Source organism: Polaromonas sp. AET17H-212 (genome assembly GCF_002379085.1).
In the GTDB taxonomy this organism is placed as follows: Bacteria; Pseudomonadota; Gammaproteobacteria; order Burkholderiales; family Burkholderiaceae_C; genus Polaromonas.
In genome coordinates this window covers 1-56650 of the sequence record NZ_NBZW01000012.1, presented here as the reverse complement: position 1 = coordinate 56650, position 56650 = coordinate 1, and the positions used below count along the sequence as shown (strand labels likewise).

At 65.5% G+C, this 56650-nt stretch carries 50 protein-coding genes and 1 pseudogene (1 of these 51 cut by a window edge); 10 read left to right on the top strand and 41 right to left on the bottom strand.

The annotated features are described in order from the left end of the window. The 12 genes from B7G53_RS11245 to holA all read right to left on the bottom strand — a co-directional run. Positions 1-439, bottom strand: partial view of an NAD(P)H-dependent flavin oxidoreductase gene (locus B7G53_RS11245; RefSeq protein ID WP_096667617.1) — the start only. Its footprint begins 830 nt before the window's first position; 439 of the gene's 1269 nt are visible here — the first part of the coding sequence; its start codon is at positions 437-439; its stop codon lies beyond the left edge, outside the window. Beyond that, entirely contained in the window at positions 417-1109 is a 693-nt protein-coding gene (locus B7G53_RS11240) for a carbonic anhydrase (RefSeq protein ID WP_096667615.1), read from the bottom strand. Before B7G53_RS11240 ends, B7G53_RS11245 begins: the two co-directional genes overlap by 23 nt. Further along, positions 1106-1966, bottom strand: a complete 861-nt coding sequence (locus B7G53_RS11235) for a peptidylprolyl isomerase (protein ID WP_096667613.1) — start codon at positions 1964-1966, stop codon at positions 1106-1108. The genes B7G53_RS11240 and B7G53_RS11235 overlap by 4 nt, the downstream gene beginning before the upstream one ends. Positions 1967-2005: 39 nt before the next feature. Continuing rightward, positions 2006-2728: a respiratory nitrate reductase subunit gamma gene (gene narI / locus B7G53_RS11230; protein ID WP_096667611.1), complete on the bottom strand. Its 723-nt coding sequence runs from the start codon at positions 2726-2728 to the stop codon at positions 2006-2008. Then, positions 2725-3432, bottom strand: coding sequence for a nitrate reductase molybdenum cofactor assembly chaperone (gene narJ, locus B7G53_RS11225; protein ID WP_096667609.1), 708 nt, complete (start codon positions 3430-3432; stop codon positions 2725-2727). Before narJ ends, narI begins: the two co-directional genes overlap by 4 nt. Positions 3433-3435: 3 nt before the next feature. Then, positions 3436-4968 carry a nitrate reductase subunit beta gene (gene narH / locus B7G53_RS11220; RefSeq protein WP_096667607.1) on the bottom strand — a complete coding sequence of 511 codons (1533 nt, stop codon included), beginning with the start codon at positions 4966-4968 and terminating at the stop codon, positions 3436-3438. Further along, positions 4965-8783: a nitrate reductase subunit alpha gene (locus tag B7G53_RS11215; protein ID WP_096667605.1), complete on the bottom strand. Its 3819-nt coding sequence runs from the start codon at positions 8781-8783 to the stop codon at positions 4965-4967. The genes narH and B7G53_RS11215 overlap by 4 nt, the downstream gene beginning before the upstream one ends. 42 nt (positions 8784-8825) lie before the next feature. Next, positions 8826-10454 (bottom strand): MFS transporter, encoded by a 1629-nt coding sequence (locus B7G53_RS11210; RefSeq protein ID WP_096667603.1) that lies wholly within the window; start codon positions 10452-10454, stop codon positions 8826-8828. 29 nt (positions 10455-10483) lie between these two features. Then, a complete protein-coding gene (locus B7G53_RS11205) occupies positions 10484-11746 on the bottom strand; it encodes an MFS transporter (RefSeq protein WP_096667601.1) in 1263 nt (420 codons plus the stop codon). A gap of 160 nt (positions 11747-11906) precedes the next feature. Then, complete coding sequence (locus B7G53_RS11200; protein ID WP_096667599.1) at positions 11907-12620, bottom strand: response regulator; 714 nt, start codon at positions 12618-12620, stop codon at positions 11907-11909. A 9-nt stretch (positions 12621-12629) separates the two neighbouring features. Further along, complete coding sequence (locus tag B7G53_RS11195) at positions 12630-14561, bottom strand: type IV pili methyl-accepting chemotaxis transducer N-terminal domain-containing protein (protein WP_096667597.1); 1932 nt, start codon at positions 14559-14561, stop codon at positions 12630-12632. Positions 14562-14564: 3 nt separating this feature from the next. Further along, complete coding sequence (gene holA / locus B7G53_RS11190) at positions 14565-15674, bottom strand: DNA polymerase III subunit delta (RefSeq protein WP_096667595.1); 1110 nt, start codon at positions 15672-15674, stop codon at positions 14565-14567. An 85-nt stretch (positions 15675-15759) separates the two neighbouring features. Here holA and rocF point away from each other — a divergent pair, with 85 nt between their 5' ends. Further along, a complete protein-coding gene (rocF, locus tag B7G53_RS11185) occupies positions 15760-16671 on the top strand; it encodes an arginase (protein WP_096667593.1) in 912 nt (303 codons plus the stop codon). Positions 16672-16797: 126 nt separating this feature from the next. Here the strand turns inward: rocF and B7G53_RS11180 are convergent, their stop codons facing one another. The 6 genes from B7G53_RS11180 to B7G53_RS11155 form a co-directional block, all read right to left on the bottom strand. Then, complete coding sequence (locus B7G53_RS11180; protein WP_096667591.1) at positions 16798-17298, bottom strand: LPS-assembly lipoprotein LptE; 501 nt, start codon at positions 17296-17298, stop codon at positions 16798-16800. An 11-nt stretch (positions 17299-17309) separates the two neighbouring features. Then, the gene (leuS, locus tag B7G53_RS11175) at positions 17310-19958 is read right to left on the bottom strand and encodes a leucine--tRNA ligase (RefSeq protein WP_096667589.1); all 2649 of its coding nucleotides are present in this window, start codon (positions 19956-19958) and stop codon (positions 17310-17312) included. A 93-nt stretch (positions 19959-20051) separates the two neighbouring features. Continuing rightward, positions 20052-20498: an ExbD/TolR family protein gene (locus B7G53_RS11170; RefSeq protein ID WP_096667587.1), complete on the bottom strand. Its 447-nt coding sequence runs from the start codon at positions 20496-20498 to the stop codon at positions 20052-20054. Then, entirely contained in the window at positions 20495-21190 is a 696-nt protein-coding gene (locus B7G53_RS11165; protein WP_096667585.1) for a MotA/TolQ/ExbB proton channel family protein, read from the bottom strand. The genes B7G53_RS11170 and B7G53_RS11165 overlap by 4 nt, the downstream gene beginning before the upstream one ends. 127 nt (positions 21191-21317) lie before the next feature. Then, on the bottom strand, positions 21318-22139 hold the full coding sequence (dapB, locus tag B7G53_RS11160; RefSeq protein WP_255249975.1) for a 4-hydroxy-tetrahydrodipicolinate reductase: 822 nt from the start codon (positions 22137-22139) through the stop codon (positions 21318-21320). Beyond that, positions 22136-22717: an outer membrane protein assembly factor BamE gene (locus B7G53_RS11155; protein ID WP_096667583.1), complete on the bottom strand. Its 582-nt coding sequence runs from the start codon at positions 22715-22717 to the stop codon at positions 22136-22138. The genes dapB and B7G53_RS11155 overlap by 4 nt, the downstream gene beginning before the upstream one ends. 140 nt (positions 22718-22857) lie before the next feature. On the opposite strand from B7G53_RS11155, the gene fur reads away from it, so the two are divergent. Further along, positions 22858-23310: a ferric iron uptake transcriptional regulator gene (gene fur, locus B7G53_RS11150; RefSeq protein WP_096667581.1), complete on the top strand. Its 453-nt coding sequence runs from the start codon at positions 22858-22860 to the stop codon at positions 23308-23310. 102 nt (positions 23311-23412) lie between these two features. On the opposite strand, the gene hprK is transcribed toward fur, so the two are convergent. From hprK to hpf, 3 genes are all read right to left on the bottom strand, one after another. Then, positions 23413-24363 carry an HPr(Ser) kinase/phosphatase gene (gene hprK, locus B7G53_RS11145; protein ID WP_096667579.1) on the bottom strand — a complete coding sequence of 317 codons (951 nt, stop codon included), beginning with the start codon at positions 24361-24363 and terminating at the stop codon, positions 23413-23415. A gap of 44 nt (positions 24364-24407) precedes the next feature. Then, entirely contained in the window at positions 24408-24881 is a 474-nt protein-coding gene (locus B7G53_RS11140) for a PTS sugar transporter subunit IIA (RefSeq protein ID WP_096667577.1), read from the bottom strand. A gap of 154 nt (positions 24882-25035) precedes the next feature. After that, positions 25036-25365: a ribosome hibernation-promoting factor, HPF/YfiA family gene (hpf, locus tag B7G53_RS11135; RefSeq protein ID WP_096667575.1), complete on the bottom strand. Its 330-nt coding sequence runs from the start codon at positions 25363-25365 to the stop codon at positions 25036-25038. Between the two features lie 408 nt (positions 25366-25773). On the opposite strand from hpf, the gene corA reads away from it, so the two are divergent. After that, positions 25774-26760, top strand: a complete 987-nt coding sequence (gene corA, locus B7G53_RS11130) for a magnesium/cobalt transporter CorA (RefSeq protein WP_096667574.1) — start codon at positions 25774-25776, stop codon at positions 26758-26760. A 183-nt stretch (positions 26761-26943) separates the two neighbouring features. Here corA and B7G53_RS11125 read toward each other — a convergent pair whose 3' ends face one another. The 5 genes from B7G53_RS11125 to B7G53_RS11105 form a co-directional block, all read right to left on the bottom strand. After that, a complete protein-coding gene (locus B7G53_RS11125) occupies positions 26944-27702 on the bottom strand; it encodes a 5'-methylthioadenosine/adenosylhomocysteine nucleosidase (protein WP_096667572.1) in 759 nt (252 codons plus the stop codon). Positions 27703-27797: 95 nt separating this feature from the next. Further along, positions 27798-29486, bottom strand: a complete 1689-nt coding sequence (locus B7G53_RS11120) for a long-chain-fatty-acid--CoA ligase (RefSeq protein ID WP_096667570.1) — start codon at positions 29484-29486, stop codon at positions 27798-27800. Between the two features lie 159 nt (positions 29487-29645). Beyond that, entirely contained in the window at positions 29646-31079 is a 1434-nt protein-coding gene (locus tag B7G53_RS11115) for an NAD(P)(+) transhydrogenase (Re/Si-specific) subunit beta (RefSeq protein ID WP_096667568.1), read from the bottom strand. Further along, on the bottom strand, positions 31076-31402 hold the full coding sequence (locus B7G53_RS11110; protein ID WP_096667566.1) for an NAD(P) transhydrogenase subunit alpha: 327 nt from the start codon (positions 31400-31402) through the stop codon (positions 31076-31078). Before B7G53_RS11110 ends, B7G53_RS11115 begins: the two co-directional genes overlap by 4 nt. A 77-nt stretch (positions 31403-31479) precedes the next feature. Next, a complete protein-coding gene (locus tag B7G53_RS11105; RefSeq protein WP_096667564.1) occupies positions 31480-32595 on the bottom strand; it encodes a Re/Si-specific NAD(P)(+) transhydrogenase subunit alpha in 1116 nt (371 codons plus the stop codon). A gap of 147 nt (positions 32596-32742) precedes the next feature. On the opposite strand from B7G53_RS11105, the gene B7G53_RS11100 reads away from it, so the two are divergent. Both B7G53_RS11100 and mnmA read left to right on the top strand, forming a co-directional pair. Further along, on the top strand, positions 32743-33240 hold the full coding sequence (locus B7G53_RS11100; protein ID WP_096667562.1) for an NUDIX hydrolase: 498 nt from the start codon (positions 32743-32745) through the stop codon (positions 33238-33240). A gap of 39 nt (positions 33241-33279) precedes the next feature. Then, positions 33280-34431: a tRNA 2-thiouridine(34) synthase MnmA gene (gene mnmA, locus B7G53_RS11095; protein ID WP_096667560.1), complete on the top strand. Its 1152-nt coding sequence runs from the start codon at positions 33280-33282 to the stop codon at positions 34429-34431. Between the two features lie 97 nt (positions 34432-34528). On the opposite strand, the gene B7G53_RS11090 is transcribed toward mnmA, so the two are convergent. The 5 genes from B7G53_RS11090 to B7G53_RS11070 form a co-directional block, all read right to left on the bottom strand. Then, positions 34529-36355 carry a sensor histidine kinase gene (locus tag B7G53_RS11090; RefSeq protein ID WP_096667558.1) on the bottom strand — a complete coding sequence of 609 codons (1827 nt, stop codon included), beginning with the start codon at positions 36353-36355 and terminating at the stop codon, positions 34529-34531. 19 nt (positions 36356-36374) lie between these two features. Beyond that, entirely contained in the window at positions 36375-37112 is a 738-nt protein-coding gene (locus tag B7G53_RS11085) for a response regulator transcription factor (protein ID WP_096667556.1), read from the bottom strand. Between the two features lie 253 nt (positions 37113-37365). Next, the gene (locus tag B7G53_RS11080) at positions 37366-38793 is read right to left on the bottom strand and encodes a MipA/OmpV family protein (RefSeq protein WP_096667554.1); all 1428 of its coding nucleotides are present in this window, start codon (positions 38791-38793) and stop codon (positions 37366-37368) included. A 148-nt stretch (positions 38794-38941) separates the two neighbouring features. Continuing rightward, positions 38942-39445 (bottom strand): single-stranded DNA-binding protein, encoded by a 504-nt coding sequence (gene ssb, locus B7G53_RS11075; RefSeq protein WP_096667552.1) that lies wholly within the window; start codon positions 39443-39445, stop codon positions 38942-38944. A gap of 19 nt (positions 39446-39464) precedes the next feature. Next, complete coding sequence (locus B7G53_RS11070; RefSeq protein WP_096667737.1) at positions 39465-40709, bottom strand: MFS transporter; 1245 nt, start codon at positions 40707-40709, stop codon at positions 39465-39467. 301 nt (positions 40710-41010) lie between these two features. On the opposite strand from B7G53_RS11070, the gene uvrA reads away from it, so the two are divergent. The 3 genes from uvrA to B7G53_RS11055 all read left to right on the top strand — a co-directional run bounded on the left by uvrA (position 41011) and on the right by B7G53_RS11055 (position 45473). Then, on the top strand, positions 41011-44031 hold the full coding sequence (uvrA, locus tag B7G53_RS11065; protein WP_096667735.1) for an excinuclease ABC subunit UvrA: 3021 nt from the start codon (positions 41011-41013) through the stop codon (positions 44029-44031). Positions 44032-44103: 72 nt separating this feature from the next. Further along, positions 44104-44553, top strand: a complete 450-nt coding sequence (locus tag B7G53_RS11060) for an acyl-CoA thioesterase (RefSeq protein ID WP_096667550.1) — start codon at positions 44104-44106, stop codon at positions 44551-44553. Continuing rightward, the gene (locus tag B7G53_RS11055) at positions 44553-45473 is read left to right on the top strand and encodes an EamA family transporter (RefSeq protein ID WP_096667548.1); all 921 of its coding nucleotides are present in this window, start codon (positions 44553-44555) and stop codon (positions 45471-45473) included. Before B7G53_RS11060 ends, B7G53_RS11055 begins: the two co-directional genes overlap by 1 nt. 27 nt (positions 45474-45500) lie before the next feature. Here B7G53_RS11055 and B7G53_RS11050 read toward each other — a convergent pair whose 3' ends face one another. The 5 genes from B7G53_RS11050 to pyrF form a co-directional block, all read right to left on the bottom strand. Next, complete coding sequence (locus tag B7G53_RS11050; protein WP_096667546.1) at positions 45501-46478, bottom strand: succinylglutamate desuccinylase/aspartoacylase domain-containing protein; 978 nt, start codon at positions 46476-46478, stop codon at positions 45501-45503. Next, positions 46475-47485, bottom strand: coding sequence for a Bug family tripartite tricarboxylate transporter substrate binding protein (locus B7G53_RS11045; protein WP_255249974.1), 1011 nt, complete (start codon positions 47483-47485; stop codon positions 46475-46477). The genes B7G53_RS11050 and B7G53_RS11045 overlap by 4 nt, the downstream gene beginning before the upstream one ends. Continuing rightward, positions 47482-48480 (bottom strand): Bug family tripartite tricarboxylate transporter substrate binding protein, encoded by a 999-nt coding sequence (locus tag B7G53_RS11040; protein ID WP_096667542.1) that lies wholly within the window; start codon positions 48478-48480, stop codon positions 47482-47484. The genes B7G53_RS11045 and B7G53_RS11040 overlap by 4 nt, the downstream gene beginning before the upstream one ends. A gap of 97 nt (positions 48481-48577) precedes the next feature. Then, entirely contained in the window at positions 48578-49471 is an 894-nt protein-coding gene (locus tag B7G53_RS11035) for a LysR family transcriptional regulator (RefSeq protein ID WP_096667540.1), read from the bottom strand. 39 nt (positions 49472-49510) lie between these two features. Beyond that, on the bottom strand, positions 49511-50335 hold the full coding sequence (pyrF, locus tag B7G53_RS11030; RefSeq protein WP_176491339.1) for an orotidine-5'-phosphate decarboxylase: 825 nt from the start codon (positions 50333-50335) through the stop codon (positions 49511-49513). An 85-nt stretch (positions 50336-50420) separates the two neighbouring features. On the opposite strand from pyrF, the gene B7G53_RS11025 reads away from it, so the two are divergent. Further along, positions 50421-51305, top strand: a complete 885-nt coding sequence (locus tag B7G53_RS11025) for a DMT family transporter (protein ID WP_096667538.1) — start codon at positions 50421-50423, stop codon at positions 51303-51305. A gap of 180 nt (positions 51306-51485) precedes the next feature. On the opposite strand, the gene B7G53_RS11020 is transcribed toward B7G53_RS11025, so the two are convergent. Genes B7G53_RS11020 through B7G53_RS11005 form a run of 4 tightly spaced genes read right to left on the bottom strand, consistent with a single transcriptional unit; the run spans position 51486 to position 54685 of the window. Continuing rightward, on the bottom strand, positions 51486-52397 hold the full coding sequence (locus B7G53_RS11020) for a uracil-DNA glycosylase (protein WP_255249978.1): 912 nt from the start codon (positions 52395-52397) through the stop codon (positions 51486-51488). A gap of 16 nt (positions 52398-52413) precedes the next feature. Then, the gene (gene rimI / locus B7G53_RS11015) at positions 52414-52914 is read right to left on the bottom strand and encodes a ribosomal protein S18-alanine N-acetyltransferase (protein ID WP_096667536.1); all 501 of its coding nucleotides are present in this window, start codon (positions 52912-52914) and stop codon (positions 52414-52416) included. A 6-nt stretch (positions 52915-52920) separates the two neighbouring features. Continuing rightward, the gene (tsaB, locus tag B7G53_RS11010; RefSeq protein ID WP_096667534.1) at positions 52921-53649 is read right to left on the bottom strand and encodes a tRNA (adenosine(37)-N6)-threonylcarbamoyltransferase complex dimerization subunit type 1 TsaB; all 729 of its coding nucleotides are present in this window, start codon (positions 53647-53649) and stop codon (positions 52921-52923) included. A 16-nt stretch (positions 53650-53665) separates the two neighbouring features. Then, positions 53666-54685, bottom strand: a complete 1020-nt coding sequence (locus B7G53_RS11005) for a DMT family transporter (RefSeq protein WP_096667532.1) — start codon at positions 54683-54685, stop codon at positions 53666-53668. Positions 54686-54739: 54 nt separating this feature from the next. Between B7G53_RS11005 and dacB the strand changes: the two genes are divergently transcribed. Next, on the top strand, positions 54740-56236 hold the full coding sequence (gene dacB, locus B7G53_RS11000; RefSeq protein ID WP_096667530.1) for a D-alanyl-D-alanine carboxypeptidase/D-alanyl-D-alanine endopeptidase: 1497 nt from the start codon (positions 54740-54742) through the stop codon (positions 56234-56236). Positions 56237-56452: 216 nt separating this feature from the next. Here the strand turns inward: dacB and B7G53_RS23430 are convergent. Next, positions 56453-56572 (bottom strand): annotated as a pseudogene (locus tag B7G53_RS23430) (IS481 family transposase); the annotation flags it as partial. Positions 56573-56650 lie beyond the last annotated feature (78 nt).

Here is a 56650-nt window from a genome sequence, read left to right as displayed (position 1 = left end):
CCAGCGCCTGGCGTACGTAGTCCTCGTAGGCGCCGAGCGCCTTCATGATGTTCACGGCAATCAGGCCGCGGCCTTGTGCCAGCTCGCGCGCGCGGCGGATTTCGCGGTCCAGCGCCTCGAGATTGGCCGCATTGATCAGCGCTTTCGCATCGGGTTCCTTGTCCAGGTGGCCCGTTTTGGCCATCAGGTCCGGATGCAGGCGCCGCAAGTCCACGGAAGACACCGTGCCGACCCCGCCCAGCCGGGCCACCGCGCCGGCCAGGCCACCGGCCGACACACACACACCCATGCCGCCCTGCACCACCGGAACCAGCTCCCTGCCGCCCAGCCGCCAGGGCCGCAAGCCCGAATCGTGGGCAAGTGTCTGCAGTATCGCGGCGGCCGCCGCCGAATCGACGCTTGCCTTGACGGCCAGGTCAGTCGCTAATGATTTGTCCATCGTGCTCCACATAAGGTTGATACGGGCCAGTGCCACTGTTGGAGGCTATCGCAGCGGGCACAAAACTTCCTTGCCGTACATCAAAGATGTGGATTTCACCGTCCTCAATCACGTAATGCCAGCCATGCAGCGTCAAGGTGCCCTTCTCGACTTCGCGCCGCACCATGGGGTAGGCCATCAGGCGCTCGAGCTGCAGCACCACGACACGCTGCTCGGTGCGGCGCAGGGCCTCGGGGCTGGCCTGGACCGGCAGCAAGGCCTCGGTGGCCAGCTTGAGCCAGGCCTGCAGGGCCACGGCTTCCTCGGGCACACCTTCATAGGCGGCCCGGATGGCGCCGCAGTGGCTGTGGCCGCAGACGATGATGCGCTCGACATGCAGGCTGAGCACCGCGAACTCGATCGCCGCCATTGTGCCGTGCAAGCCATGCGAGCCGTCGTAAGGGGGCACAAACGCCCCGACATTGCGCACGATGAAGAGTTCGCCCGGGCCGGCACCGGTCAGCAGGTAGGGCACCACCCGCGAATCCGAGCAGCCGATGAACAGGGTCTTGGGGTGCTGACCCTGCGCCACCAGGTCCTGGAAGCGCTGCTGGTGCAGCGGGAAATAGTCGGAGTGAAAACGCCGCAAGCGAAGCAGCAACTCGTCCGCGCTTGCGACGTCTTCAGTCATTGGACCAGCGGCGAATCAGCCCCTTCCAGGGCAATACCTTCGACCTCTGCCTCCCCCACCAGCAAGCTCATGTACTGGTGCAGGGCCCGGGCGCGCGACTGCATGGTCAACAGGGCGGCAATGCGCTCGCGCACCTCCTCATAGGCGGGCTGGGTGCCGCTGCGGCGCTCCAGCACGTCGATGATGTGAAAACCGAAACGCGTGTGGAACAGGCGCGGATGCACACCGGTGCCGGTTTGCGCATGCTGCAGGTGAAACAGCTCCGTCGCCAGTTCGGGCGCGCAGTCGTCCGGCGTGATCCAGCCGAGGTCGCCGCCCTGGGCGCTGCTCGGGCAGTTGGACAGTTCGGCGGCCAACTGGGCAAAACGCGCCGGGGACACCCCCTTGTGCGACAGCTCCAGCAAGGCGCGTTCGGCATGCACGGTGAGGGCCTGGACGTTGACACCGGGCGTGACGGCAAACAGGATGTGCCGCACGTGCAACGCCTGGCCGACCAGAAACTGCGCCTTGTGGGCCTCGTAATAACGCCGGCCTTCGGCGTCGCTCGGCTGGGGGCTGACCACCTGCCGGTCCACCATGGCCTCAATGATTTCGCGTTCGGCCTGGCCCAGCTCCGGGGTGGTCAAACCGGTGTGGCGCGGCAGCAGGCCTTGCGACACCGCCTGCTGGCGCAGCAGTTCGGTGTAGGCCAGTTCGCGCAGCGTGGCCGTGTCCGGACGCTGCCCGGGTGCATGCAGGGCGATGCCATTGATGAAGGCCTCCGGCACGGCGGGCTGGGCTGCGGTAGCCGCACACTGGCAGGAACCGCTGCCACAGCCCTGGGCGGCGGCGGGTGAAGAAAGCGTCTGTGTCGTCATGGAGGGAACCTCGTTTCGTTTCTTGCAGTGCGTAACGGTTTAGCGGCTGCCGGGCGACTTGGCCCCGGGGACGCCCAGGCGGCGGCTGCGCACCACCTGGTAGGGCCGGAACAGGTAAGTGACCGACCCGAAGCCGCTCCATACATGCACCAGGCGGCTGAACGGGAACAGCAGGAAGATGGTCATCCCGAACACGATGTGGAAAAGGTAGGGCCAGGGCAGGACGGCCAGCGCTGCAGAGTCCACCTCGCGCAGGGTCAGAATGCGCTGCGCCCATTCGGCCAGGATCAGCATCACGCTGCCATCGGCATGTCCCCACGAATACGGCAGGGTGATCAGACCCACCACCAGTTGCGTCCACAGGATCAGCAGGATCGCGAGATCGGTCTTGTGGCTGGTGTAGCGGATGCGCGGGTCAAACATGCGGCGGTAGATCAGCATCGACAGGCCGATGAAACAGATGACGCCGGCAACGCCGCCCGCGTAGATCGCCATGCGCTGCTTGGTCGCGGCGTCCATGAAGAAACCATACAACGCGTGAGGTGTCAGCAGGCCGACCAGGTGACCGAAGAACAGGAACAGGATGCCCACGTGGAACAGGTTGCTGCCCCAGCGCAGCAGGCCGGTGCGCAGCAGCTGCGAGGAGTCGCTTTTCCAGGTGTACTGGTCGCGATCGAAGCGGATCAGGCTGCCGAGCAGGAACACGGTCAGGCAGATGTAGGGGTAGACACCAAAAAGAAATCCGTGCAGTCCGGGGCTCATGCTTGTACTCCTTGGGTGGGCTGTGCCTTGCGCACGTGCGGCACGATGTGGATCGGTTGCGGCTGGTCCGGCCTGGCCTGGCCTTTGGACGAGCAGCCATCAAAGACGACCGGCTCTTCCCAGACCGCGTCGATAGCTTCTTCCGCCGCGATCTGCACCGGCTGGGCCTTCTCCCCGGCGAGCTCCAGCAAGGCCCCCAGCACGCAGGCGTAGGCGCTTTCGCGCTGCTGCAGCGCCGCGAAAATCGCATTGAAGATATGCGCCATCTCGGCCAGAAACTCGCGCGCCTCGCGTGGTGGCTGGGTCGAGGTGAATTCGAGCACCACCGGCAGGAAATCCGGCATCTCGCCTTCGGCCAGGTACATGCCGGCCTTCTCGTAGGTCTGCGCCAGGTCGATCATGGCCGGCCCGCGATCGCGCGAGTCGCCGTGCACATGTTCGAACAGGTGCAGCGAGGTGGCGCGGCCCCGGTCGAACAACTCGACATAAGCCGCTTCGGTTTCCAGCGCCGGCGCAAGCGCGAGCGCCTCGATCAGGCCATCCAGCTCGGCCAGCCGCAGCGGCTCCAGCGCACGCTCTTCGTGCAGCGCCTCGCGCAGCGCGCCCAGATGGCTGCGCAGCTCGGCGTCGGGATAAGCAAGCAGCCGGGCCAGCACGCGCAGGCTCTTCGAAGCCACAGGGGGGGTGTTGTTGAAAAGTGCCATGGTTCAGACCTCCACCTTGATGGGAATAGTACGTTTCTTGTTGCCACCGAACAGGCTGCCGTCGCTGGCGCCGTCGGAGCACCCATTGCCGAAGGTGAAGCCGCAGCCGCCGCGCATGTCGAACGCGTTTTCGGCGTATTCGCGGTGGGTGCTCGGAATCACGAAGCGGTCTTCGTAGTTGGCAATCGCCATGATGTGGTACATCTCCTCGACCTCGGCCACGGTCAGCCCGGCCTGTTCCAGCACCGCCAGGTTCTGCACCTGGTCCACATGTTTGCTGCGCTGGTAGGACCGCATCGCCAGCATGCGCTGCAGTGAACGGATCACCGGGGCCGTGTCGCCGGCAGTCAGCAGGTTGGCCAGGTACTGCACCGGAATGCGCATCTGCGCAATGTCGGGCAGCTCGCCGTTGATGCCAATCTGGCCGGCGTTGGCCGCCGAGGTGATGGGCGACAGCGGCGGCACGTACCAGACCATGGGCAGCGTGCGGTACTCGGGATGCAGCGGCAGCGCCACCTTCCACTCCACAGCCATCTTGTAAACCGGGCTGCGGCGGGCGCCTTCCAGCCAGGCTTCGGGGATGCCGTCCTTGCGCGCCTGCTCAATCACTTTCGGATCGTTCGGGTCGAGGAAGATGTCGAGCTGGGCCTGGTACAGGTCCTTGTCGTCTTCCACGCTGGCCGCTTCCTGGATGCGGTCGGCGTCATACAGCACCACACCGAGGTAACGGATGCGGCCCACGCAGGTTTCGCTGCAGACGGTCGGCTGGCCGGCTTCAATGCGCGGGTAGCAGAAGGTGCACTTTTCGGCCTTGCCGCTTTTCCAGTTGTAATAGATCTTTTTGTACGGGCAGCCCGAGACACACATGCGCCAGCCGCGGCATTTGTCCTGGTCAATCAGCACAATGCCGTCTTCCTCGCGCTTGTAGATCGAGCCCGACGGGCAGGACGCGACGCAGGCCGGGTTCAGGCAGTGCTCGCACAGACGCGGCAAATACATCATGAAGGTGTTTTCGAACTGGCCCACCATGTCTTTCTGGACCTGGTCGAAATTCGCCAGGTTGGCGTCCTTGCTGCGCTTGGAAAACTCGCCGCCGAGGATCTCTTCCCAGTTCGGGCCCCATTCGATCTTCTCCATGCGCTTGCCGGTGATCAGGCTGCGTGGCCGTGCCGTCGGCGTGGCCTGCATTTCCGGCGCCGAGTGCAGATGGTCGTAGTCGAAGGTGAAGGGCTCGTAATAGTCATCGATCTGCGGCATGTTCGGGTTGGAGAAGATGCGCATCAGCAGCTTCCACTTGCCGCCCTGGCGCGGCTCGATGGAGCCGTCGGCCTTGCGTACCCAGCCGCCGTTCCACTTGTCCTGGTTTTCCCACTCCTTGGGATAACCGATGCCGGGCTTGGTTTCGACGTTGTTGAACCAGGCATATTCCATGCCGGGCCGACTGGTCCAGACGTTTTTGCAGGTGACCGAACAGGTGTGGCAGCCGATGCACTTGTCCAGGTTCAGCACCATGCCGATTTGTGCGCGTACCTTCATGCTGCTTCTCCCAGTTGTTGTACGGCGAATGCCCGCTCGTCGCCAAGCGGCGTGTCCAGCCAGTCCACCTTGTCCATCTTGCGCACCACGACGAATTCGTCGCGGTTCGTGCCGATGGTTCCGTAGTAGTTGAAGCCCCAGGAGAGCTGCGCGTAGCCGCCAATCATGTGGGTCGGCTTGAGCACGATGCGTGTCACCGAGTTGTGGATGCCGCCGCGCTGGCCGGTGATCTCCGAACCCGGGGTGTTGACGATTTTTTCCTGCGCGTGGTACATCATCACCATGCCGGGCTTGACGCGCTGGCTGACGACCGCCCGCGCGGAAATCGCGCCGTTGACGTTGTAGGCCTCGATCCAGTCGTTGTCTTCCACGCCGATGCGCTTGGCATCGTCTTCGCTGAGCCAGATGATGGGCCCGCCCCGGCTCAGCGTGAGCATCAACAGGTTGTCGGTGTAGGTCGAGTGGATGCCCCACTTCTGGTGCGGGGTGATGAAGTTCAGCAGGATTTCGGCATTGCCGTTCGAACGGATGCCGTGCACCCCGGCGGTGGCCTTCAGGTTCACCGGCGGCCGGTAGCTGGCCAGGCCCTCGCCGAAAGCCAGCATCCACGGGTGGTCCTGGTAGAACTGCTGGCGGCCGGTGAGGGTGCGCCATGGGATCAGTTCATGCACATTGGTGTAGCCGGCGTTGTACGACACGGTTTCCGACTCGATGCCGCTCCAGGTCGGCGAGCTGATGATCTTGCGCGGTTGCGCCTGGATGTCACGGAAGCGGATCTTCTCGTCCTCGCGGTGCAGCGCCAGATGGGTGTGCTCACGGCCGGTCTGCTTGCCGAGCGCCGCCCAGGCCTTGACCGCCACGTGGCCGTTGGTTTCGGGTGCGAGTTGCAGCACCATTTCGCAGGCGTCGATGTCGCTGTTGATGCGCGGCATGCCCTGGGTCACGCCGGGTTCGGTCACCAGGCCGTTGAGTTCGCCGAGCTGCCGCACTTCAGTTTCGGTGTTCCAGGCAATGCCCTTGCCGCCGTTGCCCACCTTGTTGAGCAGGGGGCCGACGGCCGTGAAACGTTTGTAGACGTTGGGGTAGTCGCGCTCGACCACCTGCATCTGGGGCGCCGTCTTGCCAGGCACCAGTTCGCACTCGCCACGTTTCCAGTCCTTGACGTCAAAAGGCTGGGCCAGCTCGCCCGGCGAGTCGTGCATCACCGGGGTGAGCACCATTTCCTTCTCGACACCGAGATGGCCTTCGCACAGCTCGCTGAATTTTTTCGCGAAGCCCTTGTAGATTTCCCAGTCGCTTTTCGATTGCCACACCGGGTCCACCGCGGTGGACAGCGGATGGATGAAGGGGTGCATGTCGCTGGTGTTGAGGTCGTTCTTTTCGTACCAGGTCGCGGTCGGCAGCACGATGTCGGAGTACAGGCAGGTCGTGCTCATGCGGAAGTCGAGCGTGACCAGCAGGTCCAGCTTGCCCTCGGGCGCCTTGTCGTGCCAGACCACTTCCTCGGGCTTGCCTTCTTCGGCCCCCAGGTCCTTGCCCTGCACGCCATTGCTGGTGCCCAGCAAGTGCTTGAGGAAATACTCATGGCCCTTGCCCGACGACCCGATGATGTTGGAACGCCAGACAAACATGTTGCGCGGCCAGTTGTCCGGATGATCCGGGTCCTCGCAGCTCATCTTGAGCGAGCCGTCCTTGAGTGACTTGACGACATAGTCCTTCGCGTCCAGGCCCGCGGCCTGCGCGTCCTTGACCACCTGCATGGGGTTGGTCTGCAATTGCGGTGCGCTCGGCAACCAGCCCATGCGCTCGGCCCGCACGTTGTAGTCGATCATGCTGCCGCCGTAGAGCTTCTTGTCGGCCAGCGGCGACAGTACCTCGTCCACGCCGAGCTTCTCGTAGCGCCACTGGTCGGTGTGCGCATAAAAGAAGCTGGTCGAATTCATCTGCCGGGGCGGGCGGATCCAGTCGAGCGCGAAGGCCAGCGGCGTCCAGCCGGTCTGCGGCCGCAGTTTTTCCTGGCCCACGTAGTGCGCCCAGCCGCCGCCGCTCTTGCCGATGCAGCCGCACATCATCAGCATGTTGATGACACTGCGGTAGTTCATGTCACTGTGGTACCAGTGGTTCATGCCGGCGCCGATGATGACCATGGACCGGCCTTCGGTCTTTTCGGCATTGTCGGCAAACTGGCGTGCGACGGCGATCACCTGGTCGCGCGGCACACCGGTGATCTGTTCCTGCCAGGCCGGGGTGTAGGGGGTATTGTCGTCAAAGTCGGCGGCGGCCAGTTCACCGGGCAAGCCGCGGGGAATGCCGTATTGCGCAACCTGCAGGTCGAACACCGTCGCGACCAGGGCCGAGCGCTCCTCGCCGGCCTTGCCGAGCGAAATGCGCTGCACCGGCACCGTGCGCACCAGCACATCGCCCTGCTCGTTGTTCTGGAAATGGTCATGGTGGATGCCGCCGAAGTACGGAAAGCCCACCTTGGCGCTGTCGGAGCTGGCCGCATCACCCTCCATCACCGACAGCTTGAGCGTGACCTCGTCGCCCTGGCGCGCCTCTTTCGACTCCAGGTTCCACTGCCCGGCGTCGGCACGGCCATCCGGGCCCCAGCGAAAGCCGATGGCGCCGTGCGGCAGCACGACCTTGCCCTGCGCGTCGAAGGCCACGGTTTTCCACTCGGGGTTGTTCGCCTGGCCCAGCTTGCCGTTGAAGTCGGATGCACGCACATAACGGTCCGGCACCATGACGGTTTCGCCATTTTCCAGCTGGTGCTCCTTGAGCATGACGAGCATGGGCAGGTCGGTGTAGCGGCGCGCATAGTCGTCGAAATAGGCCGAACGCGGCTTGCCGTTGCCGCCGAAATAGAAGTCCTTCAGGATCACATGGCCCATGGCCATGGCGACCGCGGCGTCGGTGCCCTGCTTCGGGTGCAGCCACAGGTCGGAAAGCTTGGCGACCTCGGAATAATCGGGCGTGATGGCGACGGTCTTGGTGCCCTTGTAGCGGACCTCGGTAAAAAAGTGCGCATCGGGGGTGCGCGTCTGTGGCACGTTGGAGCCCCAGGCGATGATGAAGCCCGAGTTGTACCAGTCGGCCGATTCCGGCACGTCGGTCTGCTCGCCCCAGACCTGCGGACTCGACGGAGGCAGGTCGCAGTACCAGTCGTAAAAACTCATGCACACGCCGCCGATCAGCGACAGGTAGCGCGACCCGGAGGCGTAGCTGACCATGGACATCGCCGGGATCGGCGAGAAACCGATGATGCGGTCGGCGCCGTGCTTCTTGATCGTGTGGACATTGGAGGCCGCAATGATCTCGTTGACCTCGTCCCAGCTGGAACGCACAAAACCGCCGAGCCCGCGCACGCTCTGGTAGTCGCGCCGCTTGGCGTCGTCCTGCACCAGGGCCGCCCAGGCCTCAACCGGCGGCAGCGTCAAGCGCGCCTCGCGCCAGTGCTTGAGCAGGCGCGCCCGCACCATCGGGTACTTCACGCGGTTGGCGCTGTACAGGTACCAGCTGTAGCTGGCCCCGCGCGCGCAGCCGCGCGGCTCGTGGTTGGGCATGTCCCAGCGCGTGCGCGGGTAATCGGTCTGCTGGGTTTCCCAGGTGACGATGCCGCCCTTGACATAGATCTTCCACGAACACGATCCCGTGCAGTTGACGCCATGGGTGCTGCGCACGATCTTGTCGTGCGCCCAGCGGTTGCGGTAAGCGTCTTCCCAGGTCCGGTCTTCGGCGGTGGTGACGCCGTGCTCCCCGGAGAAGGATTCCCGGGGGTTGGAAAAGTGGCTCAGTCGATCCAGAAAGTGACTCATTTGATTCTCCGGTAAAACGGTAAAAGCGGGCCCAGCGGCGGGTCAGGGGTTTTTGATCTCGGCGCCGCGGCGCAGATAAAACCACCAGTTCAGCACCAGGCACAGGGCGTAGAAGATGGCAAAGCCGTACATGGCGTTTTCCGGCGTGCCGGCCTTGATCTGCGCACCGATGACCACCGGGGCGATGAAGGCGCCGTAGGCGGCAATGGCCGAGGTCCAGCCCAGCACGGGGCCGGCCTGCTGGCGGTCGAAAATGACGCCAATCGTGCGGAAGGTGGAGCCGTTGCCGATGCCGCTGGCGGCAAACAGCACGACGAACAACACCATGAAGATCAGGAAGTACTGCTCGGGCGTGGCCGACTTGTAGGCCAGCAGCATGACGTAACCCACGGCCACCGAGGCCACCACCATGACGGCGGAGATGATCTGCGTCACGATGGAGCCGCCGACCTTGTCCGAGACCCAGCCGCCCACGGGCCGGATCAGCGCGCCGACAAAGGGGCCGATCCAGGCAAAGGTCAGCGCCGACGGTGCGTTCGGGTTCTTCAGCGTGTGCTGCATGACGCCGGCGGCGTCCGGCACGTGGCTGATGCCGAAAATCACCGTGATGGCCAGCGGCAGGGCCATCGAAAAACCGATGAAGGAACCGAAGGTCACGATGTAGAGCAGGGTCAGCGACCAGGTGTGTTTGTTGCTGAAAATGGAAAACTGCTTGGCGATCGCTTCCTTCATCGGGCCGAAGGCCGTCACCTTCAGCACCATCAGGGTGCTGACCACGATCAGCGGCATCGCGATCCACATGTTGAGCAAGCCCAGCCCGGTGGGTTTGGGCAGGTAGAGATACAGCCCGACACCGGCCGGCACAAACGACAGGGTGTAGAGCCAGATGATTTTGAGGAAGGCCGGGATCGTGCCGCCGATGGCGGGCGAGACGGTGGTCAGGTTGTTCATGCCGAAGAAGCAGATGACCGACAGCGGCACCAGCGACAGCAGCCAGGCGAAGCCGGCGTTCTGGATCCAGGTGGGTGTTCCGGCCGTGATTTTTCCGAGGATCCAGCCGCTGTCCTTGACCAGCGTCATCGATTCGCCACCGAAGCTGCCGAAGAGGCCGACGGTCATCACCAGCGGAATGACCACCTGCATGGCGGTGACGCCAAAGTTGCCCAGACCCGCATTGAGGCCGAGCGCCGTACCCTGCAAGCGCTTCGGAAAGAAGGTGCTGATGTTGGACATCGAACTGGCGAAGTTGCCGCCCCCCACGCCCGACCACAGCGCCATCAGCTGGAAGGACCACAGCGGCCACTCGGGGTGTTGCAGCACGATGCCGGTGCCGATGGCCGGCGCCAGCAGCATGGACGTCGTCAGGAAGATGGTGTTGCGCCCGCCGGCCAGCCGGATCAGGAAGGAGGCCGGAATGCGCATGGTGGCACCGGCCAGGCCCGCAATCGCCGTCAGCGTGAAGAGTTCGGCCTGGGTGAAGGGAAAGCCCAGGTTGAGCATCTGGACGGTGATGATGCCCCACATGCCCCAGACGGCAAAGCCGCACAGCAGGCTGGGCACGGAGATCCAGAGGTTGCGGTAGGCAATGCGCTTGCCGGTGCTTTCCCAGAACTGCTCGTCCTCGGGACGCCAGTCGGTGATGTCAACGCTGGAACTGGTTTTGGTATTCATGGTGCTTCCTCGAAAAAAAGGGGTCTGTTTCAGGCCTGTGCGCCGGACGCGTTCTTGCCCATGACTTCCGTGCGGCGCACCTCGGTCCAGTACATCCAGATCAGCGAGACCCAGACCACGCCGTACATGAACATGAAGGCGCTGGAGCGGATGCCCGTCAGGTCCATCAGGCCGCCGAAGATGATGGGCAGCACAAAACCGCCCAGGCCGCCGGCCAGCCCGACAATGCCGCTGATCGCGCCGATGTTGGCGCCGTAGTCGTCGCTGATGTATTTGAAAACGCTGGCCTTGCCGAAGGCCCAGGCAATGCCCAGAATGAACATCAGCGCGGTGAAGGTGTAGACGTTCAGCCCGATGTGAAAGGTCGCCGGGCCATTGACCGTGAGAATGGTGAAGTCGGTCTGCGGGTAGGACAGCAGGAACAGGCAGACCCAGCTCACCCACATCACCCACCAGGTCACGCTGTGCGCGCCGTACTTGTCGGACAACACGCCGCCAAAGGCGCGCAGCACGCCACCGGGCAGCGAGAAACAGGCTGCCAGCAGCGCCGCCACGCGGATGTCGAGGCCGAACTCACCCACGTAGTACTGCACCATCCAGAGCGACAGGGCCACATAACCGCCGAACACAATGCTGTAGTACTGGCAGTACTTGAGGACTTTCGGGTCCTTCAAGGCCTTGAGTTGGTCGCTGAACTTGACGTGGCTGGGCACCAGGTGCGAAGGGTCGCTGTAGCTGAACAGCCAGAACAGCACCAGCGCCGCCAGCATGATGACCGCATACACCTGCGGCACCATGGCCCAGCCAAAGGCCACCAGCAACACCGGCGCCACAAACTTGTTGACGGCGGCACCCGAGTTGCCGGCGCCGTACACACCCATCGCCATGCCCTGGCGGTTTTTCGGGAACCAGCGCGCCACATAGGGCGTGCCCACCGAGAAGGAGCCCCCGGCCAGGCCGACAAACAGGCCGATCACCAGGAAGTGCCAGTAGGCCGTGGCGTAACTCATGAGCCAGATCGCGGGCACGGTGATGGCCATCAGGATCGCCATGACGATGCGGCCGCCGTAGCGGTCGGTCCAGATGCCCAGCGGGACGCGGATCAGGGAGCCCGTCAGCACCGGCGTGGCCGCGAGCAGGCCGAACTCGGTGGCATTGAGGTTGAGCATCTTCCTGATCGGGATGCCGATCACGCCGAACATCATCCAGACCATGAAACAGACGGTGAACGCGAGCGTGCTGACAATCAGCACCGACCATGCTTTTCTTGAATTGCCCAGTTCAGAGGCCATGTTGTTTCTCCAGACACATGGCATGACTGTCGGCCTTTTCCGCCCCCTTGAATATCCTCCTTTGGAACGTGGTGATGGGGCCGGAAAAGCGATGGCGGCCTGCGCCGCCATCGTTCTGAAGAACTAGGGCCGGCTCAAGCTGCCCCGGGCTTGATCTTTGTCAACCAAGCTCCCGGCCCGCCGCGTATACAGCCGCTTGCACCCGCGAACTGAGCTGCAGCTTGCGCAGGATGTGCTGGACGTGAATCTTCACCGTCGTCTCCGCGATGTCGAGCTTGCGGGCAATCACCTTGTTGCTGTCGCCGCACGCGATCAGCGCCAGCACCTCGCGCTCGCGCGCCGACAGCAGCGCGATGGCCGAATCCTCCTGCGGGCCCGGCACCGGGAGCTCCCCGTTGCGGCCGCCATTGACCGCAGCGACCGCGCCATTGGCGGTCGACGGGGCCTTGGACCGGAAGGCAGCCACCAGCTTGGTCATCATTTCCGGGCTGACCACCGACTCCCCGTCCAGCACCTTGATGATGGACTCCGACAGGCGATCGAGTTCCACGGTTTTCAGCAGGTAGCCGTCGGCGCCGGCCTGCAGCGCGGCAGACAGGTCGTCCTCGTTCTCGCTCACCGTCAGCATCAGGATGCGGGTGCCGGGTGCCGCGTCCTTGAGCGTCGCGATGCCGTCCACACCCAGCACACCCGGCAGGTGGTTGTCCAGCAGGATCAGGTCCGGCTTGCTGCGTTCCACGCAGCGCAACGCCTCGCCGATGTCGCCGGCCTCGCCCGCCACATGGAAACGTCCGTCCTGCGAGAGCAGCGCGACGAGACCGCGGCGAAACAGGGTGTGGTCGTCGACCACCAGCAGGGCAATGGGCATCGTCATGTGTCTCCCTCAGTCGCCGTGCGCGCCAGCGGTCATGGCTGCGACGGCCGGGGTCTTGGCCGCGACGCCGCCGCCGACCTCCGGATGCGGCGGCAGCGTCAGTGTCACGGTGGTTCCCTGCCCCGCCCTGGAAACGATCTCGACCTCGGCGCCTATGCGCCCGGCCCGCTCGCGCATGATGGTCAGGCCGACATGGGACGGTCCGGGGTGCTTGCCGGTGTCGAAGCCGGCGCCGTTGTCGCGCACCACAAAACGCCAGCGCGCGCCCTTGTGCACGTCGAGGCCGACCTGCGTGGCGCCGGCATGTTTGCGTATATTGGACAGGGCTTCCTGGAGCACATGCAGCACCTGCACCTGCACGTCGGAAGGCAGCGGCAGGCCCTGCCCCTGCACCTGCAACTGGGCAGGAAGGCCGGTCTGGCTCTGGAACTTCTGCAGGGTTTCCTGCAGGGCCTGCTCGATGTCGTCGGTGTTGGTGCGCGTGCGGAAATGCACCAGCAACTCCCGGACATCGCTGATGCTTTCGCGCAGACCGACGTCCAGCTCGTCCAGCGCACCCTGCACCTGGGGCGCCTGCTCCTTCTGCACGGCTGTCCGCAGCAGCTGCACCTGGATCTTGAGAAAGGCCAGGGATTGCGCAATCGAATCATGCAGGTTGCGCGCCAGCAACGCGCGCTCCTCCGCCACCGCCGCCTCCCGGTCCAGGGCGTCGGCGCGCAAACCTTCCAGCGAACTGGCCAGGTGGCTGGCCAGCGCATCCAGCAGTTCGATCTCGTCGGCACTCAGCAGGACGGGCGTGCGAAAGAACAGGTTGAACTCGCCGAGCAGGCGCTGCTGCAGGCGGATCGGCACCGTGACGACACTTTCGTAGCCGACCTTGGCGCAGTGGCGCACCGGCGCTTCGTCATGGCTGAGGATGGGAATCACGCGGGTGCGCGCGTCCGGCCGCAGGTTGCCGCAGGCGCAGGCACCGGCCAGCAGGCTGCGCTCTTCCTCCACCAGCTCCTGCGGGAAACAGTCGGAAGCCAGCATCAGATAGCGCTGGTTGGCATCATCGGACCAGCGGACGGCGGCGGCGTCGGCCTTCATCACGGCGCGCACGCGCTGGGCAAAGCCGCGTGCCAGCTCGTCAATGCTGCCGGCCTGGGCCAGAAAGGCGCTGACCTTGTACAGCGCCTCCAGCCGCGCGCGTTGCGCCTCGATGCGCCGCGTCTTGGCCTCGACCTTGGCCTCCAGCCCCTCGTACAGCGACTGCAGGGTGATGGCCATGTGGTTGAAACCGGCCGCCACCTGGCCGAACTCGTCCACGGTATCGACCTCGATGCGTGTCCTGAAATCGCCGGACTCCAGCTTGCGCAAGCCCTGCCGGAGCTGGACCAGGGGATTGATCACATACATGTAGCCGGTGAACAGCATGATGACCGCCCCGCCGATGGCCAGCGCCATCATCAGGAACTGGAACAGGTTCAGGATGGCGGTCAGCCGGGACAGGTGCTGCTCGATCACCAGCACCAGCCGGTCGCTGGCGTCCACAAACGCACCCCCGGCCTTCAGCAGGTCCTGCGCCGCCGGCGCTGGCTCGGCCAGCCACAGCGCCCGCTGGGTGCGCCACAGGGACTCGACATCGTTGAAACGCGCGCGCACCTGGTCGTCCCAGGGCACAAACAGCGGCCGGGAAGGGTCGCCCTCGCGCAGCAAGGCCAGGCTTTCGTCGAACCGGGCCACCAGCGCCTGCAGTTCGGCGCGTTCCACGCCGGCCTGCACGGCGCTGGCCAGACGCCAGGTCTGCATGCGCATGCGCCCGGCTTCGTTGACGGCCGCGGCGCCGCCTTCGAGCTGCCAGGTCACCCACAGGGTCAGCCCGATGGAGACCAGGGCCACCACCAGCAGGCTGGCCCCGATGCGCATGAGCTTTTTGGAGAGGGAGGCGGTGTGCTGCATGGCTCAGGGCCGCGTCCCGGTCTGGCGTGCGCCGCGGGCGCTGGCTGTGGGCGCCGCGCAGGCGCTGCACACCATGGCGGCCAGGCGCTGCAGCGCCTGCCAGCCGTCGGCCGGCCAGTCGGGCTGCTTCAGGCCCTTGACGATGCCGTCGACTTTGTGGGCGGCATGCAGCAAATTGGCCAGCGTGGTGTCGCCCATGTGGGGCAACAACCGTTCGAACAGTTTTTCCTTGACACCCCAGACACGGTTTTCGCGCAGGGCCATCGGCATGGGCCGGCCCGCGCCCAGCGCGTCCTTGACCCGCTTCATGCTGCGAATGTCCTCGCTCAGGGCCCAGTGCACCAGCACCTCGGATTCGCCCTCGGACTGCAGGCCGTCGAGCATGCGCTGGACGCGCAGGGCCTGGCCGCCGAGCACCGCTTCGGACAGCTTGAACACGTCGTAACGCGCGACGTTGAGCACGGCGTTTTCGACCTGGTCGAACCCCAGTTCCGCCGACGCCCCCGCGCCGGGGGGATAGAGCAGCCCCAGCTTCTGGATCTCCTGGTGGGCGGCCAGCAGGTTGCCTTCGACGCGGTCGGCAAAAAACTGCAGCGTGCGCTGCCCCTCCTCGCCTGGCGCCACCCGCTGGCCCTGCTGCTGCAGGCGCTGCGCGATCCACTGCGGCAGGTTGCGGCGCTCAATCGGGTCGAACTTGACCGTGGTGCCAAAACTTTCCAGCGCGCCAAACCAGGCGCCCTTGGTCGTCATGCTGTCCAGGCGCGGCAACAGCACCAGGGTCAGCGTGCTGTCGTCGCCCTGGGCGCGTTCGGCAATCTGCTGCAGCGCGACCGAGCCGTCCTTGCCGGGCTTGCCGCTGGGGATGCGGATCTCCACGATCTGCTTGTCGGCAAACAGGCTCAACGAGCCGCCGCTGGCCAACACCTCGCTCCAGTCGAAATGGGCGCCGGCCACGGTGTGCACCGTGCGTTCGGTGTATCCCTGCTCCCGCGCGGCTGCGCGCAGCGCGTCGGCGAACTCCTGCACCAGCAGCGGCTCGTCGCCGTGCAGGGTGTACAGGCTCTTGAGCCCGCGCTTGAGGTGGTCGGACAGTTGGGCGGGTGCCAGGTTCATGGTGGCCCAAGTTTAGCGGCTGGGGGGTTTGCATCAAGTCCTGCTGCGCTGGCAGACGCGGCCCGGGGGCGGCATACTGCGTCCCATGACACAACGTATTCGCCTGATTGGCGCGCCCACCGACATCGGCGCCGGCACCCGCGGCGCGTCGATGGGCCCCGAGGCGCTGCGCGTGGCCGGCCTGCAGGCCACGCTGGAAGGCCGCGGCCTGCAGGTGGCGGACGACGGCAACCTGGGCGGCCCGCCCAACCCGTGGCAGGCACCGGTTCGGGGTTACCGCCACCTGGCCGAAGTGGCCGCCTGGAACCGCTCGGTGCATGAGGCCGTGTTCTCGGCCCTCAGCGAGGGCGACCTGCCGCTCCTGCTGGGCGGCGACCACTGCCTGGCCATCGGCTCCATCAGCGCCGTGGCACGCCGCTGCCGCCAGACCGGCCAGGCGCTGCGTGTCCTGTGGCTGGACGCGCACGCCGACTTCAATACCGCCAGCCTGACCCCCACCGGCAACACCCACGGCATGCCCGTGGCCGTGTTGTGCGGGCAGGGCCCGGCCGAGCTGACCGGCATCGGCGGTGTGGTCCCGGCGATCCAGGCCTCGGCCGTGCGGCAGATCGGCATTCGCAGCGTCGACGAAGGCGAAAAGCACTTGATCCGGCAGTCGGGCCTGGAAGTGTTCGACATGCGTTACATCGATGAGCAGGGCATGCGGCACACCATGGAGGCGGCGCTGGCCGGTGTCGATGCGCAGACCCACCTGCATGTGAGTTTCGACGTGGATTTCCTCGATGCCATGATTGCGCCCGGTGTGGCCACGGCCGTCAAGGGCGGCCCGACTTACCGCGAAGCCCAGCTGTGCATGGAAATGATCGCCGACACCGGCCGCCTGGCCTCGCTGGACGTGATGGAGCTCAACCCGGCCCTGGATGTGCGCAACGCCACGGCCGAAGTGGTGCTGGAACTGGTCGAAAGCCTGTTCGGCAAAAGCACGCTGATGCGCTGAGCTTCAAGAGACCGGCCCGCGCAGGCGCTGTGCGCGCTACTGAATTAATAGCTGTTTGCGCCCGCGTTTATTGGGCTCGTGCCCGATTTCATCATCTATCCCGGCCTGCAGCACAGGGCCGCAGCCTCAGATCTCCTTGACGGCCGCCAGACGGCGCAGGATCTGCTGGACGATGTCACTCTGCATGTCGCGGTAGAGCAGCGCCTCCTCGGTTTCCTTGGCCAGCACCGCGGACTCGTTGAAGCTGATGTCGCGCTGCAGCACAATTTCGGCGGGGGGAATCAGCAACTTGCCCTTGAGCGTGCGCAGCTGGAACCTGAACCGCGTGCGCAGCTGGAACTCGCGCACCTGGCCCGAGGCGTTGATGCCCACCACGGTTTTTTCGCGCTGGTCGAGCAACACGTCGAGAATCACGTCCGCCTGAGCGATCAGGCGGGCGTCGCGGATCACCTTCACCGTTCCGCCGGCTTCCAGGTTGCGGTTGAGCTCGGTGCCCAGCGTCGAGGTTTCGGCCGCACCGCTGTATATGGTCTTGAACGCATAGTTGGGGGCCTTGCGCAAGGCAAAACCGCAGGCACTCAGGCCCCAGGCCGCCGCAGCGGACAACAGGAAAACGCGACGTTGCATGGTGGCTTCCTTCAGACGACGATGTTGACCAGGCGGCCCGGCACAACGATGACTTTTTTGGCCGGGGCGCCGGCGGCCTGCTTGACAAACGCGTCGGAGGCCAGCGCCGCCGCCTCGATCGCGGCCTTGTCGGCGCCGGCAGCCACGGTGACCGAGCCGCGCAGCTTGCCGTTGATCTGCAGCACCAGCTCGATCTCGTCCTGCACCAGGGCGGATTCATCAACCTCCGGCCAGGGTGCATCAAGCAGGCCACCCTGGTCTTTCGCAAAACCGAGATCGTCCCACAGCGCGTGCGCCACATGCGGCGTTGCGGGGTAAAGGCAGCGCAGCAGGATGCCCATGCCATCGCGCAGGGCAAATGCCGCGCCGGCCGACATCTGGCCCTTGAAATCTTCCAGCGCGTTGAGCAGCTTCATGGCGCCCGACACCACGGTGTTGTACTGCATGCGCTGGTAGTCGTAGTCGATCTGCTTGAGCACCGTGTGGATCTCGCGCCGCAGCGCTTGCGTTTCCTTGTCAAATTGGGCTCCGGCCTTTTGGGGACGGACGCCAGCAGCTCCCAAATTCATAGCATCGAGCTTGACGCCGAAGTTCCAGACGCGGCGCAGGAAACGGTAGGAGCCCTCGACGCCCGCGTCGTTCCACTCCAGTGTGGCTTCCGGCGGGGAGGTGAACATGGTGTACAGGCGCGCGGTGTCGGCGCCGTATTTCTCGATCAGATCCTGCGGATCCACGCCGTTGTTCTTGCTTTTGCTCATGGTGCCCACGCCTTCGTAGCTGACCATGGAGCCGTCCTTCCGGAGCTTGGCGCCAATGACCTTGCCCTGTTCGTCATGGACGTCGTCCACATCGGCCGGCCAGAAGTATTCGACGCCGCCCTTGTCGCCCTTGCGCGAGTAGATGTGGTTGAGCACCATGCCCTGGGTCAGCAGCTTGGTGAAAGGTTCGTCGACCTTGACCAGGCCCATGTCGCGCATGACCTTGGTCCAGAAACGCGCATACAGCAGGTGCAGGATCGCATGTTCGATGCCGCCTATGTACTGGTCCATGGGCATCCAGTAGCTGGCGCCCTCCGCGACCATTTTGTCCTCGTTCTTCGGGTCGCAGTAACGCATGTAATACCAGGACGAATCCACGAAGGTGTCCATGGTGTCGGTCTCGCGCCGCGCCGGCTTGCCGCAGACCGGGCAGGTCACGCCGGCGTGGAAACCTTCGTGCTTGTGCAGCGGGTTGCCCGAGCCGTCGGGCACGCAGTCCTGCGGCAACACCACCGGCAGATCTTTTTCGGGCACCGGCACCGCGCCGTGTTCCTCGCAGTGGATGATGGGAATCGGCGTGCCCCAGTAACGCTGGCGGCTCACGCCCCAGTCGCGCAGACGCCAGGTGATCTTTTTCTCGCCCAGCCCCTTGGCGGCCAGGTCGGCGGCCACCGCATCAACGGCTGCCTTGAAAGCCAGGCCGTCGTATTTGCCGGAGTGGATCGCCACGCCCTGCTGCTTGTCGCCGTACCAGTCGGCCCAAGCGGCGGTGCTGTAGGTCTTGCCGGGCACATCCGTAACCTGCTGGATCGGCAGCTTGTATTTCTTCGCGAACTCGAAGTCGCGCTCGTCATGCGCGGGCACCCCCATCACCGCGCCGTCGCCGTAACTCATCAGCACGTAGTTGCCGACCCAGACCTCGACCGGGTCGCCGGTCAATGGGTGCGTGACAAACAGGCCGGTGGCCATGCCCTTTTTTTCCTGCGTCGCCAGTTCGGCTTCGGTGGTGCCGCCGGACTTGCAGTCCTCGATGAAGGCCGCGAGTTGGGGGTTTGACGCCGCCGCGTGGATCGCCAGCGGGTGTTCGGGCGCCACGGCGCAGAAGGTCACACCCATGATGGTGTCGGCGCGCGTGGTGAAGACGTACATCTTGCCGTCGCCGATCAGCGCACCATCGCTGCCGCGGATGTCGTGCGTGAACGCAAAACGCACGCCTTCGCTTTTGCCTATCCAGTTTTCCTGCATCAGCTTGACGCGCTCGGGCCAGCCCGGCAGCTTGGTCTGCACATGCTCGAGCAGTTCTTCGGCGTAGTCGGTGATCTTCAGGTAGTAACCGGGAATCTCGCGTTTTTCGACCACGGCGCCGGTGCGCCAGCCCTTGCCGTCAATGACCTGTTCGTTGGCGAGCACGGTCTGGTCCACCGGGTCCCAGTTCACGACCTGGGTCTTGCGGTAGGCAATGCCCTTGTCCAGCATCTTCAGGAACAGCCACTGGTTCCACTTGTAATAACTCGGGTCGCAGGTGGCGACCTCGCGGCTCCAGTCGATCGCCAGCCCCATCGCCTGCATCTGCTTTTTCATGTAGGCGATGTTGTCGTAGGTCCATTGCGCCGGCGGCACGCCGTTTTTCATCGCGGCGTTTTCGGCCGGCAGGCCGAAGGCGTCCCAGCCCATGGGCATGAGCACGTTGTAGCCCTTCATGCGCAGGTAACGCGTGAGCATGTCGTTGATGGTGTAGTTACGCACATGGCCCATGTGCAACTTGCCGCTGGGGTAAGGCAGCATCGAGCAGGCGTAATACTTCTTTTTGGACGAGTCTTCGGTGACGCGGTAGGCATCCGCGGCGATCCAGTGGGTTTGCGCACTGCGCTCAACGTCGAGGTGGTTGTATTTGTCTTGCATGGCGCACGGAAAATGGAAAAAAATGAAGCAGCTGCTGGCTGCCGGTTGCAGGGATTTTAGGCGCTGGACCGGGCTGGCCCCGCTGGCGCGCCGTCAGGGCCGGGTCGCTGGGGCCGGCGTTGCGGTGGCGGGAACGTTGGCGACGAAGCCGATGCGGTTCAGGCCGGCTTTTTGCGCGATGCCCATGACCTCGACGATGCGGCCGTAGTGCACAGCCTCGTCGGCGCGCAGCTGCACTTCCGTGTCGGGGTTCAGCGCCGCGCTTTGCCGCAGGCGCTGGCCCAGCTGGTCGCCGGAAACCGGCTGGTCATTGAGGAAGGCCTGGCCGGCCTTGTCGACCACCAGCGTGACAAATTGCGGCGCTTCGTTGGGCCGCGCGGCCTCACTTTTGGGCAGGTCCAGCTTGATCGAGCTGGCCAGCAGCGGCGCGGTGATGATGAAGATCACCACCAGCACCAGCATCACGTCCACCAGCGGGGTGACATTGATCTCGCTCATGGGCTGGGCGCCCTGGGTGCGTTCAAGGCGACCAAAACTCACAACACCCTCGCGCCTGCGTCCGCCGACTCTTTGCTGCGTTCGGCAGCCTGGCCGCCGGGGCCCGCTGCGGCCAGCAATTCGCGTAAATCGTAGGCAAAGCCTTCCAGGTCAGCCTCGATGCGGCCGATGTGGCGGCCGAAGACGTTGTAGGCCAGCACGGCCGGGATCGCCACGGCCAGGCCGGCGGCGGTCATGATCAGCGCCTCGCCGACCGGGCCGGAGACCTTGTCGATGGTGATCTGGCCGGCCGCGGCAATGCCGGTCAGCGCGTGGTAAATGCCCCAGACGGTGCCCAGCAGGCCGACAAAGGGCGCGGTGGAACCGACGGTGGCCAGCAGGACCTGGCCGTATTGCAGCTTGTGCAGCACCGCATGCAGCGCATCGCGCAGGAGCCGCGTCAGCTGCTGGGACCTGTCGCCGGCCGAGGCCAGCGTGCCGCCGGCCTGGCGCCGGGTGGCGGCGATCAGGGGCAGCACCAGCGCCTCGCGGTCGAACGCGGCCACCTTGGGCTCGGCCTCCTCGACAGAGGCGGACTGCCAGAACACGGCCGTGCTACGCGCCACATCGCCGACCGCCCGCTTGAGCAGCCAGGCTTTCCAGACAATCACCACCCAGCTGGCCACCGACATCAGCAGCAGCAGCGCCGCCACCAGGCCGGTCACGGCGTCGCCCTGGGTGATCAGCGAGAACATGAGGCCCCCACGCTTGTCGCTTCGCGTATTGCGCTGCCCCCCGAGGGGGCGCTGCGCCTGCGGCCCGGCGGAGCCGGTTCCGCGGCCCTGGCTGGGAAAGACGCTGATCCGACGCTTGTCGTGGCGCTCATTTCAGGTTCAGCACATCGAACATGTCGTACAGGCCGGCCGGTTTGTCGGCCAGAAAACGCGCGGCCCGCAGGCTGCCCTGGGCGTAGGTGACGCGGCTGGAGGATTTGTGGGTGATTTCAATCCGTTCGCCGGTACCGGCAAACAGCACGGTGTGGTCACCGACAATGTCGCCGCCGCGAATCGTCGCAAAACCGATGGACGAGGGGTCACGCTCGCCGGTCACGCCTTCGCGGGCGTACACCGCGCAGTCCTTGAGGTCGCGGCCGAGCGCGCTGGCGATCACCTCGCCCATTTTCAGCGCGGTGCCGGACGGCGCATCCACCTTGTGCCGGTGATGGGCCTCGATGATTTCGATGTCGTAACCGGTGCTCAGGGCCTTGGCGGCCATCTCGAGCAGTTTGAGCGTCACGTTGACACCGACACTCATGTTGGGCGCCATCATGATGGCGATGTCTTTGGCGGCAGCGGCGATCTCGGCTTTTTGCGCGTCGGAAAATCCGGTCGTGCCGATCACCAGCTTGACGCCGAGTTCGCGGCACTGGGCCAGGTGGGCCATCGTGCCTTCCGGCCGGGTGAAGTCGATCAGCACCTGGGCGCCGCCCAGACCGGCGGCCAGGTCGGCGGTGATCACGACACCGCTGGCCTGTCCGAGGAAGGCCGTGGCATCGTTTCCCAGACCCGGGCTGCTGGCCACATCCAGCGCGCCGCTCAGCTGGCAGTCGCCGCTGCTGCGCACCGCCTCGACCAGCATCTGGCCCATGCGGCCGCTGGCGCCGGCCACCGCGATGCGCAGAGGGGCCTGCTGCGGTGCGCTCACCGGGCCGGGCTTTCCAGCGGGGGGTAGCTGGCGGCCGACGGCGCGGACACGGGAGGTGTCAGCGGGGTGGGGGTGGCCGTCGCGGCCGGTTTCTTTTCGGCGGCCTGGAGCTGCTCTTCGGTCAGCTCCAGCACCGGCACCTTGCCGAGCTTGCGGCGCGAGTCCAGCTTGGCGACGAAGTCCGACTCGCTGGGCATGGTGTCGCCCTCGAACCGCTCGAGGGCCTCACCCTTGAAAAACACCGTGAGCCTGAGCGCCTGCGGCTCCACGCCCTGGCGCTTCAGGGTGAACACATAGTCCCATCGGTCCGCATGGAACACGCTGGCCAGCAGCGGTGTGCCCAGCACCTGGCGCACCTGGTCCCGGGTCATGCCGGGCTTGAGCAGTTCGACCTGCTCCTTGGAGACGAAGTTGCCCTGGACAATCTCGACCTTGTAGGGCGTGATCCAGTTGACGGGGTTGATTTTGCTTTCGCTCAAGCCCCCGGTCATGCCTTTGCTGCTGCCGCAGGCAGCCAGTCCGGCGCAGGCCAGGACGGCGAAAGCGGCTTGGAGGCCGCGACGGTAATTTGCACGCATGGCTGACATAGTAGGGGGGTGTAGCGATATGATTGGCCATTGTAGCGGCAGGGTGCGGCCGCGTACGCGCCCCCCGCCCCCTGACTGCCGAGCCTGCACAGGCCCCGACTGCGGCCCCTTTTCCTCAGGAAGCCTCCCCCATGAGCAACATCGACGAACTCAAGAACACCGGACTGAAAGCCACCCTGCCGCGCCTGAAGATTCTGGAGATTTTCCAGGCCGGCAAGCAGCGGCACATGACGGCGGAAGATGTTTTCCGGGTGCTGCTGGAAGACCGGTCCGACATCGGGCTCGCCACGGTGTACCGCGTGTTGACCCAGTTTGAGCAGGCCGGCCTGCTCAACCGCAGCAATTTCGAATCCGGCAAGGCCGTCTACGAAATCAACGAAGGCCAGCACCATGACCACCTGGTGTGCCTCGATTGCGGCAAGGTCGAGGAGTTTTACGACGCGGAAATCGAAAAGCGCCAGCACGCGGTCGCCAAGGCCAAGGGGTTTGCGATTGCCGACCATTCGCTGTCGATGTACGCCAACTGCACCAAGGAAAAGTGCCCGAACCGGCCCGTGTCGCCACGGCATCCGCACCACGGCTGAGCCGCGCCGGCGCCGCTGGCGCACCTGGCATTTCAATGAAAATTGGGCTCAGCCCCCGTGGTTATTGCGCCAACAGCTATCAAATAGATAGCTAAATCCGGTCTAACCGCCCCGCTCCATGGCCTGGCGATGCCGTTCGACAAACTCCTGGTAGGTGTCGATGCCGCGCAGCTGCAGGATGACATTGCGTACCGCGGCCTCGACCAGCACCGCGATGTTGCGCCCGGCCACCACCTGGATGATCACCTTGCGCACCGGAATGCCCAGCACGTCCTGGGTCAGCGGCTCATAAGGGATGCGCTCGTACTCGCGCTCCAGCGTTTCGCGTCGCACCAGGTGCACGATGAGCTTGAGCCGCATCTTGCGCCGCACCGCGGTCTCGCCAAAAATTGCCTTGATGTCGAGCAGGCCGATGCCGCGTACTTCGAGCAGGTTCTGCAGCAGTTCCGGGCAACGCCCTTCGATGGTGGTCTGGTTGATGCGGTACAGGTCCACCGCGTCGTCGGCCACCAGGCCGTGCCCGCGCGAGATCAGTTCCAGGCCCAGCTCGCTTTTGCCCAGGCCGGACTCGCCGGTGATCATCAGCCCGACGCCAAGGATGTCCATGAACACGCCGTGCATGGAGGTGCGGTCAGCGAAATGCTTGGACAGGTAGGCCCGCAGCACGTCGATCACAAACGCAGCCGATTCCTTGGTGGCGAACATGGGTATCTGGGCACGCTCGCACATCGACAGCAGCGTGTCGGGCGCCACCTGGCCGTCGGCAATGATCAGCACCGGCGGCTCCAGCGTGACAATGCGCGCAATGCGGCGGGCGCAGTCTTCGGGGGTGCCCCGGCTCAGGTAGGCCACTTCGCGCTCGCCGAGCAGCTGCACGCGGTAGGGGTGGATGTAATTGAGGTAACCGACCAGATCGGCACCCGAGCGGGCCGCCCGCACGGCGACCTCGTCGAAGCGCCGCTCCGAGGCGCCCAGCCCGGCCACCCATTCCCACTTCAGCGCGGCGCGGTGGTCCTCAAACAGGACGTCGGCACTGACGACGGTGGGCTTCATGCCGCGGGGGAGGGGAAAATCTGCGTCACGGTCACGCGCGCGGGTCAGGGGCTGACAGCCTGGCTGGACTGCCAAGAGGCAATCAGCTGGTGCAGCGCAGTCGCGTCGGTGCAGGCCTTGAGCCGATCGCGCAGGGCGCTGTCGCTGAGCAGTTCGGCGATTTCGGACAGGATCTCAAGGTGTTTCTGGGTGGCCGCTTCGGGCACCAGCAGGAAAATCAGCAAGCCGACGGCCTGCTCGTCAGGCGCATCGAAGCCGATCGGGGCGTGCAGCTGGAACACCGCCGCCATCGGGGCTTTCAGGCCCTTGATGCGCCCGTGCGGAATCGCCACGCCATGGCCCAGCCCGGTCGAGCCCAGGCGCTCGCGCGCGAAGAGGCTGTCGGTGATCAGCGCCCGGTTCAGGCCATGCAGGTTCTCGAACAGCAGGCCGGCTTCTTCAAAAGCACGCTTCTTGCTGGTGGCCTCGACACTGACCAGCACCTGGGTAGGAGGCAATATTTGCGAAAGACGGTTCATAACAAGGTTAGAGTCGCCGAATTATGCACTTTCGTGTGCATGGCGGCCATCCGGGCCATAAAAAAGCCGCCTGAGGGCACAGGCGGCCTTCCGGAGGGGGATCTGGAGGCAGCACGGGGTGGCATTTTCCGCCAGCCGCCGCCTGCGGCGTCGCTCACATCTCCCGCTTGGCAGTCACGTGGTGGTGATCCTGGGTTTTGGTCTTGTAGCGGCCGACTTGGCGGTCCAGCTTGTCAGCGAGTTCATCAACCGCCGCATACAGGTCAGCGTGCGAACTTTCGGCGAACAGGTCACGTCCCTTGACATGCACATTGCACTCGGCTCTCTGGCGCAACTCCTTTTCTTTCATGTTATCCACTGTCAACAGGACCTTCACATCCACCACCTGGTCAAAATGCCGCGTAATTCGATCCAGTTTGCTGGTCACGTAACCGCGCAAGGCGGGGGTAACTTCAAGGTGGTGGCCGCTGATCGTCAAATTCATAAAGAGACTCCTTTTCCATGGCTGGAGGGGGGTTAAAAACACCGCTCTGGCAAGGCTGCCGGGCGGCGGACGGACAACTCTCTGGTTTTCACTATGCGCCCGAACCGGGGCAAACGCAACCGTGCATCGCAACAATAAATGAAACGGTCGGAAAAGGTGCTTGACCCTCTGGCGGGAACCTGGCCGCAGGCCGGAACCGGTAGTGAAATCCGGGCCAAAATGCCATAATCGCAGCTTGGTCAATACGGAGAAATCCTTGGAAAGCAGCCCCAGTCGCTAGCTTTCAGCGCCGCAGACTGACGCCAGCGTCATCCCGGGGTTGAAAGCGATGCCACCATCCACAACCCCGCCAACGCCGGGCAGACGCCTGCCCGGTGCCGGCGCCCCCAAACCGATTGGGAGCCAGTCATGCTCAATATTTTCACGCTCGCCAACGGGCGCCTGTTCCAGGAAGAGATCGAATCGCTGGAGGAGCTGTCCCGGTTCCAGCCGATCTGGGTGGACCTGGAGTCACCGACGCTGGAAGAAAAACGCTGGATCAAGCAGTATTACGGCCTGTCGATTCCCGAAGACGTGATGGACGAGGACATCGAGGAGTCGGCGCGTTTTTACGAAGAAGACAACGGCGAGTTGCACATCCGCTCCGACTTCCTGATTGCCGACGACGAGGAACCCCGCACCGTGCGGGTCGCCTTCATCCTGAACCTGGTCAATGACAACCTCAAGAGCAAGGGCGTGCTGTTTTCGATCCACGACGAGGATGTGCCGGTGTTCCGCCTGCTGCGCATGCGCGCGCGCCGGGCCCCGGGCCTGATCGAGGACGCCAAGGAAGTGCTGCTCAAGCTGTTCGACGCCGATGCCGAATACTCGGCCGACACGCTCGAAGGCATTTACATCGACCTTGAAAAGGTCAGCACCAAGGTGTTGTCGGGCGATGTGACGGACGTGATGGCCGGCGAGGTGCTGGGCGCCATCGCCCGCCACGAAGACCTGAGCGGTCGCATCCGCCGCAACGTGATGGACACGCGCCGCGCCGTGAGCTTCATGATGCGCAGCAAGATGCTCAACAGCGAGCAGTTCGAGGAAGCGCGCCAGATCCTGCGCGACATCGACTCGCTGGACTCCCACACGGCTTTTCTTTTCGACAAGATCAACTTCCTGATGGACGCCACGGTCGGTTTCATCAACATCAACCAGAACAAGATCATCAAGATCTTCTCGGTGGCCAGCGTCGCCCTGCTGCCGCCCACGCTGATCGCCAGCGTGTACGGCATGAACTTCAAGCTGATGCCGGAACTCGACTGGGCGCTGGGCTACCCGTATGCGCTGGTGCTGATGGCGGCGAGCGCGGTGGTGCCGATGTGGTACTTCCGGCGGCGCGGCTGGTTGAAATAGCCCCCACGGTCGCTCACTGCGCGGAACTCCCTGCCCCCCGAGGGGGCCGCTGCGCCTGCGGGCCGGCAAAGCCGGACCCGCGGCCCTGGCTGGTATGAAGAGGACACACGGCTGTCGGTGGCAGCCTAACCGACGATTTTTAGCCGAATCGGCCTCCAGCCCTTGTAAGGCGGTCGCCAGCAGCTACTTTATTGATAGCGAAAGCAAAAATCGCTCAACAATGGCCTGCGCGTAATGGCTGGCCACCTGCTCGACAAAACTCGAGAAATCCACATGGGCGCTGTCATCGGCGCGGTCTGAAATCGTGCGCATGGCGGCAAAGGGCACGCCGTAATCGAGGCAGACCTGGGCCACGGCGGCGCCCTCCATCTCGACGGCCAGCACCGCGTGCCCGGCGCCGGCCAGCGCGGCCTGCAGGGCCTGCGACTCGGCGGAACCCGAGACAAACCGGTCGCCGCTGGCCAGCAGGCCCTGGTGGACGCGGGCCTGCGGAAAACGCTGCGCGGACCGGCCCGCCTCCACCGGGGCCAGCGCGGCACAGGCCGCCGCATAAAGCAGCGCGGTGAGGGCCGTGTCACCGTCGAACCGGGCCTTCCCGTAAAACGGCACCTCGTAGCGTGGAAACAGCGGCGAGACATCCAGGTCGTGCTGCAGGAAATCGGTCGCCACCACCACGTCCCCGACCTGCACACCCTCGCCCAGCCCGCCGGCCACCCCGGTGAACACCACGCGGCCGACAGCGAAACGCTCGATCAGCGCCGTCGCCGTGGTGGCCGCGGCCACCTTGCCAATTTTTGACAGCGCCAGCACCACGGGCTGGCCATGCAGCTCACCCTGCCAGAAGTCGCGGCCGGCATGGCGGGTTTTCTGCGGCCGCTGCAGCAGCTCCAGCAGGCCCCGCTGCTCTTCGGCGAGGGCGCTCAGGATGGCGGTAGGTTTCATGGCTGCAAGTTTGCCCGAACGGGTGCCCGTTCCTGGCCGCACCAAGGAAAAAAGGCAGCCGGAGCCGCCTTTTTCTTTCACCTGCCGGGCCTGCGCTACTTCTTGTCGCGCAATTCCCGGCGCAGGATCTTGCCGACCGGGGTTTTCGGCAGCTCGGTGCGGAACTCGACCACCTTGGGCTGCTTGTAACCGGTCAGGTTGGTCTTGCAGAACTCGCGCACCTGGGCTTCGGTCAGGTCCGGGTTCTTCTTGACAATGACCAGCTTGACGGCCTCGCCCGACTTGTCGTCCGCCACCCCGACGCAGGCGCACTCCATCACGCCTTCCATGCCGGAGACCACGTCTTCAACCTCGTTCGGGTAGACATTGAAACCGCTGACCAGAATCATGTCCTTCTTGCGGTCCACGATCCTGAAGAAGCCGCGCTCGTCGACCACGCCGATGTCGCCCGACTTGAAGTAACCGTCAGGCGTCATGACCTTGGCGGTTTCGTCGGGACGCTGCCAGTAGCCGGCCATGACCTGCGGGCCCTTGATGGCGATCTCGCCGGGCTGGCCGGGCGGCACCTCGTTGCCGTCGTCGTCGAGCAGCTTGAAATAAGTGCTGGGAATCGGCACACCAATGGTGCCGGTGAAGACCTTGCTGTTGGTCGGGTTGCAACTGGCCGACGGCGAGGTTTCCGACAGGCCGTAACCTTCACAGATCGGGCAACCGGTTTTTTCCAGCCAGAGCTTGGCGACGGCGCTTTGCACCGCCATGCCGCCACCCAGCGACACCTTCAGGTGCGACCAGTCCACGGTGTTGAAGTCGGGATGGTTGGCCAGGCCGTTGAACAGGGTGTTGACCGCCGGGAAGCTGTGCACCTTGTGTTTGGACAGCTCCTTGAGCACGGCCGGCAGGTCGCGCGGGTTCGGGATCAGGATGTTCTTGCCGCCGGTGCGCATGCCCAGCATCATGTTCACGGTGAACGCGAAGATATGGTACAGCGGCAGCGCGCAGACATAGGTCGGCTGCACACCCGCCGCCATGCCGGCCATGGCCGGGCCGTTCCAGGCTTCGGACTGAAGCACGTTGGCAATCACATTGCGGTGCAACAGCACGGCGCCCTTGGAAACGCCGGTGGTGCCGCCGGTGTACTGCAGCACCGCCACGTCGTCAGGCTTGAGGTCGGGCCGCTTGAGGCTGCCGCGCGTCCCCTGGGCCACCGCGTCATTGAAACGCACGGCGCCGGGCAAATTGAAGGGCGGCACCATTTTCTTGACGTTGCGAACCACGTAGTTGACCAGCGCACCCTTGAGCACGCCGAGCTGGTCGCCCATGGCCGTGAGCACCACATGCTTGACCGGCGTGTTCGCAATGCACTGTTCCAGCGTGTTGGCGAAGTTCTCGATGATGACAATCGCCTTGGCGCCCGAATCCTTGAGCTGGTGCTCCAGCTCGCGCGGCGTGTACAGGGGATTGACATTGACCACCACATAACCGGCGCGCAGGATGGCCGCCACCGCGACCGGGTACTGCGGCACATTGGGCATCATGATGGCGACGCGATCACCCTTGGCCAGCCCCAAGCCCTGCAGGTAGGCGGCAAAAGCCTGCGACAGGCTGTCGGTCTGGCCGAACGTGATGTCCTTGCCCATGAAGCTGTAGGCCACGGCCGAAGCGTTTTTGGAAAAACTTTCTTCCATCAGCGCTACCAGCGAAGCGTATTGCGACGCATCGATATCGGCCGGCACGCCCGGCGGATAGGCTTTCAGCCAGGGACGGTCGAGGGTGGATGCATTCATGCTTGTCTTCTCCAGATGACGATTGAACAACTGCCACGGATTGTCGCGGCGCGACCCTCGGCGGGGCTATTGCGTTTTCCCTAGGAAACGGCCAAATCAGAAGGGACGCCCCTCTGATTCATGTCATTTGTGCGAAAAAGCTGCGCCCGGGCGGCCCGGTTACTCAATCGCCTTGCCCATGTCCTCGATCACTTTTTTCGCATCGCCAAAGACCATCATGGTCTTGTCCATGTAGAACAGCTCGTTGTCCAGGCCGGCATACCCAGCAGCCATGGAGCGTTTGTTGACGATGACGGTTTTGGCCTTGTAGGCCTCGAGGATGGGCATGCCGTAGATGGCGCTGCCCTTGACGTGGGCCGCCGGGTTGACCACATCATTGGCCCCCAGGATGATGGCCACGTCGGCCTGGCCGAACTCGGCGTTGATGTCTTCCATCTCGAAGACCTGGTCATACGGCACCTCGGCCTCGGCCAGCAGCACGTTCATGTGGCCGGGCATGCGGCCCGCCACCGGATGAATCGCGTACTTGACGTTGACACCGCGGTCGGTGAGTTTTTGTGCGAGCTCCTTGACCGAATGCTGGGCCCGCGCCACCGCCAGGCCGTAACCCGGCACGATGATCACGGTTTCAGCATTGCCCAGGATGAAGGCCGCGTCGTCGGCCGAGCCGGACTTGACCGGACGCTGCTCCTTGGCGCCGGCGGCGGCCGTGCCGGCCTCGCCGCCAAAGCCGCCGAGGATCACGTTGAAGAAGGAGCGGTTCATCGCCTTGCACATGATGTAAGACAGGATGGCACCCGACGAACCGACCAGCGAGCCGGCCACGATCAGCATGGCGTTGTTCAGCGAAAAGCCGATGCCGGCCGCGGCCCAGCCCGAGTAGCTGTTGAGCATGGACACAACGACCGGCATGTCGGCGCCGCCGATCGGGATGATGATCAGCACGCCCAGCACGAAAGACAGCGCCAGCATCGCAAAAAAGGCCGTCCAGTTGCCGGTGAACATGAAGACCAGACCGAGCGCCAGCGTGGCGATGCCCAGCACCAGGTTGATCATGTGCTGGCCGGCAAACGTCACCGGCGCGCCCTGGAACAGGCGGAACTTGTACTTGCCACTGAGCTTGCCGAAGGCAATCACCGAGCCGCTGAAGGTGATCGCGCCGATCGCCGCACCGAGGAACAGCTCCAGCCGGTTGCCGGCCGGAATCGCCGCCGTGGGCAGGCCCGCGGCCACGATGCCAAAGGCGTCGGGCTCAGCCATGGCGGCTACCGCGATGAACACCGCGGCCAGGCCAATCATGCTGTGCATGAAGGCGACCAGCTCGGGCATCTTGGTCATTTCGACGCGTTTGGCCATCAGGGTGCCAACGCTGCCGCCGACCACCAGCGCGGCCAGCACGTAGACCATGCCGGCAGCCTTGCCGCCCGAAATCTCCACGATCAGGGCGCCGGTGGTCAGGATGGCGATCGCCATGCCCACCATGCCGAACAGGTTGCCGCGGATCGAGGTCGTGGGATGCGACAGGCCCTTGAGCGCCTGGATGAAACAGACCGAAGCCACCAGGTACAGCAGCGTGACGAGGTTCATGCTCATTTGGCGGCTCCTGCATCAGCGGCCGCTGTTTTCTTTTCTTTCTTGCGGAACATCTCCAGCATGCGGCGCGTGACCAGGAAGCCACCGAACACATTGACCGCGGCCAGCGCCACGGCGAGCACGCCCATGGTCTTGCCCAGCGGCGTGACCGTCAGCGCGGCGGCCAGCATGGCGCCGACGATGACAATGGCCGAAATCGCGTTGGTCACCGCCATCAGCGGCGTGTGCAGGGCGGGCGTGACGGTCCACACCACGTGGTAACCCACGTAAATGGCCAGCACGAAGATGATGAGGTTGATGATGGTGGGTGACACTGCATCCATGGTCTTCTTCTCCTGGTGGGCTGGCGCTGCCGCCTGGCCCGTGAAAGTGGGTTATTGCTTCTTGGCTTCGCGTGGAACTACTTGCGCTTGACTTCGCCGCCCTGCGTCATCAGGCAGGCTGCCACGATGTCGTCTTCGAGGTCGATGTTGAGCGTGCCTTCCTTGCTGATGACCAGCTTGAGGAAGTCCAGCAGGTTGCGGGCGTACAGCGCGCTGGCGTCGGCGGCGACCAGCGCCGGCACATTGGTCTCGCCGATCAGCGTGACGCCGTGTTTGACCACGGTTTTGCCGGGTTCGGTCAGCGGGCAGTTGCCGCCTTGCGGCGCGGCCAGATCGACAATCACGCTGCCCGGCTTCATGGCCTTGACCATGTCTTCGGTCACCAGCACCGGGGCGGCACGGCCCGGAATCAGCGCGGTAGTGATCACGACATCGGCCAGGGCCACGCGTTTGGCGACCTCGGCCTTTTGCCGCTCCAGCCAGCTGGGTGGCATGGGTTTGGCATAGCCGCCGACACCGACGGCCGCTTCGCGCTCTTCGTCGGTCTCGTAAGGCACGTCGATGAACTTGCCACCCAGTGACTCGACCTGCTCCTTGACGCTGGGACGCACGTCGCTGGCCTCGATCACCGCGCCCAGCCGTTTGGCCGTGGCAATCGCCTGCAGACCGGCCACACCAACGCCGAGAATCACCACACGGGCGGCCTTGACGGTGCCGGCGGCGGTCATCAGCATCGGGAAGAAGCGCTGATAGCTGTTGGCCGCCATCATCACGGCCTTGTAGCCGGCGATGTTGGCCTGCGATGACAACACGTCCATGCTTTGCGCGCGGCTGGTGCGCGGCGCTGCTTCGAGCGCGAACGCCGTCAGTTGCGCGGCGGCCAGCCGTTGCAGGCCGGCAGGGTCAAAGGGATTGAGCATGCCGACCAGCACCGTGCCGGCTTTGGCCAGGCCGATTTCGCTGTCCAGCGGGCAACGCACCTTGAGCACGATGTCGCTGGCATAGGCGCCGGCGGCATCGGTGATCTCGGCGCCCGCGGCGACATAGGCCTCATCGGGCACGCTGGCAGCCACGCCGGCACCCGACTGGATGCAGACGGTGTGGCCCTGGCTTTTTAGTTTTTTGGCCGTCTCGGGCGTGACGGCAACGCGTGTTTCCCCCGCCGTGATTTCGGCCGGTACCCCGATTCGCATGGGTGTCTCCTCGTTGCGTAAGTAGTTCTACGTGAAATTGTTACCTGTCAGCGAGCTTACATGACTTTCCCCGGCTTTTTTTGGACGCGGCTCTCTGGAAGTCCCGCAGGCTGCAGTGCGGACAGGTGGCCCACGGATAATGCTGCGATGAATACACGATGGAAACCCAGTGTCACGGTCGCGGCCATCATCGAGCGCGAGGGCCGGTTTTTGCTGGTGGAAGAACACACGCAGGATGGCCTGCGCCTGAACAATCCGGCCGGCCACCTGGACCCGGGCGAAAGCCCGATCCAGGGTTGCGCGCGGGAGACGCTGGAAGAAACCGCGTTTCACTTCACGCCGCAGGCGCTGGTGGGGATTTATATGTCGCGTTTCGAAAAACCGGTGCCTGGCCAGGACATCCCGCTGGACATCACCTACCTGCGTTTTGCCTTTTGCGGCACACTCGGCGAGGAGATGGTTGGGCAGGCGCTGGACGAAGGCATTGTGCGCACCCTGTGGCTGACACCCGACGAGATCCGGGCTTGTGCTCACTTGCACCGCAGTCCCTTGTTGCTGACCTGCATGGACGACTACCTGGCCGGCAAACGTTACCCCGTGGACCTGCTGACCACCGACCCCAGCGTCTACGACGTCAAGGCCTGAGCCTCTCGCCCCCATCGCCTCACCACCTAAAATGCTGTCATGCACAAGCAACGTATCGTTGTCGGATTGAGTGGCGGCGTGGACTCCGCGGTGACCGCGCACCTGCTCAAACAGCAGGGCCATGAAGTCATCGGCATCTTCATGAAGAACTGGGAAGACGACGATGACAGCGAGTTCTGCTCGTCCAACGTCGACTTCGTCGACGCCGCGGCGGTGGCCGACGTGATCGGCATCGCCATCGAACACGTCAACTTTGCCGCCGACTACAAGGACCGCGTCTTTGCCGAGTTCCTGCGCGAGTACCAGGCCGGCCGCACGCCGAATCCCGACATCCTGTGCAACGCCGAGATCAAGTTCAAGGCCTTCCTTGACCATGCGATGCGGCTGGGCGCCGAAAAAATTGCGACAGGCCACTATGCCCGTGTGCGCCTGAACGAGGCCACCGGCCTGCACGAACTGCTCAAGGGCCTGGACCCGGCCAAGGACCAGAGTTATTTCCTGCACCGCCTGAACCAGGCGCAGCTGTCCAAAACGCTGTTTCCGGTCGGCGAGCTGAAGAAGACCGAGGTGCGGCGCATCGCCGACGAAATCGGCCTGCCGAACGCGAAGAAGAAGGACTCGACCGGCATTTGTTTCATCGGTGAACGGCCGTTCCGCGAGTTCCTGAACCGCTACATCGCCAAGGCGCCGGGACCGATCAAGAACGACCAGGGCCGGGTGCTGGGCGAACATGTGGGCCTGAGTTTTTACACCCTGGGCCAACGCCAGGGCCTGGGCATAGGCGGTGTGAAGGCGCGCGGCGCCGAACTCAAGGCGGTGCAGGCGCTCGGCCAGCGCGGTGTCGGCGAACACGAGCCCTGGTTTGTGGCGCGCAAGGACATGGCGACCAACACCCTCTGGGTGGTGCAGGGCCACGACCACCCCTGGCTGCTCTCCACCGAGGTGCAGGTGCAGGACTGCAGCTGGGTCGCCGGCGCGCCGCCGGCCCTGGGGGCCATGGCCGCCAAAACGCGCTACCGGCAGGCCGACGCGGCCTGCACGCTGGTGGCCGCTTCCGCCACGCAGGCCGAACTGCACTTCGAGCAGCCGCAGTGGGCCGTCACACCGGGCCAGTCGGCCGTGCTCTACCAGGGCGAAGTCTGCATGGGCGGCGGCGTGATTGCCGCGAGCAACACGCCGGCGCTGCCCTGAGCCCGCCACCCGGTCTTTGCGGTCAAATCAAGGCCTAGCCCCTGATACGCCTGCACTAACGGCTACTGATTTAATAGCATTTCGCGCGGCCAACCGGTCACGGAATCCGTATTTCAACGGCCGTGCGGCCCGGCCGGCTTTCGATGGCGATGGCCACGCCAATCGCGCTCGCCCGCTCGCGCATCGACAGCAGCCCCTTGCGCGGCGCAGCGGCGGCGTCGAAGCCGCGCCCGTTGTCGACGACGCGCAGGCACACGCCGGCGCCGGCCATCTCGGCCTCGATCGCCAGTGTCGTCGCCTGCGAATGCTGCAGCACATTCGACAGCGCCTCGAACACCATGAACTGCAGCTGGCGCATGGCATTGGCTTCCATGTGGGCGACCGGCTCGAGGCTACCCACCACCCACTGCAGCTCGATGTCCGAGGCGGCAAAACGCGGCTCCAGCCGGTACCGCAGGTTGGCCAGCAGCGAGCTGATGTCGCCCGGCAGCAAATGCATGGCGTCGATGGACAGCTTGAGCTGGTCCAGCGTGTAGCGCAGCGTCTGCAACACGTCGTCGGTGCTGGCCTTGCCCGACTGCAGTTGCCGGATCGCGGCGCTCAGGTGGGCGCCCACACCGTCGTGCATGTCGCGCAGGATGCGGGTGCGCTCGTTGACCCGCTCCTGTTCGCGCGCCAGCTGCTCGACCTGGCGGTAGGTCTGGCCCAGCTCGCGCTCTTTCTGCGAGATGCGGGAGGACAGGTTGTTCATCAGGTCGCGCGCCTGGGTGCTGACCTCGCGAAAACGCGTGATCACGATATAGGCCAGCGCCAGCCCGAACAGCATCGAGGAGTAACGCAGCAGGGTGTTGTCGGCGTAGGACGGGCTGATGCGGAACACAAACCAGTCGCGCAGGCCCACCAGCACATTGACAAAAAGCGCCGCGGCCACCACCCGGTGCGCCGGCGTGGCGTGGCGCAGCGCGCGCCAGCAGAAAAAGCCGATGAAGCAGGTGAACGTCAGGGCGTAAGCGCCGTACCAGGCAGTCAGCACCTGCGGCGATGCAAACACCAGTGCCCATGCAATCAGCGGCAGGCCCATGGCAAACAGTGTCCAGGTCATGCGGTTGAACCAGACCGCCGGCTTGAGTTCGGACCAGCCGGCCACCCGCACGCCAAAACTTCCCATGCAGGTCAGCCAGCCGCCCGTCATCATCACCGTCACCATGCCCCAGGCCGGCCAGGGCAGCGGCGGGTTTTCAATCAGCACATCGCCGACACGCACCGTCCAGAACAGCTCGGCGAGCCCGCCCAGCAGGTACATCGGGTCGCGCACCGCGCGGTAGGCCCGCGTCGGATCGGTCTGCGTGAACCACAAGGCCAGCGCCACCATGCCGACCATGAAGCTGAGCACCACCACCACCAGGGTTCCCGTGGCGCGCCAGTTGTAGTCGCTGCTGTAAAGCCGGCGAACCTCCTCGTCCGGCCCCACCACCGGCGTTGCCAGTCCGCCGCGCCGGCCCACGTCGGCGCGGACATGGATCAACAGCCGGTTCGACGGCCGCAGGAGATCTGTTGCGACGGGCACAAAACGTGGCACCTTGGCGTAGTCGCCCCCATTGAACTTTGTCAGGTCGCCATTTTTTTCCAGCAGATTGCCGTTGAGCCAGATTTCATAGGCGTTGCCCAGCCTGGGTATGTAGATGGCATAGGATTTGGCGCTGGTGGCCGGCGGTCCGAAGTCAATTTCAAAGGTGGCGGCGCCGGCCAGCCCGGGATGACGCCGGTCCCAGTGGTAGGGCAGCTCGACACTGGACGGCACCGGCGCCCCGCCCTGCAGCGTGATGAGGGCCCTGGCCTGGCGCAGTTCCTGCACCTCGGCGTGGGCGCTACCCCAGCAGAGCAGGGCCCACACCAGCCCACACCAGAAACTGCGGACGCGCATGTCTTCAGGCCACCACGGCTCAGCGCGCGTCGGCCGCCGACGGCGGCTGCAGCAGGCCCAGCCGGGTCGCCTCGTAAACCGCCTCGCTCTTGGAATGCACCGCAAGCTTGGTATAGAGGTTCTTGATGTGGGACTGGACGGTGTGCACGCTCACACTCTTGAGTTTTGAAATTTCCGCATAGGAAAAGCCGCGCGCGATCAGCTCCAGGACTTCCTGCTCCCGCACGGACAGCAGCGCACGGCCGGGGCCAGCGACAGGCGTCTCGCCCGCGCCGCGCCCCCCTGCTCCGGCCGCCGCCGCGGCGGGCGCCTGATCGACCAGGTGCAGTGCGCGGTACTTGGCCAGCACCCGGCGCGCGATCATCGGCGAGATCGGCGAGGCGCCGTCCTTCATCTCCAGAATCGTGTGCGCAATGTTGTCCGGCGTGAAATCCTTCTGGATGTAACCGAGGGCACCGGCTTCGACGCTGGACAACACGCTGTCTTCGTCGCCGAACATCGAAATCACCAGCGCCTCGCACGAGGGCCGCAGGCGCCCCGCCAGCCGGATCAGGTCCAGCCCGTTGCCATCGGGCAGCGCCAGGTCCGTCAGCAGGATGTCGATGACCTGGTTCTTGTCCTCGATCAGCGCCCGGGCTTCCTCGAAGGTGCCCACGCCGGCGACCAGATGCAGCTGCCCACAGCTAGAGACGCTGTCCGCGAAGAAGTCCCGCGTCGGAACATCGTCCTCAACAATCAGTACGCGCCATTCGGGCATGGGTGAAATCTTTGGAAGAGGCAGCACAGCAGCCGATGATAAAGGCATGCCGCAGGGACAGCAGGCATGGAACCCGCTTGCGACAAGCGCGTCAGCCTCCACTGTTAACGCTGGACGTGCCGGCGGCAATCCCCCGTTTATGGGGCTGGCCGCACATGAGCGCCGGCGCCTGCCCATGACTGAAAGAAAAACCGGCCTGCAGCCCTTTTCAGACGGTCGTCATTAGCTCTTTTTTTGATAGCAAACCTGGGCCCTACAGCACGGTTTCGAGGTAGGTGTAGATGTAGTTGGAGCCGCCGTTGACGTTGCCCAGCAGGCGTGAGGCGCCAAAGATCCCGGAACGGTGCGACACGCCGAAGCCGAGATAGGTGTTCTTCAGCGCGCGTGAGCCCACCAGGTCGCCCAGGCTGACGTCGATGCTCGGGTCCAGGTAGTTGAGCAGCCGCGAGGTCTGGCGCCCGCGCGCTGCCTGGCTGCTGGACTCGCTGTAGGGCACCCGCTGCGCGAGCGATACCCCGATGCCCAGGCCGAGTCGGGTCTTGACACGATCGCTCCAGGGAAAGCCGTAGTAGTAGGCTTTCATGAAGGCGTCGAACTGCAGCCCGTTGGGCGCCAGCCCGCGGTCGTCGTGCTGCAACAGGCCGACGTAACCGACGATGTCCAGCGGCCAGCCATTGAGCTGTTCGATGAAAGGCTTGCCGATCTGCACGCCGGCGATGCGTGTCGAGTTGACCTTGGCCGTCGAAGCGCAGGTCAGCGTGATGATCTTGGCCAGGTGGCAGCCGTCTTCGGTGGACTTGCCGTACAGCACCTTCACATGGGTGGGTGAACTTTCCTCGGCCCAGTGCTGCTTGTGGGTGCCGAAATCGTAGGCGGCGCCAAAATACACGGCGGTCTGCGGCCCCTTGCGGACAATCGGGCTGTCCTTCACCTTGCCGCTCAGGTCGGTACGCGAAACGCCGCCCAGCAGGCGCCAGCCGTCGCTCAGTGCGTAAGAGGCATACAGCCCCAAGGTGGTGTTGATGCCGCTGCCGGGCGCGTAGGCTGGTCGCGTGGCGGTGGCTTCGTCGGGCCGCACGCCGTAGTAATAGTTGTTCAGCCTGGCATCGCGCATGGCCACCGTCAGGCTGGGTCGCAGCGTGAGCCGCCCCGAGCGCCAGTCGTGGCTGACGCCCAGCCGTACTTCCCTGCCCCTGGAAAAGCCCGACACATCCTGCACAAACTCCGCCTGCACGGTTCCCCAGGGCTGGCGGTAGCGCCAGGACACGCCGGCGTCCAGACCGGCGCCACGCTCGGCCATGCCGGCCAGGCTGGCCGGCAAGCGGTCGTCGCTGAAGCCCTCGAAACGCTGGTCGAGGAACACATCGACCCGCTGCGCCTCGTCCTTGAAGACCTTCACCCCGACGCGGCTGGCGTGAAGAAACAGGCGCTCGCCTTCGTAGAGGTAAAGCGGCATCAGGTCATAACGCACGCCGCCGCCCACGTAGGGCGACTGCTCGGCACGCACCAGGAAGCCCAGCCCGGCAGTGCCGGACCCATCGAGCAGATCGCTGAGGGTATCGGTGTTGGCATGGGCCGCCGGTGCCAGCAGGCAACCCGCCGCCAGCAAGATGGCGCCCAGCGGCTTGCACAAAGCGGTCAGGCGCAGGCCTGTTTTTTCAGGATCGGGGGGGAGGCTCATCTCGGCACTTTCGGTTGGCAGGTTTTCATCCTAGCCAACAAAGCCCTGCCGAAACGGTCCGTGCCTGAAAACGGGGCCGGCGCCTACAGGGGTGCAGGGTGCCGGTTGACAAAAACCGTTGCGTGAACGGTTCAGACGGGAAAGCGGGTCAGAACGGAATGTCGTCGTCCATGTCGTCAAAGCCGCTGGCGGCCTTGGTCGGTGCAGGCGCAGGCGCACGGGGGGCTGGCGCGGGTGCACGCGGCGCGGCCGCCGGCGGACGGGAATACTGGCGTTCGCCGCCATCGCCGTCAGCGTCGCCACCGGGCGAACCCATGCCTTCGCGGCTGCCGAGCATCTGCATTTCGCTGGCGATGATGTCGGTCGCGTATTTCTCGACGCCATCCTTGTCGGTGTACTTGCGCGTTTTCAGGCGCCCTTCAATGTAGACCGAGCGGCCTTTCTTGAGGTACTCGCCGACGATCTCGGCCTGGCGGCCAAAAAAGCTGACGCGGTGCCATTCGGTCTCCTCGACCATTTCGCCGGCCTTGTTCTTGTATTTGCTGCTGGTGGCCAGCGCGATGTTGGCCACGGCGTCGCCGCTGGGCAGGTAACGCACTTCGGGGTCGCGGCCCAGATTGCCGACGAGGATGACTTTGTTGACGGATGCCATGGCATGTTCTCCTAATTTTTCACAGTTTAACTGGCTGGGCCGCCACCGCACCAACCGCTTCGGAGCCGGCCGGCCCGGAAACCGGCGAGACGGCATGCCTTCCTGGCGCCTTCATCGGCCAGGCCACCAGCAGCCACAGCAGCATGAGCCCGCCACAGGCCGCAAACAGGGCCTGCGCCCCCGCGGTTTTGGCCAGCCAGCCGCCCAGGGCGCCGCCGGCAAAAAACCCGAGCGACTGCAGCGTGTTGTAGACCCCGAGCGCCGCGCCGCGGGAATGGGCCGGCGCCACCCGTGACGCCAGGCTAGGCTGGGAGGCCTCAAGCACATTGAAGCCGCAGAAAAACAGGAACAGCAAGGCGCCCAGCCCCGCCAGGCTGGGGCTGCCCTGCATCGCCGCGCCCATCAGGCCGAACTGCACCAGCGTGATCAGGCCCACCGCGGCCAGGAACACGGCGCGCAGGTAGCCGCGCTTTTCCATGGGGAACAGCGTGAACCCCATCACCAGGAAGGAGGCCAGCACCGCCGGCAGGTACACCTGCCAGTGCTGGTCCTTGCCCAACCCGGCCTGCACCAGCAGCGCGGGAATCGCCACCCACATGGCCAGCTGGACGGCGTGCAGCACAAACACGCCGACATCGAGGCGCAGCAGGGCCGGGTGGCTCAAGACCTCGACAAGGCTGCCGCGCGGCCGGTTCACGTGTTGCGCCGGCTCGGGTGGCACCCACCAGATCACCACGGCGATGCCGGCCAGCGCCAGCGCACCGGTGAAGGCAAACAGCCCGCCCAGGCCGACCTGCGCGGCCAGCAGCGGCGCCAGCACCAGCGACAGCGCAAACATCAGGGCGATGCTGGCGCCCACCAGCGCCATGGCCTTGGTGCGCACCTCGTCGCGCGTGGTGTCGGCCAGCAGCGCGGTGACGGCGGCCGAAATGGCGCCGGCGCCCTGCAGCGAACGGCCAATGATCAGCCAGCTCAGGTCGGGCGCCCAGGCGGCGACAAAACTGCCCAGCGCAAACACCAGCAGGCCGAACACAATCACCTTCTTGCGGCCCAGCCAGTCCGAGGCCATGCCAAAGGGAATCTGCAGCAGGCCCTGGGTCAGGCCGTAAATGCCCATGGCCAGGCCGACACGCGCCGGGTCGTCACCGCCCGGGTAACGCGCCGCCTCCAGCGCAAACACCGGCAGCACCAGGAAGAGCCCGAGCATGCGCAGCGCAAAAATGGAAGCCAGCGACGCGCTGGCGCGCCGCTCGGTCGCGGTCATGGGGTAGGAAGGCAGGTCGGAGCGGGTTGAAGACACAGAGGAGGGCTGGAAAATTTGAAAAAAAAGGGCTGGCAGGGTCATTCGCGGAAGACAGGAGCTATTGTCTTTGAATTGGACGGTGTTTCATTTGCCCTTGCGCAAGCACGAACTGCGCCCGCGCCGGGCGACAGGAGCCCGCCCCATGGCCCCGGAACCCCGAAAAACGCACATCGGTCTATGATGGAGGGTTTTGCGGCGCCCCTACACAGTGAACTCTTCCACCGACGGCCAATACCTCGCTCCCACCGCCGCTGACGGCCCGTTGGCGGCCGAGCCTGATACCAGCCGCTACCTGGCCCAGGCCCTGGCGGCCCAGCGCATCAGCATCCGCGGCGCGCGCACGCACAACCTCAAGAACATCGACCTCGACATTCCGCGCAACCAGCTGGTGGTGATCACCGGGCTGAGCGGTTCGGGCAAGTCCTCGCTGGCTTTTGACACCTTGTACGCCGAGGGCCAGCGCCGTTATGTCGAAAGCCTGAGCACCTACGCGCGGCAGTTCCTGCAGCTGATGGACAAGCCCGACGTGGACATGATCGAAGGCCTGTCGCCGGCGATTTCCATCGAGCAGAAGGCCACCTCGCACAACCCGCGCTCCACCGTGGGCACGGTGACCGAAATCCACGACTACCTGCGCCTGCTGTTTGCGCGCGCCGGCACGCCCTTTTGCCCCGAGCATGATTTGCCGCTGCAGGCGCAAAGTGTCAGCGAGATGGTGGACCATGTGCTGGCGCTGCCCGAAGACACCAAACTGATGATCCTGGCGCCGGTGGCGCGTGAACGCAAGGGCGAGTTTGTCGACGTGTTCGCCGAGATGCAGGCCCAGGGTTATGTGCGCTTTCGCGTGGACGGCACGGCGTATGAGTTTGACGCGCTGCCCAAGCTCAAGAAGGCTGAAAAACACAACATCGACGTGGTGATCGACCGGCTCAAGGTGCGGCCCGACATGCAGCAGCGCCTGGCCGAAAGTTTTGAGGCCGCGCTGCGGCTGGCCGACGGCAAGGCGCTGGCGATGGAAATGGATTCCGGCCAGGAGCACCTGTTCAGCGCCAAGTTTTCCTGCCCGGTCTGCAGCTACTCGCTCAGCGAGATGGAGCCGCGCCTGTTTTCCTTCAACTCGCCGGTGGGCGCCTGCCCGAGCTGCGACGGCCTGGGCCACATGGAATTTTTCGACCCAGCCCGTGTGGTGGCCTTCCCGTCGCTGAGCCTGGCCAGCGGCGCCGTCAAGGGCTGGGACAGGCGCAATGCCTATTACTTCGCCATGCTCGAAAGTCTGGCCAAACACTACAGCTTCGACATCGACACCGCCTTTGAAAAACTGCCCGAGGCGGTCCGGCAGGTGGTGCTGCACGGCTCGGGCGAGGAAGACATCAAGTTCAGCTACGTGATGGAGTCGGGCCAGTCGGCCGGCCGCAAGGTCAGCAAGAAACACCCGTTTGAAGGCGTGATCACCAACTTCGAGCGGCGCTACCGCGAGACCGACTCGGCGGCGGTGCGCGAGGAACTCGCGCGTTACCGCAGCCTGCAACCCTGCCCGGATTGCAAAGGGACCCGCCTGCGCCGCGAGGCACGCCATGTCTACCTGGTGGGCAGCACGCCGGCCGACGGCGGCCGCGCCAGCCGCAAGGCGATTTACGAGATCAGCAGCAGCACCCTGCGCGAAAGTTTTGACTACTTCAACACGCTGAGCATGGACGGCGCGAAGGCCGAGATTGCCGGCAAGGTGGTGCGCGAGATCGGCCTGCGCCTGAAGTTCCTGAACGACGTGGGCCTGAACTACCTGAGCCTGGACCGCAGCGCCGAAACGCTCTCGGGCGGCGAGTCGCAGCGCATCCGGCTGGCCTCGCAGATCGGCTCGGGCCTGACCGGCGTGATGTATGTGCTCGACGAGCCCAGCATCGGCCTGCACCAGCGCGACAACGACCGCCTGATCGGCACACTCAAACATCTGCGCGACATCGGCAACAGCGTGCTGGTGGTCGAACACGACGAGGACATGATCCGCGCGGCCGACCATGTGATCGACATGGGGCCGGGCGCCGGCATCCACGGCGGGCGCGTGATGGCGCAAGGCAGCTACGAGGACGTGCTGGCCAACCCCGATTCACTGACCGGCCAATACCTGGCGCAGATCCTGAAGATCGAGGTCCCCAAGCGCCGCACACCCTGGCTGCCGACGGTGGAAAAAGCCCCTTACCGCGACCCGAAAAAACCCTCGAAATTTGCGCCCAGCGCGGCCGGCGTCAAACGCGCCGCGCGCGAAGCCGAACACCTGCTGACCCAGGGCGAGCTGCAGGCCATCAAGGTCATCAACGCCACGGGCCACAACCTTCAAGGCGTCAGTGTCGATTTTCCGGTCGGCCTGCTGACCTGCGTGACCGGCGTGTCGGGCTCGGGCAAGTCGACGCTGGTCAACGACACGCTGTACGCCGCCGTGGCGCGCACGCTGTACCGCGCGCACGAGGAGCCGGCGCCGCATGAAAGCATCGAGGGCATCGAGCATTTCGACAAGGTCATCAATGTGGACCAGTCGCCGATCGGCCGCACGCCGCGCAGCAACCCGGCCACCTACACCGGCCTGTTCACGCCGATCCGCGAACTGATGGCCGAGATGAACACCGCGCGCGAACGCGGCTACGGCGCGGGGCGTTTCAGTTTCAACGTGGCCGGCGGCCGCTGCGAGGCCTGCCAGGGCGACGGCGTGGTCAAGGTCGAGATGCACTTCCTGCCCGACGTGTATGTGCCCTGCGATGTCTGCAAGGGCATGCGCTACAACCGCGAAACGCTGGAAGTCCAGTACAAGGGCAAAAACATTGCCCAGATCCTGGACCTGACGGTGGAAGACGCCGCCGAGTTCTTCAAGGCGGTGCCGGTGATCGCGCGCAAGCTGCACACCCTGCTCGACGTCGGCCTGAGTTACATCAAGCTCGGCCAGGCCGCGACCACGCTGTCGGGCGGCGAGGCGCAGCGCGTCAAGCTGGCGCTCGAGCTGTCCAAGCGCGACACCGGCCGCACGCTCTACATCCTGGACGAGCCGACCACCGGCCTGCATTTTGCCGACATCGACCTGCTGCTCAAGGTGCTGCACCAGCTGCGCGACGCGGGCAACACCATCGTGGTGATCGAGCACAACCTCGACGTCATCAAGACCGCCGACTGGCTGATCGACATGGGGCCCGAAGGCGGCGCCGGCGGCGGCATGGTGGTCGGTGTGGGCACGCCCGAAGACATCGCCGCCAACCCGGCCAGCCACACCGGCCGTTACCTGAAGCGGCTTTTGTAGAGAAACTGGCTGCAGCCCATGATAGACGGGCGCAAATAGCTATTATTTTCATAGCATTTTACAAGGAGCCGTATGTCGTCGATCACCCTGCGTTTTCTGGCCGAACCGAGCACCATCAACTTCGGCGGCAAGGTCCATGGCGGCACCGTCATGAAGTGGATTGACGAAGCCGGCTATGCCTGCGCCACGCGCTGGGCCAAACGTTACTGCGTCACGGTGTCGGTCGGCAGCATCCGTTTTCAGCGCCCCATCATGATCGGCGACCTGGTGGAAGTGCAGGCGCGGCTGGCCTACACCGGCAGCACCAGCATGAACATCGCGGTCGAGGTGCGCGCCGGCGACATGAAAACCGGCGAGATGGAAGTCATCACCGAATGTGTGGTGGTGTTTGTCGCGGTGGACCCGAACGGAAAAACCATCCCCGTGGACCCCTGGCTGCCCGAAACACCGGGCGACATCGCCCTGGCGCAAAACGTCAAGGCCCATCTGGACATGGCGCGCGCTGCACAGCCGCACGCCTGATGCGACAGAACGCCCTAACGGGCCGCGATCTGGCGGCCGCCCTCGTGGTGGTCGTGGTCTGGGGCGTCAACTTTGTGGTCATGAAGTTCGCGCTGCGCGACTTCACGCCCTTCCAGCTGGGCGCGGCACGTTATGTGTTTGCCGTGCTGCCGCTGCTGCTGTTTGTGCGGCCGCCCGCCATCCCGTGGAAATGGCTGGCCCTTTATGGCCTGTTCCAGGGCGTGGGGCAGTTCGGCATCCTGTTCCTCGCGCTGAAGGTCGGCATGACGGCGGCACTGGCCTCGGTGCTGCTGCAAACCCAGGTGTTTTTCACCGCGCTGTTCGGCTTTGTGCTGCTGCACGAGCGCGCCAGCCGGCCGCTGCAGGCCGGCATGCTGCTCGCGGCGCTGGGCCTGGCCTGCTTTGCGCTGAACTACCTGGCACCGGCTGCGGGAGGCGCTGCGGCCACCACGCTGGCGGGCTTTGTGCTCACCCTGGGCGCCGCCGCCATGTGGGCCATGTCCAACATCGTGGCGCGCCACGTGCAGCAAGGTGGGACGGCCTACTCACCGATGGCCTTTGTGGTCTGGAGCAGCATCTTCGCCATCCTGCCCTTCGTGCTACTGTCCCTGGTGTTCGACCCCGAGGCGACGCGCTGGCAGTGGACCCAGGCGCGCGCCTCGAGCTGGCTGGCGGTGGCCTACCTCGGCTGGGTCGCGACCATCCTGGGTTACAGCCTGTGGACCGGCCTGCTCAAGCGCCACCCCGCCAACCGCGTTGCGCCCTTCAGCCTGGGCGTGCCGGTGGTCGGCCTGACCACCGGCATGCTGGTGCTTGGTGAAGCCATCACGCCGTGGCAGTGGGCCGGCATCGCGCTGATCGCCGCCGCCCTGGTCTGCGTATTGTCTGGCAGCCGCTGGAGAGCCGCCAAAGCGGACTGACCGGGCCGCGGCTGTTGCGAAGCCGGGTCAGAGCTTGCGGCGGCGCGCAAAACGCACCACGGTGACGCCGGCCTTGGCCTGCCGGGTCGAGGGCATCACCAGCACACAGTCGTCGTAGGGCGTTGTGACCGGCTCGGCGTCGTTCCAGCCGATCACCGTGCCGGCCTGTGTAATGACTTCCAGTCCCCGGTAGGGCTGCACAAAGCGGAACTTCTCGCTGCTGGCCACCACCGGCCCCGTCACATCGAGGGCCCACTGCTGCGGCGCGTCGGCCTGGCGCCAGCCCGGCAGTAGCCGCGCCAGCGTCGGCGCGTCCAGCGTGCCGGCAGCCTGCAGAAAGCGCACGCACAGGTCCTGCGCCACGACGCGGCTTTCGAGGTGGCCATGAAAGCCGCATTCGACCAGCAGGGAGCGGGTGCCGTTGTCACTGCCGTCGGCACCCAGTTCGCCAAAGCGGCCGTAGTCGCGCATGCGCACACCGTCCTTGTGCCCGGGGTCCACCACCACGTGTTCGGGGCTGCGCAGTTCGCGTGCCAGCGCCAGGTTGCGCGCCTGCATGCCGGTCAGCAGCAGCGGCGCGGCGGGTTCGTGCATGCTGTGCAGATCGAGCAGCCAGTCGGCCTGCGCCACAAACGGCAGCAAGGCCGCCGCGCGCCGGCGCTCCTGCGTGCCGCCGGCCTGCAGGCGCTCGGGCGACCACTGGCGGTTGAGGTCCTCGTCCACAAAGCGCGAGGCATCGTGGTTGGCCGCATCGAAACGGTCGAACGCGGCCAGGTTGCAAAACGCCAGTGTCAGGCGCCCCTGCTGCGGCCGCAGGCCGGCCTCCAGCAGGCCCTTGAGCGCCCAGGCGCCACACAGCTCGTTGCCGTGGATCAAGGCGGTGATCAGCACCTGCCGGCCGGGCTGGCCCGAGTCAAACTGCCAGACACCTTCGGTGCCGGTGTTGCCCGCGCGCCAGGCGGCGATGTCGGGCTTGGGCAAATCAAATGGCAAAGGGGTCGTCATTCTTTGATGTTCGCAAAATCAACAATGCGTTTGTACTTGGCGGTTTCCTGGCTCAGGAACTTCGGCATGTCCACATTGAGGGGCGAAACCGTCGAGCCCGAATCTTCCAGCTTCTTGCGCAGCTCGGGCGTCTGCAGGGAATCATTCAGGGCTTTCTTGAGCTTGGCCACCACCGGCTCCGGCAGGCGGGCCGGTCCCATCAGCGCAAACCAGATGTTGATGTCGATGCCCTTGAGCTTGGGCGTCTCGGCCAGGGCCGGGATGTCAGCGGTCATCGGCGAACGCCGGGCTTCGGTGGTGCCGAGCGCGACCACCTTGCCGCTGCGGATGTGCGGCAGGCCGCTGGACAGCACGAACACACCGAAGTCAATGTTGTTGCCCAGCAGATCGTTGGCCAGGGGCGCCACGCCGCGGTAGGGAATGTGGGTCATGAACAGGCCGCCCTGGTCCTTGACCATCTCGCCCGCCAGATGCAGGGCCGTGCCCACGCCGGAGCTGCCAAAACTGTACTTGCCGGGGTTTTGCCGGACCAGGCTCATGAACTGGTCCACCGTCTTGACGCCCGACTTCTGCGAGGCCACCAGCACCATGGGCTGGGTGGCGATCAGGCCGATCGGCGTGAAGTCCTTGACGTCGTATTTGACGGCGCTCGACACCAGCCGGGTGATGGCGATTTCATTGCTCGCGCCAACCAGCAGCGTGTAGCCGTCCGGTGCGGCGTTGGCGACCTTCTGCGCGCCGATCGCGCCACCGGCACCGCCCACGTTGTCGATGATGACCGGCACGCCCAGCTTGCGCGACAGCTCGGCGCCCAGGGTGCGCCCATTGAGGTCGGTGCTGCCACCCGGCGGGTAGGCCACCACGATGGTGATGGGTTTGCTGGGATAGCTGTCGGGCTGGGCGCCCACGCTGGCGCAGGCCAGCACAGCCAGGGCAGCGCAGACGGCGGCACGGCGCGAAAGAGGCAGGAAGGGCATGGTATTTCTTTCAACAGTCAGGAGGGTCATTCGGTGATCCTGGCGTAGTCGACGATCTTTTTGTACTTCGCGACTTCGGCATTCAGGAAACGGGGCATGTCCACGTTGAGGGGGGCAATGGTCGAACTTGCGTCCTCGAGCTTCTTGCGCAACTCGGGCGACTGCAACGAGTCGTTCAGGGCTTTCTTGAGCCGGGCCACCACCGGCGCGGGCATCTGCGCCGGCCCCATCAGCACATACCAGGTGCCGATGTCCATGCCCTTGAGCCTGGCGTTCTCGGCCAGCGCGGGAAGGTCGGGTGTCACCGCCGAACGCTGGCGCTCGGTCGTGCCCAGCGCCACCAGCTTGCCGCTGCGAATGTGCGGCAGCGCGCTGGACAACACATACACACCAAAGTCGATGTTGTTGCCGAGCAGGTCATTGGTCAGCGGCGCCACGCCGCGGTAAGGGATGTGCGTCATGAACAGCCCGGCCTGTTCCTTGAGCATTTCACCGGCCAGGTGCAGGGAGCTGCCCACGCCCGACGAGCCATAACTGAACTTGCCGGGGTTCTGTTTGACCACGCTCAGGAACTGGTCGATGGTTTTGACACCGGACTTCTGCGAGGCCACCAGCACCAGCGGCTGCGAGGCAATCAGGCCGAGCGGCGTGAAGTCCTTGAGGTCGTATTTGACCGACGTGGACACCAGCCGGTTGATGGCGATTTCATTGTTGGCGCCGACCAGCAGCGTGTAGCCGTCGGGGGCGGCATGGACCACTTTTTGCGCGCCGATCGCGCCCGCCGCGCCGCCGATGTTCTCGATCACCACCGGCACGCCGAGTTTTTTCGACATCTCGGCCGCCAGGGTGCGACCGGTCAGGTCGGTGCTGCCACCGGGCGGATAGGCCACCACGATGGTGATGGGCTTGCCAGGGTAGGCCTCGGGCTGCGCGGCGACCGGCAGGGCCGCCAGCATCGTCACGGCCCCCATCGCAGACAAGGCCAGCCAACGGGTGGCGTGGAAGGTGAAACCATGGGCTGACATCGCGACTCCTGAAAGGACACAGACCTGTTCATTGTGTTGATGGCGGCCTTCGGTCTGGTGCCGTTTTGGCACCGTTCATGGCTGTTTTGGCAACAGCTCAGCGCTGCGCCATCACCTGCCACAGACGTTCGGCCAGCGCGTTCAGGCGGTGCTTGGCGCGGTAAGCCCGCACCTCGAAGCCGACCTCCAGGTGGGCGTCGCCCAGCACCACCAGCTGGCCCGCCTTGCAGGCAGCCGACACCATGGACCACGGCAGCCAGGCCACCCCCAGGCCCTTGAGGGCATATTCGTACACGGCGTCGGCCGAGTCGCACTCGATCACCCGCTGCAGGCGCGGGGCATGCGGGTTGTTGGCCAGATGGTCCTGCACCAGACGGCCCAGCGCCAGGGTGCCGGCATAGGCCAGGTAGGGCGTGCCGGCCTTTGCGCCGAAGCGGTGCTGCCCGCGCCCTTGGGCATTGGCCCGGGTGACCGGCACCAGCCGGTCCCGGGCCAGCGTCAGGTGCGTGTACTGGCGCGCACTGAGGCGCACGGCCAGCAGCGGGTGATGGTAAATCAGCATGAAGTCGACCTCGCCGCGTTCCAGCATCTGCGCGGTGTCGGTCAGGGAACGGGTCAGGATGCGCAGCTCGCCCTCCCCCAGCAGCGGCCTGAAGCGCAGCAGCAGATCGGCCACCAAGGTGCGCGCCAGCGTGCGCCCGGTGGCGAGCGCAACCAGGTTCTCGTGGCGTCCGGCGGCATTGAGCAGCTCGTCGTGCGCGGACTTCAGGTTGCCCACCATCTGCTGCGCGTTGTCCAGCAGGCTGGTGCCGGCGGCGGTGAGTGTCAGCGGCGTTTTCTCGCGCTCAATCAGCGTCGTGCCGGCCCAGGCCTCCAGCGCCTTGATGCGGCGCCCGAAGGCCGGGTGCGTGACGTGGCGCAACTCGGCCGCGCGGCTGAAGCTGCGGGTTTGCGCCAGCGCCACGAAGTCTTCCAGCCATTTGAGTTGCATCGCTGACCCGGGAGTGGTGGCTGGGCTGCTGCCAACAGCTCAGCGTCGCGCGGCCTGCAGCACATCCCGCGTCCGGATGGCTTCGCGCCGCGCCGCCTCGGCGAAGTCGTCACTCGACGAGGCGTAAAGAATGGCGCGCGACGAGTTCACGATGATGGGCGCGCCCGGCCGCCAGCCGGCCTTGACGGTCGCCACGGCGTCGCCGCCCTGCGCACCGACGCCGGGAATCAGCAGCGGCAAGGTGGGCGCCACGGCGCGCACACGTTCAATCTCCGCCGGGTAGGTGGCGCCCACCACCAGGCCGAGCTGGCCGTTGAGGTTCCACGGGCCCTGTGCCAGGCGCGCCACGTGTTCGTAGAGCAGCGGCTGGCCGTCGATGGAGGCCAGGCGCTGGTTCTGCAGGTCGTCACCGCCGGGGTTGGAGGTGCGGCACAGCAAAAACGCGCCCTTGCCTGCGTGCTTGAGATAGGGGGCGACCGAGTCAAAGCCCATGAAGGGCGAAAGGGTCACCGCATCGGCGCCGTAGCGCTCGAAGGCCTCGACGGCGTACTGCTCGGCGGTGCTGCCGATGTCGCCGCGCTTGGCGTCCAGGATGATGGGCACCTGCGGCGCCACGCGGCGCATGTGTTCCATCAGGCGCTCGAGCTGGCCTTCGGCGCGGTGCGCGGCGAAGTAGGCGATCTGCGGCTTGAAGGCGATGGCCAGATCGGCCGTGGCGTCCACGATGGCGGCGCAGAAGTCGTAGATCTTGTTGGAGTCGCCCTTGAGCTTGCCCGGGAACTTCGTGGGCTCCGGGTCCAGGCCCACACACAGCATCGATTGGTTCTGGCGCTCAGCCGCGCCCAGCATCTCGAGAAAGGTCATCCCTTATTGTAAGAAGGTGGCCAAAGCGCCCCTCTGCGCCAAAGCGGGACAATCAACCCACTTGCTACAACGGAGACCGGGAAACATGCGTCTGAGCCGACAACAACTGGTCGTGCTGGTTTTGCTGACACTGGCCTGGGGCATCAACTGGCCCATCATGAAACTCGGCGTCGCCGACTTTCCGCCTTTGAGCTTTCGCGCGCTGTCGATCTGGCTGGGCATTCCGGTGCTGGGTGCGGCGATGCTGCTGATGAAGGTGCCGTTTTTTGTGCCGCGCGAGAAATACCGCGAGCTGTTCTGGCTGGCCTTTGCCAACATGTTTGTCTGGCACGGGCTGATCATCCTGGCGGTCAAAAACCTCAGCAGCGGGCGGGCCGCCATCCTGGGCTACACCATGCCGATTTTTTCGGCCCTGTTCGGCGCCTGGTTCTTCGGCAACCAGCTGCAGCGCCGCAGCTGGCTGGGGGTGGCCGCGGCCGCGCTGGGCGTGTCGCTGCTGCTGTGGCACGAGTTGACCAACCTGTCGGGCCGGCCCATTGGCGTGCTCTGCGCGCTGGCGGCCGCGGCCACCTGGGCCGTCGGCACGCAGAAGCTGCGCAACACCACGATGCCGGTGGCCACCCTGACGATCTCCTTCTGGATGACGGTGATGACGGCGGTGGTGATGACGGGGCTGAGCGCGGCCTTCGAGATGCCGCAGTGGAAGGCGCCTCCGGCCGTCAGCTGGGCCTCGATTCTCTACAACGCCGTGATCATTTTCGGCTTTGCCCACGCGGCCTGGTTTTTCCTGGCGCGCAGCCTGCCACCGATCGCCTCCACTCTGAGCGTGATGATGATTCCCATCCTCGGCGTGTTTTCGGGCGCGCTGGGGCTGGGCGAGGTCCTGCACTGGCAGGACTGGGCCGCGGTGGTGCTGATGGTGGTGGCGATCGCCTCGGTGCTGGCGCCGCAGCGGGTCGCAGCCAAGTAAAACGGTCGCAGCGCAGGGGCTCTCTTCATACCAGCCGGGGCCGCGGGTCCGGCTTGGCCGGCCCGCAGGCGCAGCGGCCCCCTCGGGGCTGGAGACTGCGGCTCCAAAGCTGCTTGAGCAGGTTTGGACAGGAGACAGAAGCGAAGCCTCTGGCGAGCGGCGGCCTGCAAGGTGCGGGAGCTACACGGAGTGAGCGACCGTGGGGGCCACACTCATCGCCAGGCACAGGTCGTCCCAGGCCTTGGCCTTGTCGCCCAGGCTGCGCAGCAGGTAGGCCGGGTGGTAGCTGACCACCACCGGCACGCCGAGGTAGCGAAACACCTGGCCGCGCAGCTTGCCGAGCGGAATTTTATGCAGCTCGGGCACGCTGTCCTGCAGCAGCGACTGGGCGGCAAATTTGCCCAGCGCCAGGATCATTTTCGGCTGCAGCAGCTCGACCTGGCGTTTCAGGTAGGGCTCGCACTGCGCCACTTCCGCCGGGTCGGGGTTGCGGTTGGCCGGCGGGCGGCACTTCAGTACATTGGTGATGAACACGCTGGTCGAGAGACCGGCCCGCGGCGCGTCGCCGACATGGCCGCGCTGCAGGCCGATGGCCAGCAGCATGTTGTCGAGCAGCTTGCCGGCCGGGCCGACAAAGGGCTCACCGGCGAGGTCCTCGTTTTCGCCGGGCGCCTCGCCGACGATGAGCCAGTCGACCTGCGGCGCGGCGCCGTCGGCGGCCGCCGGTCCGATACCAAACACCGTGTTTTTCCGGCCTTCGCACAGGGCGCAGGCGCGGCAGCCGGCCACCGCGGCCTGCAGGGCGGGCCAGTCCATGCGCTCCACGCCCGCCGGACGCGGCTGCAGGCCGGGGGCCGGGCGCGACACCGGCGCCTGGGCCGGTACCAGTCGCAGCGCCGGTGCGGCGGGCGCGCCCCGTGCCGGTGCAACCTCGGCGTCGAATCGGGGCTCAGCCCTTTCGGTGCGGGCATCAACAGCTATGTTATTCATAGCAACCGGTGCCGGGGCGGGCGCAGCCGCCGGCGCCGGCGGCTGCCAGAGGCGCACGCCCATTTCGCGCAGCATGGCGCGCTGGCGTTTGTCGAGGTCCAGGCTCACGGCCGCACCTTCATGGCTCGCTGTGTCCGGCTTGCAGCGCCATGCTCATGACCACGGCGTCCTCGCGCGTGGCATGCGCCGCGGGGTAGTACTGGCGCCGGGTGCCGACATGGCGAAAGCCGTAACGCTCGTACACCGCCCTGGCGCGGCTGTTGCTCACGCGCACTTCCAGCCACAGCCACTGCGCGCCCTCGCCACGCGACCAGAGCGCCAGCGCGTCGAGCATCACGCGGGCCCAGCCCTGGCGCTGGTGCGCCGGCGCCACCGTGATGTTGAGCAGGTGCACCTCGTCCACCCCTTTCATGGCCACAAAATACCCCAGCAGCTCCGCGCCCGGCCCGCTGCCGCCGGTGAGCACCAGCGCCTGGTAACCGGCCTTGAGCGAATCGCTGAAATTGCCGCGTGTCCACGGGTGCGCATAAGCACTTTGCTCGACCCGCAGCACCGCATCGAACCACGACTCGGTCATGGGTTCGAACTGGGCTTCGAGGGGTTCGAGAACAGCGCTCATGTCTCATTATCGGCCCGCCGCCGCGGCGATGCCGGCCTTGACGCGGGCTCGTTCTTCGGTGGTCAGGGCCACCTTGTCACGGACGTACAGCGGCAGCGCTTGGCTGGCCGGCACGCCCTGGCCGGCGGCCAGCAGTGCAGGCGCCAGCCGCAGCATGGCCGCCGCCGTCGGCAAGGCGGTAATGCGCGGCAGGCTGTCCGGAAACACCGGCAGGCGCGCCGCGTAGACGCTGAACACATTGCCGGCCAGCAGGCTGTCTGCCGGATCGAGCGGCAGGTTTTCCGGGCGTATCAGGGCGCAGTCGGCCAGCGCGGTCCAGCGCCCGGCGGTGCAGGCAAAACGCTGCACATACATCTCGTCCATGCGTGCATCGAGCAGCGCCGTGACCTGCAGGCGGGCCGCGGCCTGCGGTCCTTCGTGCTGGAAGCGGGCTTCTTCGGCCACCGCCATCAGCGTGTCCAGCGGCAGCACCGGCAGGCGCGCGCCCAGCGCCAGGCCCTGCGCCACGGAGCACGCCGTGCGCAGGCCGGTGAAGGAGCCGGGGCCGCGGCCAAACACCAGCGCGTCCAGCTCGGCCAGCGCCAGCCCGGCCTGGCCCAGCAGGTCGAGAATCGCCGGGATCAGCGTGCTGGAGGCCTGCGCCGCGCCGGGGCCGGTGTGCTGCCAGGTGCGCGACCCGTCGCTGAGGGCCAGCGACATGCTGTCGGTGCTGGTGTCAAAGGCCAGGAGTTTCATGGGTTGATGCATCAAATCAGGCCTTGGCCCTTGTATTATCTACGCCGTCAGCTATTAAATCAGGAGCAACTGCCGTAACGCGCTGGGCCTGCACACGCACGCCAAACACAATGCCCAGCGTTACCAGCGCCAGCCCGGCGAGCAGGTTCCAGTAGAGCGGCTCGCCGAGGAAAAGCACCGCGCCCAGTGCCGACAGGCCGGGCACCACGGCCGTGATCATGGTCGAGCGCACCGGGCCGAAGGACTGGACCATCTTGGTGAAGGTGATGCCCGAGATCACCACCGAGCCCACGCCCTGGAACACCATCTGGAAAACAATCTCGCTCCAGGGCGCGCTGGCCAGCCGGGTGGCGATGGCGCCCGAATACGCCAGCAGGCTGTAGACCGGCACATAGGTCACGAAGGCGAACACGCTGATGGCAATGGTGGCGGACACCGCCTGCAACGCATGTTTGCGCACCAGCACCGAATACACGGCCCAACAGGTGGAGGCGCAGAGAAACAGCAGATCGCCCTTCCAGACCTGGCTGCCGGCTTGCGTCCAGGCCTGCAGCAGGCTGGCGCCGCCCACCATCACGTCGCCCAGAAAAATCAGGCCCAGGCCGATGGCGCGCACCGGCGTCACGCGGTCTTTCAGGATCAGCACGGCCATCAGGGTGGTGCTCAGCGGCAGGGTGCCGGGCAACAGCACCGAGGCATGAGCCGCCGGGGCGAAATAAAAGCCGCTGTAGGCCAGGCAGGCGTAACCGACACCGCCGACCAGGCCGATCAGCGCGGTGAGCCGAAAGCCCAGCGGCGACAGGCCCAGCCAACTCGGCGGTGCATCCCCCGGGCGGCTGTCGCGCGCGCGCCGCCAGACCAGCCAGGCACCCCAGGGCAGCAGCACCAGCGCCGCGCCGATAAAACGCAGCAGGCTGATGTCCAGCGGCGTGAGGCTGCGGTGCGCCGTGGCGCGGGCAATCACGATGAAGGAGGTCCAGATGGCAACGGTCACGAGGGCGGCAAGCACGCCGACCGTCTTGGGAGAAAAACGCATGGGTTGATTATCCGGGCAAGCGGCGGATCTGCCGGGCCAGGCCGATAATCAGCCATGCTCCCCCCTCCCCTGTTGTTCTGCCGGCTGGCTGCCGTGTTCGCCCTGGGCCTGGCCCCCGGCTGGGTGCTGGCCCAGAAAGCCGTGCGCGCCCCCAAACTGGCGCTGCCGCCGGCCATCGCCAAGGCCCTGGTGCGTGCGCAGGTCCCGCCCGACGCCGTCACGCTGCTGGTGCTGGACGCCTCGGGCCGGCAGCCGCCGCGCCTGGAGCACCGCAGCACGGTGCCCATGAACCCGGCGTCGGTCATGAAGCTGGTGACCACTTACGCCGCACTGGATGTGCTGGGGCCCGACTACACCTGGAACACCCGCCTGACCCTGGACGGCAGCCTGTCCGACGGCATCCTCAACGGCAACCTGGTGGTGCGCGGCGGCGGCGACCCCAAGCTGGTGGTCGAGCGCCTGCAGGCGCTGCTGGGGCAGGTGCAGGCCAGCGGCGTGAAGGTGATACGCGGCGACATCGTGCTGGACCGCAGCGCCTTCCTGGTGCCGGCGCTGGACGCTGGCGAGTTCGACGGCGAACCGCTGCGGCCCTACAACGCGCGCCCCGATGCCCTGCTGATCAACTTCAAGTCGCTGGTGATGCGCTTCACGCCTGACCTCGCCAATGGCCACGCGCGGGTGCAGAGCGAGCCGCCCATGGCCGGCCTGCTCGTCGACGACACGGTGCCGCTGGCACGCGTGAGCCGCTGCGGCGACTGGCGCAGCGAGTTGCGCGCCAGCGTGCACAGCCCCGACCGCATCCAGTTCGCCGGCAGCTACTCGCCGGCCTGCGGTGAGCGCCTCTGGCCCACGGCTTATGCCGAGCCCGCCACCTTTGCGGCGCGCGCCATTGAAGGCTCGTGGCGCGCACTGGGCGGGCTGCTGACCGGCAGCGCGCGCGACGCCACACCGGCCGAGCTGGCCATGCTGCGCGCCCGCGGCACGCTGTCGGGTGAAAAAGCGCCGTTGCGCCTGGACGCGCCCTCGCTGCCGCTGCGCGACATCGTGCGCGACGTCAACAAGTTCTCCAACAACGTGATGGCCCAGCACCTCTTCCTCACCTTGGGACGCAACGCCCAGCCGGGCGACCATCCGCAGGGCACGCCGGAAGCCGGCCGCGCCGCGCTGGCGGCCTGGTGGAAAAAAATCCTGCCGCGGCAAGAGGCCCCGGTGATGGACAACGGCTCGGGCCTGAGCCGCGTCGAACGCATCAGCGCCGCCAGCCTGGCCGCCATGCTGCAGGTCGCCGCCCAGGGCCGTGTCGCGCAGGACCTGCTCGACTCCCTGCCGATTGCCGGCGTGGACGCCACCATGCGCGCCCGTGCCACCACGGTGACCGGGCAGGCCTTCATGAAGACCGGCTCGCTGCGCGACGTGACGGCCTTGGCCGGCTATGCCAATGGCGCCAGCGGCGCACGTTACATCGTGGTCGGCATGGTCAACCATCCGAATGCAGGCGCGGCGCGGCCGGCGCTGGATGCGTTGATCCAGTGGGCGGTGCAGGAGCGTTGAGGGGCCATCCCTTCTTGGCATCACGCTGCGGCTTGGGTTCGCTACGGACAGTAGGACTGACTCCCCACTCCCACCCCTAACCCCTCCCTCGCCCCGCTGGGCGATGGAGGGGGACTTCATTTGGCCGCGTGTGCTGCGCTCGCGTGCACACATGACCGCCAACTGAATCCGACCTGACGCGCTGTGCGCGTCAGGTCCCCCGCGTCCGCACCCGTTCCCACCCGTCGGGCTGATCCCGAAGCGCCGGCACAGCTCGCGACGGTTGGCGCCGTCTTTCGTCGCCAGTGCAACAAATTCCTGTTTCAGACTCATGGTGTCTTGTGCTTTCCAAGGCATGGTGACCCTCCGGCAAATTCGCCGGAAAGTGTCAACCATGTCCCCGCACACCTGTCACCTATGTCCCCGGTCTATACA

Excerpts from the sequence above, each read along its gene's own strand:
- B7G53_RS11240 (WP_096667615.1), bottom strand. The coding sequence starts at position 1,109 with ATGACTGAAGACGTCGCAAGCGCGGACGAGTTGCTGCTTCGCTTGCGG.
- B7G53_RS11235 (WP_096667613.1), bottom strand. The coding sequence starts at position 1,966 with ATGACGACACAGACGCTTTCTTCACCCGCCGCCGCCCAGGGCTGTGGC.
- narI (WP_096667611.1), bottom strand. The coding sequence starts at position 2,728 with ATGAGCCCCGGACTGCACGGATTTCTTTTTGGTGTCTACCCCTACATC.
- narJ (WP_096667609.1), bottom strand. The coding sequence starts at position 3,432 with ATGGCACTTTTCAACAACACCCCCCCTGTGGCTTCGAAGAGCCTGCGC.
- narH (WP_096667607.1), bottom strand. The coding sequence starts at position 4,968 with ATGAAGGTACGCGCACAAATCGGCATGGTGCTGAACCTGGACAAGTGC.
- B7G53_RS11215 (WP_096667605.1), bottom strand. The coding sequence starts at position 8,783 with ATGAGTCACTTTCTGGATCGACTGAGCCACTTTTCCAACCCCCGGGAA.
- B7G53_RS11210 (WP_096667603.1), bottom strand. The coding sequence starts at position 10,454 with ATGAATACCAAAACCAGTTCCAGCGTTGACATCACCGACTGGCGTCCC.
- B7G53_RS11205 (WP_096667601.1), bottom strand. The coding sequence starts at position 11,746 with ATGGCCTCTGAACTGGGCAATTCAAGAAAAGCATGGTCGGTGCTGATT.
- B7G53_RS11200 (WP_096667599.1), bottom strand. The coding sequence starts at position 12,620 with ATGACGATGCCCATTGCCCTGCTGGTGGTCGACGACCACACCCTGTTT.
- B7G53_RS11195 (WP_096667597.1), bottom strand. The coding sequence starts at position 14,561 with ATGCAGCACACCGCCTCCCTCTCCAAAAAGCTCATGCGCATCGGGGCC.
- holA (WP_096667595.1), bottom strand. The coding sequence starts at position 15,674 with ATGAACCTGGCACCCGCCCAACTGTCCGACCACCTCAAGCGCGGGCTC.
- rocF (WP_096667593.1), top strand. The coding sequence starts at position 15,760 with ATGACACAACGTATTCGCCTGATTGGCGCGCCCACCGACATCGGCGCC.
- B7G53_RS11180 (WP_096667591.1), bottom strand. The coding sequence starts at position 17,298 with ATGCAACGTCGCGTTTTCCTGTTGTCCGCTGCGGCGGCCTGGGGCCTG.
- leuS (WP_096667589.1), bottom strand. The coding sequence starts at position 19,958 with ATGCAAGACAAATACAACCACCTCGACGTTGAGCGCAGTGCGCAAACC.
- B7G53_RS11165 (WP_096667585.1), bottom strand. The coding sequence starts at position 21,190 with ATGTTCTCGCTGATCACCCAGGGCGACGCCGTGACCGGCCTGGTGGCG.
- B7G53_RS11155 (WP_096667583.1), bottom strand. The coding sequence starts at position 22,717 with ATGCGTGCAAATTACCGTCGCGGCCTCCAAGCCGCTTTCGCCGTCCTG.
- fur (WP_096667581.1), top strand. The coding sequence starts at position 22,858 with ATGAGCAACATCGACGAACTCAAGAACACCGGACTGAAAGCCACCCTG.
- hprK (WP_096667579.1), bottom strand. The coding sequence starts at position 24,363 with ATGAAGCCCACCGTCGTCAGTGCCGACGTCCTGTTTGAGGACCACCGC.
- B7G53_RS11140 (WP_096667577.1), bottom strand. The coding sequence starts at position 24,881 with ATGAACCGTCTTTCGCAAATATTGCCTCCTACCCAGGTGCTGGTCAGT.
- hpf (WP_096667575.1), bottom strand. The coding sequence starts at position 25,365 with ATGAATTTGACGATCAGCGGCCACCACCTTGAAGTTACCCCCGCCTTG.
- corA (WP_096667574.1), top strand. The coding sequence starts at position 25,774 with ATGCTCAATATTTTCACGCTCGCCAACGGGCGCCTGTTCCAGGAAGAG.
- B7G53_RS11125 (WP_096667572.1), bottom strand. The coding sequence starts at position 27,702 with ATGAAACCTACCGCCATCCTGAGCGCCCTCGCCGAAGAGCAGCGGGGC.
- B7G53_RS11120 (WP_096667570.1), bottom strand. The coding sequence starts at position 29,486 with ATGAATGCATCCACCCTCGACCGTCCCTGGCTGAAAGCCTATCCGCCG.
- B7G53_RS11115 (WP_096667568.1), bottom strand. The coding sequence starts at position 31,079 with ATGAGCATGAACCTCGTCACGCTGCTGTACCTGGTGGCTTCGGTCTGT.
- B7G53_RS11110 (WP_096667566.1), bottom strand. The coding sequence starts at position 31,402 with ATGGATGCAGTGTCACCCACCATCATCAACCTCATCATCTTCGTGCTG.
- B7G53_RS11105 (WP_096667564.1), bottom strand. The coding sequence starts at position 32,595 with ATGCGAATCGGGGTACCGGCCGAAATCACGGCGGGGGAAACACGCGTT.
- B7G53_RS11100 (WP_096667562.1), top strand. The coding sequence starts at position 32,743 with ATGAATACACGATGGAAACCCAGTGTCACGGTCGCGGCCATCATCGAG.
- mnmA (WP_096667560.1), top strand. The coding sequence starts at position 33,280 with ATGCACAAGCAACGTATCGTTGTCGGATTGAGTGGCGGCGTGGACTCC.
- B7G53_RS11090 (WP_096667558.1), bottom strand. The coding sequence starts at position 36,355 with ATGCGCGTCCGCAGTTTCTGGTGTGGGCTGGTGTGGGCCCTGCTCTGC.
- B7G53_RS11085 (WP_096667556.1), bottom strand. The coding sequence starts at position 37,112 with ATGCCCGAATGGCGCGTACTGATTGTTGAGGACGATGTTCCGACGCGG.
- B7G53_RS11080 (WP_096667554.1), bottom strand. The coding sequence starts at position 38,793 with ATGAGCCTCCCCCCCGATCCTGAAAAAACAGGCCTGCGCCTGACCGCT.
- ssb (WP_096667552.1), bottom strand. The coding sequence starts at position 39,445 with ATGGCATCCGTCAACAAAGTCATCCTCGTCGGCAATCTGGGCCGCGAC.
- B7G53_RS11070 (WP_096667737.1), bottom strand. The coding sequence starts at position 40,709 with ATGACCGCGACCGAGCGGCGCGCCAGCGCGTCGCTGGCTTCCATTTTT.
- B7G53_RS11060 (WP_096667550.1), top strand. The coding sequence starts at position 44,104 with ATGTCGTCGATCACCCTGCGTTTTCTGGCCGAACCGAGCACCATCAAC.
- B7G53_RS11055 (WP_096667548.1), top strand. The coding sequence starts at position 44,553 with ATGCGACAGAACGCCCTAACGGGCCGCGATCTGGCGGCCGCCCTCGTG.
- B7G53_RS11050 (WP_096667546.1), bottom strand. The coding sequence starts at position 46,478 with ATGACGACCCCTTTGCCATTTGATTTGCCCAAGCCCGACATCGCCGCC.
- B7G53_RS11045 (WP_255249974.1), bottom strand. The coding sequence starts at position 47,485 with ATGACCCTCCTGACTGTTGAAAGAAATACCATGCCCTTCCTGCCTCTT.
- B7G53_RS11040 (WP_096667542.1), bottom strand. The coding sequence starts at position 48,480 with ATGTCAGCCCATGGTTTCACCTTCCACGCCACCCGTTGGCTGGCCTTG.
- B7G53_RS11035 (WP_096667540.1), bottom strand. The coding sequence starts at position 49,471 with ATGCAACTCAAATGGCTGGAAGACTTCGTGGCGCTGGCGCAAACCCGC.
- pyrF (WP_176491339.1), bottom strand. The coding sequence starts at position 50,335 with ATGACCTTTCTCGAGATGCTGGGCGCGGCTGAGCGCCAGAACCAATCG.
- B7G53_RS11025 (WP_096667538.1), top strand. The coding sequence starts at position 50,421 with ATGCGTCTGAGCCGACAACAACTGGTCGTGCTGGTTTTGCTGACACTG.
- rimI (WP_096667536.1), bottom strand. The coding sequence starts at position 52,914 with ATGAGCGCTGTTCTCGAACCCCTCGAAGCCCAGTTCGAACCCATGACC.
- tsaB (WP_096667534.1), bottom strand. The coding sequence starts at position 53,649 with ATGAAACTCCTGGCCTTTGACACCAGCACCGACAGCATGTCGCTGGCC.
- B7G53_RS11005 (WP_096667532.1), bottom strand. The coding sequence starts at position 54,685 with ATGCGTTTTTCTCCCAAGACGGTCGGCGTGCTTGCCGCCCTCGTGACC.
- dacB (WP_096667530.1), top strand. The coding sequence starts at position 54,740 with ATGCTCCCCCCTCCCCTGTTGTTCTGCCGGCTGGCTGCCGTGTTCGCC.